Origin of the sequence: Enterobacter sp. NFIX59, assembly GCF_900113755.1 — a bacterium.
In the GTDB taxonomy this organism is placed as follows: domain Bacteria; phylum Pseudomonadota; class Gammaproteobacteria; order Enterobacterales; family Enterobacteriaceae; genus Enterobacter; species Enterobacter pseudoroggenkampii.
Window position 1 is genome coordinate 1 of the sequence record NZ_FOQN01000006.1, and the last position, 57671, is coordinate 57671.

55 protein-coding genes and 1 other annotated feature (1 of these 56 running past the window's edge) are annotated in these 57671 nt (G+C 55.4%); of the genes, 35 read left to right on the top strand and 20 right to left on the bottom strand.

The features are described 5' to 3' along the window. Window positions 1-498 precede the first annotated feature (498 nt). A complete protein-coding gene (locus BM007_RS18355) occupies window positions 499-1206 on the top strand; it encodes a FadR/GntR family transcriptional regulator (protein ID WP_090420261.1) in 708 nt (235 codons plus the stop codon). After that, window positions 1203-2636, top strand: a complete 1434-nt coding sequence (gene mdtD, locus BM007_RS18360; protein ID WP_032648599.1) for a multidrug transporter subunit MdtD — start codon at window positions 1203-1205, stop codon at window positions 2634-2636. Before BM007_RS18355 ends, mdtD begins: the two co-directional genes overlap by 4 nt. Here the strand turns inward: mdtD and rbsR are convergent. From rbsR to kup, 7 genes are all read right to left on the bottom strand, one after another. After that, a complete protein-coding gene (rbsR, locus tag BM007_RS18365) occupies window positions 2602-3594 on the bottom strand; it encodes a ribose operon transcriptional repressor RbsR (protein ID WP_075201549.1) in 993 nt (330 codons plus the stop codon). The two genes, mdtD and rbsR, sit on opposite strands and share 35 nt — an antisense overlap. A gap of 3 nt (window positions 3595-3597) precedes the next feature. Beyond that, window positions 3598-4527: a ribokinase gene (gene rbsK, locus BM007_RS18370; RefSeq protein WP_024907898.1), complete on the bottom strand. Its 930-nt coding sequence runs from the start codon at window positions 4525-4527 to the stop codon at window positions 3598-3600. A 104-nt stretch (window positions 4528-4631) separates the two neighbouring features. Next, on the bottom strand, window positions 4632-5522 hold the full coding sequence (gene rbsB, locus BM007_RS18375; protein ID WP_010426610.1) for a ribose ABC transporter substrate-binding protein RbsB: 891 nt from the start codon (window positions 5520-5522) through the stop codon (window positions 4632-4634). A gap of 27 nt (window positions 5523-5549) precedes the next feature. Then, entirely contained in the window at window positions 5550-6515 is a 966-nt protein-coding gene (gene rbsC / locus BM007_RS18380) for a ribose ABC transporter permease (protein WP_006808742.1), read from the bottom strand. A gap of 4 nt (window positions 6516-6519) precedes the next feature. Further along, on the bottom strand, window positions 6520-8025 hold the full coding sequence (gene rbsA, locus BM007_RS18385; protein ID WP_021242658.1) for a ribose ABC transporter ATP-binding protein RbsA: 1506 nt from the start codon (window positions 8023-8025) through the stop codon (window positions 6520-6522). A 7-nt stretch (window positions 8026-8032) separates the two neighbouring features. Next, on the bottom strand, window positions 8033-8452 hold the full coding sequence (gene rbsD, locus BM007_RS18390; RefSeq protein ID WP_024907896.1) for a D-ribose pyranase: 420 nt from the start codon (window positions 8450-8452) through the stop codon (window positions 8033-8035). 226 nt (window positions 8453-8678) lie between these two features. Beyond that, on the bottom strand, window positions 8679-10547 hold the full coding sequence (gene kup / locus BM007_RS18395; RefSeq protein ID WP_090420264.1) for a low affinity potassium transporter Kup: 1869 nt from the start codon (window positions 10545-10547) through the stop codon (window positions 8679-8681). 222 nt (window positions 10548-10769) lie between these two features. Between kup and ravA the strand changes: the two genes are divergently transcribed. Continuing rightward, window positions 10770-12266: an ATPase RavA gene (gene ravA, locus BM007_RS18400; protein ID WP_090420267.1), complete on the top strand. Its 1497-nt coding sequence runs from the start codon at window positions 10770-10772 to the stop codon at window positions 12264-12266. Then, window positions 12260-13711 carry an ATPase RavA stimulator ViaA gene (gene viaA, locus BM007_RS18405; protein WP_024907893.1) on the top strand — a complete coding sequence of 484 codons (1452 nt, stop codon included), beginning with the start codon at window positions 12260-12262 and terminating at the stop codon, window positions 13709-13711. Before ravA ends, viaA begins: the two co-directional genes overlap by 7 nt. On the opposite strand, the gene asnA is transcribed toward viaA, so the two are convergent. Then, a complete protein-coding gene (gene asnA / locus BM007_RS18410) occupies window positions 13712-14704 on the bottom strand; it encodes an aspartate--ammonia ligase (RefSeq protein WP_090420269.1) in 993 nt (330 codons plus the stop codon). Window positions 14705-14855: 151 nt separating this feature from the next. Between asnA and asnC the strand changes: the two genes are divergently transcribed. The 20 genes from asnC to phoU all read left to right on the top strand — a co-directional run bounded on the left by asnC (window position 14856) and on the right by phoU (window position 34839). Next, window positions 14856-15314 carry a transcriptional regulator AsnC gene (asnC, locus tag BM007_RS18415; protein ID WP_024907891.1) on the top strand — a complete coding sequence of 153 codons (459 nt, stop codon included), beginning with the start codon at window positions 14856-14858 and terminating at the stop codon, window positions 15312-15314. Window positions 15315-15404: 90 nt separating this feature from the next. Next, on the top strand, window positions 15405-15854 hold the full coding sequence (gene mioC / locus BM007_RS18420) for an FMN-binding protein MioC (RefSeq protein WP_048990822.1): 450 nt from the start codon (window positions 15405-15407) through the stop codon (window positions 15852-15854). 374 nt (window positions 15855-16228) lie between these two features. Then, entirely contained in the window at window positions 16229-18118 is a 1890-nt protein-coding gene (gene mnmG / locus BM007_RS18425; protein ID WP_023333918.1) for a tRNA uridine-5-carboxymethylaminomethyl(34) synthesis enzyme MnmG, read from the top strand. Between the two features lie 107 nt (window positions 18119-18225). Next, window positions 18226-18849 carry a 16S rRNA (guanine(527)-N(7))-methyltransferase RsmG gene (gene rsmG, locus BM007_RS18430; RefSeq protein WP_024907888.1) on the top strand — a complete coding sequence of 208 codons (624 nt, stop codon included), beginning with the start codon at window positions 18226-18228 and terminating at the stop codon, window positions 18847-18849. Between the two features lie 616 nt (window positions 18850-19465). Beyond that, window positions 19466-19846, top strand: coding sequence for a F0F1 ATP synthase subunit I (gene atpI, locus BM007_RS18435; protein ID WP_023333920.1), 381 nt, complete (start codon window positions 19466-19468; stop codon window positions 19844-19846). A gap of 8 nt (window positions 19847-19854) precedes the next feature. Continuing rightward, window positions 19855-20670 (top strand): F0F1 ATP synthase subunit A, encoded by an 816-nt coding sequence (gene atpB, locus BM007_RS18440; protein WP_090420272.1) that lies wholly within the window; start codon window positions 19855-19857, stop codon window positions 20668-20670. Between the two features lie 49 nt (window positions 20671-20719). After that, a complete protein-coding gene (atpE, locus tag BM007_RS18445; protein WP_000429386.1) occupies window positions 20720-20959 on the top strand; it encodes a F0F1 ATP synthase subunit C in 240 nt (79 codons plus the stop codon). A 48-nt stretch (window positions 20960-21007) separates the two neighbouring features. Then, the gene (atpF, locus tag BM007_RS18450; RefSeq protein WP_014072436.1) at window positions 21008-21478 is read left to right on the top strand and encodes a F0F1 ATP synthase subunit B; all 471 of its coding nucleotides are present in this window, start codon (window positions 21008-21010) and stop codon (window positions 21476-21478) included. 14 nt (window positions 21479-21492) lie between these two features. After that, window positions 21493-22026, top strand: coding sequence for a F0F1 ATP synthase subunit delta (gene atpH, locus BM007_RS18455; RefSeq protein ID WP_028017763.1), 534 nt, complete (start codon window positions 21493-21495; stop codon window positions 22024-22026). A 12-nt stretch (window positions 22027-22038) separates the two neighbouring features. Beyond that, window positions 22039-23580, top strand: a complete 1542-nt coding sequence (gene atpA, locus BM007_RS18460) for a F0F1 ATP synthase subunit alpha (RefSeq protein ID WP_006808751.1) — start codon at window positions 22039-22041, stop codon at window positions 23578-23580. Between the two features lie 51 nt (window positions 23581-23631). Next, window positions 23632-24495: a F0F1 ATP synthase subunit gamma gene (atpG, locus tag BM007_RS18465; protein WP_024907886.1), complete on the top strand. Its 864-nt coding sequence runs from the start codon at window positions 23632-23634 to the stop codon at window positions 24493-24495. 31 nt (window positions 24496-24526) lie between these two features. Then, the gene (atpD, locus tag BM007_RS18470; RefSeq protein ID WP_006177559.1) at window positions 24527-25909 is read left to right on the top strand and encodes a F0F1 ATP synthase subunit beta; all 1383 of its coding nucleotides are present in this window, start codon (window positions 24527-24529) and stop codon (window positions 25907-25909) included. Window positions 25910-25929: 20 nt separating this feature from the next. Continuing rightward, the gene (locus BM007_RS18475; protein WP_006177560.1) at window positions 25930-26349 is read left to right on the top strand and encodes a F0F1 ATP synthase subunit epsilon; all 420 of its coding nucleotides are present in this window, start codon (window positions 25930-25932) and stop codon (window positions 26347-26349) included. A 138-nt stretch (window positions 26350-26487) separates the two neighbouring features. Continuing rightward, window positions 26488-27858, top strand: coding sequence for a bifunctional UDP-N-acetylglucosamine diphosphorylase/glucosamine-1-phosphate N-acetyltransferase GlmU (glmU, locus tag BM007_RS18480; RefSeq protein ID WP_090420275.1), 1371 nt, complete (start codon window positions 26488-26490; stop codon window positions 27856-27858). Between the two features lie 238 nt (window positions 27859-28096). Further along, window positions 28097-29926 carry a glutamine--fructose-6-phosphate transaminase (isomerizing) gene (glmS, locus tag BM007_RS18485; RefSeq protein WP_023309792.1) on the top strand — a complete coding sequence of 610 codons (1830 nt, stop codon included), beginning with the start codon at window positions 28097-28099 and terminating at the stop codon, window positions 29924-29926. 321 nt (window positions 29927-30247) lie between these two features. Next, window positions 30248-31288, top strand: a complete 1041-nt coding sequence (gene pstS, locus BM007_RS18490; RefSeq protein WP_024907884.1) for a phosphate ABC transporter substrate-binding protein PstS — start codon at window positions 30248-30250, stop codon at window positions 31286-31288. Window positions 31289-31416: 128 nt separating this feature from the next. Continuing rightward, window positions 31417-32376, top strand: a complete 960-nt coding sequence (gene pstC, locus BM007_RS18495) for a phosphate ABC transporter permease PstC (protein ID WP_024907883.1) — start codon at window positions 31417-31419, stop codon at window positions 32374-32376. After that, window positions 32376-33266 (top strand): phosphate ABC transporter permease PstA, encoded by an 891-nt coding sequence (gene pstA / locus BM007_RS18500; RefSeq protein WP_024907882.1) that lies wholly within the window; start codon window positions 32376-32378, stop codon window positions 33264-33266. Before pstC ends, pstA begins: the two co-directional genes overlap by 1 nt. A gap of 47 nt (window positions 33267-33313) precedes the next feature. Continuing rightward, complete coding sequence (pstB, locus tag BM007_RS18505) at window positions 33314-34087, top strand: phosphate ABC transporter ATP-binding protein PstB (RefSeq protein ID WP_008500183.1); 774 nt, start codon at window positions 33314-33316, stop codon at window positions 34085-34087. A gap of 26 nt (window positions 34088-34113) precedes the next feature. Further along, window positions 34114-34839, top strand: a complete 726-nt coding sequence (phoU, locus tag BM007_RS18510) for a phosphate signaling complex protein PhoU (protein WP_008500182.1) — start codon at window positions 34114-34116, stop codon at window positions 34837-34839. An 85-nt stretch (window positions 34840-34924) separates the two neighbouring features. On the opposite strand, the gene yieH is transcribed toward phoU, so the two are convergent. Further along, window positions 34925-35590, bottom strand: coding sequence for a 6-phosphogluconate phosphatase (gene yieH, locus BM007_RS18515; protein ID WP_090420279.1), 666 nt, complete (start codon window positions 35588-35590; stop codon window positions 34925-34927). Window positions 35591-35755: 165 nt separating this feature from the next. Here yieH and adeP point away from each other — a divergent pair, with 165 nt between their 5' ends. After that, window positions 35756-37093, top strand: coding sequence for an adenine permease AdeP (gene adeP, locus BM007_RS18520; protein WP_023309797.1), 1338 nt, complete (start codon window positions 35756-35758; stop codon window positions 37091-37093). A 92-nt stretch (window positions 37094-37185) separates the two neighbouring features. Here the strand turns inward: adeP and BM007_RS18525 are convergent, their stop codons facing one another. From BM007_RS18525 to rpmH, 9 genes are all read right to left on the bottom strand, one after another. Further along, window positions 37186-37752, bottom strand: a complete 567-nt coding sequence (locus BM007_RS18525; protein WP_014833835.1) for an NADPH-dependent FMN reductase — start codon at window positions 37750-37752, stop codon at window positions 37186-37188. A gap of 36 nt (window positions 37753-37788) precedes the next feature. Continuing rightward, window positions 37789-38535, bottom strand: coding sequence for a 4'-phosphopantetheinyl transferase family protein (locus BM007_RS18530; RefSeq protein WP_090420282.1), 747 nt, complete (start codon window positions 38533-38535; stop codon window positions 37789-37791). A 122-nt stretch (window positions 38536-38657) separates the two neighbouring features. Next, the gene (gene yidZ / locus BM007_RS18535; RefSeq protein ID WP_024907877.1) at window positions 38658-39629 is read right to left on the bottom strand and encodes an HTH-type transcriptional regulator YidZ; all 972 of its coding nucleotides are present in this window, start codon (window positions 39627-39629) and stop codon (window positions 38658-38660) included. Beyond that, window positions 39598-40773: an MFS transporter gene (locus tag BM007_RS18540; RefSeq protein ID WP_061716264.1), complete on the bottom strand. Its 1176-nt coding sequence runs from the start codon at window positions 40771-40773 to the stop codon at window positions 39598-39600. The genes yidZ and BM007_RS18540 overlap by 32 nt, the downstream gene beginning before the upstream one ends. A gap of 111 nt (window positions 40774-40884) precedes the next feature. Further along, window positions 40885-42249, bottom strand: coding sequence for a tRNA uridine-5-carboxymethylaminomethyl(34) synthesis GTPase MnmE (mnmE, locus tag BM007_RS18545; RefSeq protein WP_021242672.1), 1365 nt, complete (start codon window positions 42247-42249; stop codon window positions 40885-40887). 72 nt (window positions 42250-42321) lie between these two features. After that, on the bottom strand, window positions 42322-43965 hold the full coding sequence (yidC, locus tag BM007_RS18550) for a membrane protein insertase YidC (RefSeq protein ID WP_090420285.1): 1644 nt from the start codon (window positions 43963-43965) through the stop codon (window positions 42322-42324). Window positions 43966-43967: 2 nt separating this feature from the next. Then, window positions 43968-44225, bottom strand: a complete 258-nt coding sequence (gene yidD, locus BM007_RS18555; RefSeq protein ID WP_001307474.1) for a membrane protein insertion efficiency factor YidD — start codon at window positions 44223-44225, stop codon at window positions 43968-43970. After that, window positions 44189-44548: a ribonuclease P protein component gene (gene rnpA, locus BM007_RS18560; protein ID WP_032640303.1), complete on the bottom strand. Its 360-nt coding sequence runs from the start codon at window positions 44546-44548 to the stop codon at window positions 44189-44191. Before rnpA ends, yidD begins: the two co-directional genes overlap by 37 nt. Before the next feature lie 16 nt (window positions 44549-44564). Further along, window positions 44565-44705 (bottom strand): 50S ribosomal protein L34, encoded by a 141-nt coding sequence (gene rpmH / locus BM007_RS18565; RefSeq protein WP_000831330.1) that lies wholly within the window; start codon window positions 44703-44705, stop codon window positions 44565-44567. 599 nt (window positions 44706-45304) lie between these two features. On the opposite strand from rpmH, the gene dnaA reads away from it, so the two are divergent. The 4 genes from dnaA to gyrB are packed head-to-tail and all read left to right on the top strand — an operon-like array spanning window position 45305 to window position 51317. Then, a complete protein-coding gene (gene dnaA, locus BM007_RS18575; protein WP_010426558.1) occupies window positions 45305-46699 on the top strand; it encodes a chromosomal replication initiator protein DnaA in 1395 nt (464 codons plus the stop codon). 4 nt (window positions 46700-46703) lie between these two features. Beyond that, entirely contained in the window at window positions 46704-47804 is a 1101-nt protein-coding gene (gene dnaN, locus BM007_RS18580; RefSeq protein ID WP_008500170.1) for a DNA polymerase III subunit beta, read from the top strand. Next, on the top strand, window positions 47804-48877 hold the full coding sequence (gene recF / locus BM007_RS18585) for a DNA replication/repair protein RecF (RefSeq protein ID WP_032648574.1): 1074 nt from the start codon (window positions 47804-47806) through the stop codon (window positions 48875-48877). Before dnaN ends, recF begins: the two co-directional genes overlap by 1 nt. 28 nt (window positions 48878-48905) lie before the next feature. Next, window positions 48906-51317: a DNA topoisomerase (ATP-hydrolyzing) subunit B gene (gene gyrB / locus BM007_RS18590; protein WP_024907871.1), complete on the top strand. Its 2412-nt coding sequence runs from the start codon at window positions 48906-48908 to the stop codon at window positions 51315-51317. Window positions 51318-51351: 34 nt separating this feature from the next. Here the strand turns inward: gyrB and BM007_RS18595 are convergent, their stop codons facing one another. Continuing rightward, entirely contained in the window at window positions 51352-52287 is a 936-nt protein-coding gene (locus tag BM007_RS18595; protein WP_032648572.1) for a LysR family transcriptional regulator, read from the bottom strand. Window positions 52288-52397: 110 nt separating this feature from the next. On the opposite strand from BM007_RS18595, the gene BM007_RS18600 reads away from it, so the two are divergent. From BM007_RS18600 to BM007_RS18610, 3 genes are all read left to right on the top strand, one after another. Then, complete coding sequence (locus tag BM007_RS18600; RefSeq protein WP_090420293.1) at window positions 52398-53423, top strand: zinc-dependent alcohol dehydrogenase family protein; 1026 nt, start codon at window positions 52398-52400, stop codon at window positions 53421-53423. Window positions 53424-53537: 114 nt separating this feature from the next. Beyond that, window positions 53538-54350 (top strand): sugar-phosphatase, encoded by an 813-nt coding sequence (gene yidA / locus BM007_RS18605; RefSeq protein ID WP_032662059.1) that lies wholly within the window; start codon window positions 53538-53540, stop codon window positions 54348-54350. 50 nt (window positions 54351-54400) lie between these two features. Continuing rightward, the gene (locus tag BM007_RS18610) at window positions 54401-55630 is read left to right on the top strand and encodes a YidR family protein (RefSeq protein WP_090420296.1); all 1230 of its coding nucleotides are present in this window, start codon (window positions 54401-54403) and stop codon (window positions 55628-55630) included. On the opposite strand, the gene BM007_RS18615 is transcribed toward BM007_RS18610, so the two are convergent. Then, on the bottom strand, window positions 55627-55959 hold the full coding sequence (locus BM007_RS18615; protein ID WP_024907391.1) for a YceK/YidQ family lipoprotein: 333 nt from the start codon (window positions 55957-55959) through the stop codon (window positions 55627-55629). The two genes, BM007_RS18610 and BM007_RS18615, sit on opposite strands and share 4 nt — an antisense overlap. Before the next feature lie 249 nt (window positions 55960-56208). Next, window positions 56209-56280 (top strand) — a sequence feature (ROSE (Repression Of Heat Shock gene Expression) occurs in the 5'-region of heat shock genes and acts as an RNA thermometer to modulate expression.). On the opposite strand from BM007_RS18615, the gene ibpA reads away from it, so the two are divergent. The 3 genes from ibpA to BM007_RS18630 form a co-directional block, all read left to right on the top strand. Next, the gene (ibpA, locus tag BM007_RS18620) at window positions 56274-56684 is read left to right on the top strand and encodes a small heat shock chaperone IbpA (RefSeq protein ID WP_008500162.1); all 411 of its coding nucleotides are present in this window, start codon (window positions 56274-56276) and stop codon (window positions 56682-56684) included. Its footprint overlaps the feature before it by 7 nt. Window positions 56685-56820: 136 nt before the next feature. Further along, window positions 56821-57249 carry a small heat shock chaperone IbpB gene (ibpB, locus tag BM007_RS18625; RefSeq protein ID WP_024907389.1) on the top strand — a complete coding sequence of 143 codons (429 nt, stop codon included), beginning with the start codon at window positions 56821-56823 and terminating at the stop codon, window positions 57247-57249. A 165-nt stretch (window positions 57250-57414) separates the two neighbouring features. After that, on the top strand, window positions 57415-57671 hold the 5' portion of the coding sequence (locus tag BM007_RS18630; RefSeq protein WP_048992734.1) for a putative transporter. It continues 1405 nt past the right edge of the window; the window shows 257 of its 1662 coding nt (coding positions 1-257); the start codon lies at window positions 57415-57417; its stop codon lies off the right edge, out of view.

Sequence of the window (57671 nt, forward strand, 5' to 3'; positions counted from 1 at the left end):
CTGCCGCCAGCGTTCAATCTGAGCCATGATCAAACTCTTCAATTTAAGTTTGATGCTCGTGAATTAAACTTCGTAATGAATTACGTATGTTCACTCAGAGACTTGGTATTCATTTATTGTCCGAAGACATTAAGAATCCATGTCACTTTGAGTGCCCACACAGATTGTCTGATAAATTGTTAAAGAGCAGTGCCGCTTCGTTTTCGCTGCGGCGCGGGGTGTGCATATTACGCTTTCCCGCTTCAGAGTCAAGCGTTTATTTTCGCTATTCTCTGCTGACCCGGCGGCGTGTGTGCCGTTGTTCCGTGTCAGTGGAGGCGCATTATAGGGAGTTATTCCGAGGTGACAAGAGGAAATTTAAAAAAAATTTCCATCCGCGTTTTTTTTCACCAACAGAGGTGAAATCAAGCTACAAATTGTTCTATTTGATGTATCTGCAACCACAATCACATTCGAGGTGGCATAATTATCAGCATGAATCTTTAAGGAATAAAAGCGATGCCATTAAGCGCACAACAGCTGGCCGCCCAAAAAAACCTGTCGTATGTGCTGGCAGAAAAGCTGGCTCAGCGGATTTTAGCGGGTAAATATGCCCCGGGCAGCATCCTGCCGGGTGAAATGGAGCTGGGTGAGCAGTTTGGGGTGAGCCGTACCGCAGTGCGCGAAGCGGTGAAAACCCTGACGGCAAAAGGTATGGTGCTTCCACGTCCTCGTATTGGCACACGCGTGATGCCACAGAGTAACTGGAATTTTCTCGATCAGGAGCTGCTCTCCTGGTGGATGACGGAAGACAACTTTCATCAGGTCGTCGATCACTTTCTGGTGATGCGCAGCAGCCTTGAACCTCAGGCATGTCTGCTTGCCGCCATGCTTGGCACAGCAGAGCAGAAAGCGCAGCTTAACGCGTTGATGGAAGAGATGGTGTTCCTGAAAAAACACTTCAACCGCGAACGCTGGGTTGAGGTCGATATGGCCTGGCATGAACATATCTATATGATGAGCGCCAATCCGTTCCTCACCTCGTTTGCCTCATTATTTCATTCGGTGTATCACACCTACTTTACCTCTATTACACAAAACGACGTGGTAAAACTGGAATTGCATCAGGCGATAGTGGATGCCATTCAGGAAAGCGACGGGCAGCGAGCCCTGAGTGCGTGCCAGGCATTACTGGCTGCGCCAACCCACCAGCAGGTAAATAAATGACAAAGAAAAAAGCGCGCAGCATGGCCGGATTGCCGTGGATTGCAGCCATGGCGTTTTTTATGCAGGCACTGGATGCCACCATCCTCAACACCGCGCTTCCCGCTATTGCGCAAAGCCTTAACCGCTCCCCGCTGGCGATGCAGTCCGCCATCATCAGCTACACCCTGACGGTTGCAATGTTAATTCCGGTTAGCGGCTGGCTGGCCGACCGCTTCGGTACCCGTAGAGTTTTCATGCTGGCCGTAACGCTCTTTACGCTCGGTTCGCTGGCCTGTGCGCTCTCCTCGTCCTTAACGGAACTGGTTATCTTCCGCGTATTACAGGGCATTGGCGGCGCGATGATGATGCCCGTGGCGCGCCTTGCTTTATTACGAGCCTACCCTCGAAGCGAACTGCTTCCCGTGCTCAACTTCGTCACCATGCCGGGACTGGTCGGCCCGATACTTGGCCCGGTACTCGGTGGCGTGTTTGTCACCTGGGCAAGCTGGCACTGGATCTTCCTGATTAATATTCCGATTGGCGTTGCGGGGCTGCTGTATGCCCGCAAATATATGCCGAACTTCACCACGCCAAGACGCAGCTTCGACATGGGTGGCTTTTTCCTGTTTGGCCTGAGCCTGGTACTCTTCTCCAGCGGGATGGAGCTGGTTGGCGAGAAAATCGTCGCGACGTGGATGGCGCTCTCCGTTATCCTCGCCGGCGTGCTGCTGTTCCTTCTTTATATACGTCACGCGCGCCGTCATCCGACGCCGTTAATCTCTCTTGGGCTCTTCAACACCCGAACCTTTTCCGTCGGGATCGCGGGAAACATTGCCTCGCGTCTGGGGACGGGCTGCGTACCGTTCCTGATGCCACTGATGCTGCAGGTGGGTTTCGGCTACCCGGCCCTGATTGCCGGCTGCATGATGGCGCCCACCGCAATGGGCTCGATTCTGGCAAAATCGACCGTGACGCAGGTGCTACGCTGGTTTGGCTATCGTAAGACGCTGGTTGGCGTGACGGTCTTTATCGGCCTGATGATTGCGCAGTTCTCGCTGCAGTCCGCCGCGTTACCCGTCTGGATGCTGATCCTGCCGCTATTTGTACTGGGCATGGCGATGTCGACGCAGTTCACGTCAATGAACACCATCACCCTTGCGGATTTGACCGACGAAAACGCCAGCAGCGGCAACAGCGTGCTGGCGGTAACACAGCAGTTGTCCATCAGTCTGGGTGTGGCCGTGAGCGCGGCGGTACTGCGGTTTTATGAAGGTTTCGACAGCGCAAACACCGTCGAGCAGTTCCACTATACCTTTATCACCATGGGCGCACTCACCGTCGTTTCAGCGCTGGTCTTTATGCTGTTAAAACCGAAAGATGGCCGTAACCTGATTAAAGAACGCCATAAGGCGAAAGCTAAACCGAACCCCGTTCCATCAGAACAGGAGTAAGCTGCAGGCGTTGCTGCTGCAGCGTGGGCTGAGCCATTCGATGGATCAACACATCGATGGCCAGCTCGCCCAGCTCATCTTTTGGCTGATGAATGGTGGTGAGCGGCGGCGTCATATAGCTGGCCAGCTCGATATCATCGTAGCCGATTACCGCCATATCGTGGGGAACACGCAAACCGGCCTGATATAACGCCTGATAGGCGCCAAACGCCATGGCATCGTTGCCGATAAAAACAGCCTGCGGACGCTGCGGCTGCGCCAGCAGTGTTTGCATCGCTTCAAAACCACCGTGAAACTCAAAATCACCAGTAATTCGGTAACCTTCCGGCACTGAAAGTCCTGCCCGCGCCATTGCGGCGAGATACCCTTCCAGACGCAAACGCGCCGGGGTTTTGTCCAGCGGGCCGGTAATACAGGCGATGCGGGTATAGCCTTTATCGATCAGATACTGAGTGGCCATATCGCCCCCCAGCAGGGAGTTATCCTGAATAAGGTCGCTGGTACCGTCGAACGGCGCCCAGTCCATCATCACTGTGGGAATCGAAGGATAGCGCTGGATGATCTCTTTCGACGGCTGGTGCGTTTCGGTACAAAGCAGCAGTAGCCCGTCGACGCGTTTTTGCATCAGCGTTTCCAGGTTACGATTCATGCGCTGCTCGTCACCTTCGGTATTGCACAGCACCAGGCTGTAGCCACGCTCGAAGCAGCTGCGCTCCACGCCGCGAACCAGTTCTGAATAAAAGGGGTTGGTACTCGCGGTGATCAGCATACCGATGGTGCGCGTCTGGTTGAGCTTAAGGCTGCGCGCCAGCGCAGACGGCGCATAGTTGAGATCTTTTACCGCCGCTTCGACTTTCTCCCGAATCGCCTCGCTGACGAAGCGATCGTTGTTTATAACGTGAGAGACCGTCGAGGTAGAAACGCCCGCCATGCGGGCGACATCTTTCATTGTGGCCAAGCGTTACCCCTGCTGACTTAAGAATTCATCGATCTCTTTACGCCACGGAACGGAAGGCTGGGCGCCCTTGCGCGTCACCGCAATCGCTGCGGCAGCGTGTGCGAAGCGGATAGCGTCATCCATTCTCATACCTTCCAGCAGCGCGGTCACAAGTGCACCATTGAAGGTGTCTCCCGCTGCAATGGTATCAATCGCCTTCACCTTAAAGCCCGGCACGCGACGGCCTTCGCCATTGACGCTTGCCCACACCCCACGGCTACCCAGGGTGATGATCACTGTTCCGATGCCTTTGTCGTGCAGCGCACGCGCGGCTCGCGCGGCATCATCATCGTTTTCAACGCGAATACCCGTCAGCTTTTCGGCTTCGGTTTCGTTCGGCGTGATGATGTCCACCAGCGCCAGCAGCTCGTCAGATAATACACGGGCAGGGGCCGGATTAAGTACGACAGTGGTATGATTTTCATGCGCAATTTTGGCGGCGGCCAGCACGCTTTCAACCGGCGACTCCAGCTGCATCAGCAGGGCTTCCGCTCCGCCGATGAGTGCACGTTGCGCTTCTACGCGTTCCGTCGTCAGCGCCGCGTTAGCGCCAGCATGAATACCGATGACATTCTCACCTTCTGCGTTGACGAAAATCAGCGCCACGCCGGTAGATTCCCCTGCAACAACGCTGACCGGTGCGATATCGATATTGTCGCTCGCCAGCTGCTTGCGTACGCGCTCACCGGTATCGTCATCACCCGTGCAGGCGATAAACGCAATATTTGCCCCGCTGCGACCGGCAGCAACGGCCTGGTTTGCACCTTTACCGCCAAATGCCACCTGATACTGGTTACCCGTGACGGTTTCGCCCGGTGTCGGGAACGATTCAAGGTTAAGAATGTGATCGGCATTGATACTGCCAAGGACGACGAGGTTACCTGCGGTTTTCATGGTTGGATTGTCCATCAGAGAGCGCCACCGGTGTTACCCGGTGGCGTATGCCACACTTTTCTTTATTGGTGTCCCTCAGGCCGTCGTGACGGCCTGATTCGCCTTTACTGCTTGATGACCAGCTTCAGGTCAACCGGGTATTTGGCCTGAACTTTTTCGCCCTTCAGCACTTTGTCGGCAGTTTCAACGCCAGTGGCGCCAATCTGCTCAGGCAGTTGAGCGATGGTCGCAGCCAGTTTGCCATCGTTTACTGCTTTTTCACCATCCGGCGTGCCGTCAAATCCGACAACCATCACATCAGATTTACCAGCGGTCTGCAGGGCACGCAGCGCGCCCAGCGCCATTTCGTCGTTCTGCGCGAATACCGCCTGCACGTCAGGGTGCGCGGTCAGCAGGTTCTGCATAACGTTCAGACCCTTAGTACGGTCGAAGTCTGCCGGCTGGCTCGCCAGTACGTTGAATTTATGCGCTGCAACCGCCTGCTGGAAGCCTTCGCCACGCTCGCGGGCGGCAGACGTACCGGCAATCCCCTGCAGTTCGATGACTTTCGCGCCTTCGCCGGCTTTCTTCGCGATGTAATCACCGGCGATTTTGCCGCCCAGCACGTTATCAGACGCAATATGGCTCACCACTTCGCCTTTGGTTGCCTGACGGTCCAGGGTGATTACCGGGATCTTCGCCTGGTTTGCCATCTTCACGGCGTTGCCTACGGCATCAGAATCGGTTGGGTTGATCAGCAGAATTTTGGTGCCGCGAACGGTTAAGTCCTGAACGTTAGCCAGCTCTTTCGCCGGGTTGTTCTGTGAATCCAGAACCACCAGGTTGTAGCCCAGTTTGTCCGCTTCTTTCTGCGCGCCATCCTTCAGAGAGACGAAGAACGGGTTGTTCAGGGTAGAGACAACCAGCGCGATGGTGTCTTTCGCCATGGCGTTAGCACTTACGGTTGCGCTCAGCGCGACAGCAGAAACCAGGGTAGCCAGTTTTTTCATGTTCATATCTAAGATGTCCTGTAGTGTCGTCAGTTACTGTTTTTTGTTGTCTACCAGTACCGCCAGCAAAATCACCACTGCCTTAACGATCATCTGGTAATAGGAGGAAACACCTAACAAATTCAAACCATTATTCAGGAAACCGAGGATCAGTGCGCCGATCAATGTCCCAACAATGCGACCTTTACCGCCCGCAAGACTCGTACCGCCCAGAACCACTGCCGCAATGGCATCCAGCTCATACCCCGTACCCGCCGTTGGCTGCGCGGAGGAGAGGCGCGCCACTTCGATAATGCCTGCCAGTGACGCCAGCAGACCGCACAGGGAGTAAACGATAATTTTGACTTTATTAACGCTGATACCGGACAGGCGCGTTGCCGCTTCGTTACCGCCCAGCGCATAGATATAACGGCCCAGACGAGTGTGATGCAGCATGTACCACGCCGCCAGGAAGACGATAGCCATGATCCATACCGGGGTCGGGACACCCAGCGGGCGACCGATACCGAACCAGCCAAACAGATCGGCGTTATCGGTAAAGCCGGTATTGACCGGGCTGCCGTTGGTATAAACCATGGTCACCCCGCGCAGCAGCAGCATCATCACCAGCGTGGCGATGAACGCCTGAACGCGGCCTTTTGCCACAATCACGCCGGTGACGGCGCCTATCGCCGCACCTGCCGCCAGGGCAGCGGCCACGGCCACCAGCGCGTTGACTTCAATGCCGACAATCGAAGCGGCGATCGCGCCGGTGAGCGCCAGCAGGGAACCGACGGACAGATCGATACCTGAGGTCAGAATCACCAGCGTCATGCCGACCGCCATAATGGCGTTCACCGAGGTCTGCTGCAGAATATTGAACAGGTTATTAACGGTGAAGAAATTCGGGCTCATGGTCGACACAATCGCGATCAGCACCAGCAGGGCAATCAGCGATTTTTGTTCCATCAGCCATGCCTTTGTGAAATAGCGGCGACCAGAAACAGCCTGGGTAGTCATCTTCTTACTCCTGATTCACGCGATTAAGCTTGCCCACAGCGGCAGCCATCAGAACTTCCTGGGTGGCCTGCTCGCGAGTGAATTCACCGCCGAGATGCCCTTCATGCATGACGATAATGCGATCGCTCATGCCTAATACTTCTGGCATCTCGGAAGAGACCAGAATGATGCTCAGACCGTCGGCCTTAAACTGGTTAATCAGCTGATAGATCTCTTTCTTCGCGCCCACGTCTACGCCGCGGGTTGGCTCGTCGAGGATCAACACTTTCGGGCGCGTCATCAGCCCGCGCGCAATCGCCACTTTCTGCTGATTCCCGCCGGACAACAGGCCAATCGCCTGCTCCATCGACGGGGTTTTGACGTTAAAGAGGCGGATAAAATCGCTCACCGCCTGCTGCTCGTCTTTATGCTTCAGGCTGCCGCCGCTGTGGCTGAAATAGCGCAGCGCGGTGAGGGACATGTTCTCTTTTACCGACATCCCCAGCACCAGGCCGTCGCGTTTGCGGTCTTCGGAGATATAGACGATGCCGTTCGCCAGACCATCCTGCGGAGAGCGGGTGACCACTTCATGACCGTCAAGGGTGACATAACCGCTGGTGCGCGGCAGTGCGCCGTACAACACTTTCATCAGCTCGGTACGTCCGGCACCCATCAGGCCCGCCACGCCCAGGATCTCGCCCTGGCGCAGGGTAAAGGTCACGTCGTTCACACCCGGACCGCAGAGGTTGTCCACCTTCAGGCGGATCTCACCCGGCGCTTTATCCAGATGCGGATACTGATCTTCCAGCTTACGTCCCACCATCATTTCGATGAGCGTATCTTCGGTCAGCGTCGCCACTTCGCGCTCGGCAATAAACTGCCCGTCGCGGAAAACGGTGACGTCATCGCAGATTTCGAAGATCTCTTTCATACGGTGAGAGATATAGACAATCCCGCGCCCCTGCGATTTCAGCTCGCGGATAACGCGGAACAGGGATTCGGTTTCGGTATCGGTCAGGGCGTCGGTCGGTTCATCCATAATGATGACCTTCGACTCAAAGCTCAGCACCTTCGCGATTTCCACCATCTGCTGATCGCCAATGGAGAGATCGCCCACCAGGCGGTCGCTCTTAAAGCGCAGGTTCAGCTTCGCCAGCAGCTTATCCGCTTCGGCATACATGGTTTTCCAGTCTATTTTGCCGAACCGGTTAACAAACTCGCGGCCGAGGAAGATGTTTTCCGCAATGGTGAGCTGCGGGATGAGGTTCAGCTCCTGGTGAATAATACCTATGCCCGCTTCCTGAGAGGATTTCGGGCCAGTGAAGGTAGTCTCTTTACCCAACCAAAGGAGTGAGCCGGCATCGCGTTGATAGATACCGGTCAGCACTTTCATCATGGTGGATTTGCCGGCGCCGTTTTCGCCCACCAGCGCCATGACGCGCCCGGGGTAGACGTTCAGCGCCGCGCCGGAGAGGGCTTTTACGCCCGGGAACGACTTATCGATCCCTTTGAGTTGCAGTAATGCGTCCATGATGGCCTCAGAAGGTGACGCCAGCACAGAGAATGATATTCGCATACGGGGAACACTCCCCGCTGCGAATCACCGCCTGACTGTCTGCGGTTTGTTGTTTGAATTGTTCGTGCGTTGTGTAACGAATTTCTATGGTATTTCCCTGGTGTTGTTGCAGCTGCTCAAGGTGGCTGAGCAACGTTTCGTGGAGTTGCGGATTATGTTGTTTGATTTCCGCCGCGAGAATGACCGCCTCAACCTGCATCTCCGCGGTCACCACGTCCAGTACCTGCATAAACGAAGGTACGCCCTGCGTTAACGCCATATCGATACGGGTTGTGCTGCGCGGAACCGGTAAGCCTGCATCGCAAACCACCAGCGTATCGGTATGCCCAAGACGGGAAATAACCGATGAGATTTCTGAGTTGAGTACAGTGCCTTTCTTCATTTTCTTGCTCCACTAGCGAAACGTTTCGCTAAAAGTAGTGTAGCCCCAGAAATGTTCAGAAAACCATCATGACGTAACAGATTTGTGATCGACGTCGAAACGTTTCGCTAAGTGAAATGGCGTGGAGGTAAATGCAAAACGGTAACCCCCTGGTTACCGTTTTTTATGTTTGCGCCTTCTCCCTGTGGGAGAGGGGCGGGGTGAGGGCATCAGGCCGCACAAAGACTTAAATCTCGACCTGCGTACCCAGCTCAATCACGCGGTTAGGCGGGATCTCAAACTGGTCAGGCGCACGCAGGGCGTTACGCTGCAGGATGAGGTATAGCTTGCCGCGCAGGCGCAGATACCACGGGCGCTTGCCGATAATCAGCGACTCGTGCGACATAAAGAACGACGTTTCCATCATCCGACAGCTCAGCCCTTCCAGGCCGCAGCGGTGGAACACCTCTTCCACGTTTGGCGTTTCACGCCAGCCGTAGCTTGCCACCACGCGCCAGAAGGTCGGCGACAGCTGCTCAATCTGCACGCGGCGGACGTTATGAACATACGGCGCATCTTCGGTGCGCAGCGTCAGCAGGATCACGCGCTCGTGCAGCACTTTGTTGTGCTTGAGGTTATGCATCAGCGCGAACGGAATAACATTCAGCGCGCGAGACATGTATACCGCGGTACCTGGAACGCGGACCGGCGGAGATTTCTCCAGAGAAGCGATCATCGCCTCCAGAGAGTTCCCGTGCTCATGCATGCGGCGCAGCAGGCGGAAACGCTCGCTTTTCCAGGTGGTCATGACAATGAACATAACCAGACCCAGCGTCAGCGGCAGCCAGCCACCGGAGACAATCTTGTCGAGGTTCGCAGAGAACAGCGGCACGTCGATGCACAGGAAGCCCACCAGAATCATCGCCACGAGGAATTTATTCCAGTGCCAGTTTCGGTAGGCCACCGTGGTGGAGAGAAGCGATGTCAGCACCATCGTACCGGTTACCGCAATACCGTACGCCGCCGCCAGGTTACTGGAGTGCTCGAAGCTGACGATAACAATGACCACTGCGAAATAGAGCAGCCAGTTAATGAACGGGATGTAGATCTGACCCGACTCCATCTCTGAGGTATGGATGATGCGCATCGGTGACAGATAACCCAGACGCACGGCCTGACGCGTCAGAGAAAACACGCCGGAAATCACAGCCTGAGAGGCAATGACGGTCGCCAGCGTCGCCAGGATCAGCATCGGTACCAGCGCCCAGTCAGGCGCCAGCAGGAAAAACGGGTTCTTGATCGCTTCCGGGTTTTTAAGCAGCAGCGCCCCCTGACCAAAGTAGTTCAGCCCCAGCGACGGGAGCACCACAATAAACCATGCCACGCGGATAGGCAGTTTCCCGAAGTGACCCATGTCAGCATACAGCGCTTCCACACCGGTGATGGAGAGCACTACGGCACCCAGCGCCACAAAGGAAACCACTTTGTATTCGAGGAAGAAATGCACGGCCCAGTAGGGGTTCAGCGCCTGCAGCACTTCCGGGTTCGCAATAATGCTGCGCAAACCAAGCGCCGCCAGGATCAGGAACCAGGCCAGCATAATTGGTGCAAACAGTTTGCCCACCAGCCCGGTACCGTGCTTCTGGATCATGAACAGCAGCGTCAGGACAATAATGGCCAGCGGAACCACCCATGAATCGAGTTGTGGAGCGATAATCTCCAGCCCCTCTATAGCCGAGAGGACCGAAATAGCGGGCGTGATAACCACTTCTCCGTAGAAGAAACTGCCCCCAATCAGGCCGATAATGACCAGCACTGAGGTCATTCTGGCCGAGGTATTGCGCCCGGCAAGAGACATCAGGGTCAGGATCCCGCCTTCACCTGCGTTATCAGCACGCATAACGAAGGAGAGATACTTAACGGAAACCACCAGGATCAGCAGCCAGAAAATGAGGGACAGGAAGCCAAACACGGCATCGCGTTCAACACCAAAGCCAAACTGGCCGGACAGACATTCACGAAGCGTATATAGCGGGCTGGTGCCGATATCACCGTAGACAACCCCGATCGCCGCAAGCGTTATTGCGGGTAATGATTGCTTATTATCAGTGCTCATAGACTAGTCTTTTCGTTTAAATAACAAATGTGTTCCTGGTCCCTTGGCCCACAAAAAGCGCACAGTATGCACGATTCATTGCAAAATCGTACCCCTAAATGCAACCGCATTAATGTAGCGCAAAGAAAATTGCGCCGCACTTCAGTCTATTACCAGCCCTGACTGAAACGTCTATACTCGCTTCAATTGGCCGCCACGACGGCGAAAGGATGCAAAACTATTATGGCTCACTCACATTTATTAGCAGAAAGAATTTCCCGCCTCAGCAGCGCGCTGGAGAAAGGCCTTTTCGAGCGTAGCCACGCCATTCGCCTCTGTTTACTGGCGGCGCTGAGCGGTGAAAGCGTGTTTTTGCTGGGACCGCCGGGCATTGCCAAAAGCCTGATTGCCCGCAGGCTAAAATTTGCTTTTCAGAATGCCCGCGCCTTCGAATATCTCATGACCCGGTTTTCCACCCCGGAAGAAGTGTTTGGCCCCCTCTCTATTCAGGCGCTGAAAGATGAAGGGCGCTATGAGCGTTTGACGGCGGGGTATCTGCCTGAGGCTGAGATTGTCTTTCTCGATGAGATCTGGAAAGCGGGACCGGCCATTCTTAACACCCTGCTCACGGCGATAAACGAACGTCGGTTCCGCAACGGCGCCAGTGAAGAGAAAATCCCGATGCGCCTGCTGGTGGCCGCCTCTAACGAACTGCCCGAGGCCGACAGCAGTCTGGAAGCGCTGTATGACCGTATGCTCATCCGCCTGTGGCTGGACAAAGTGCAGGACAAATCAAACTTCCGCTCCATGCTGGTGAGCCAGCAGGATGAGAGTGAAAATCCGGTATCCGCTTCGCTGCAGGTGACGGATGAGGAGTATTACCAGTGGCAGCAGGATATCAGCAAAATCAAACTGCCTGATGCCGTATTCGAGCTGATCTATCTGCTGCGTCAGCAGCTTGATCTCCTCCCTTCGGCACCCTATGTCTCCGATCGTCGCTGGAAAAAAGCGATCCGCCTCCTGCAGGCCAGCGCCCTGTTTAGCGGCCGCGATGCCGTTGCCCCCATCGATCTGATCCTGCTGAAAGATTGCCTCTGGCACGACGCGGAAGGCATGAATTTGATGCAGCAGCAGCTTGACGTTTTGATGACCGGACACGCCTGGGGGCAGCAGGCGATGCTCAACCAGCTGGGGGCGATTGCCCAGCGGCGCATCCAGCTCCAGCAGCAGCAAAGTGATAAAACCGCGCTGAAAGTGAATCGCCTTGGAGGCATGTTTGCCCGCAAGCCGCACTATGAGCTTCCTGCCGATCTGACCGGCGCAACGCTCACGCTGCTGCTCCAGCAGCCGCTCAAACTGCATGATATGCATGTGGTACACATTACGATTGAGCGCGAGGCGCTGGCGCAGTGGCTGGATAAGGGGGGAGAGATCCGCGGCAAGCTCAACGGCATCGGCTTCGCGCAGCCGCTGAATATGGAAGTGGACAGCAGCCAGCATCTGGTGATCCGCGACGTCAGCCTGCAGGGCTCGCGTCTGGCGCTGCCGGGCACCGCCTCGGACAGCGTACCGGAAGAGATTAAGCAGCAGCTGGAAGCGCTGGATACGGAATGGCACCAGCAGCATACCCGCTTTAGCGAGCAGCAAAAATGCCTCTTTATTCATAGCGACTGGTTAGGCCGCATTGAAGCCAGCCTGCAGGACGTCAGCGCGCAGATCAAACAGGCGCGTCAATGCTAACCCTGGATACGCTTAACGTTATGCTGGCCGTCAGCGAGGAGGGGTTGATCGAAGAGGTGGTCATAACACTTCTGGCGTCACCGCAGCTGGCAGCCTTCTTTGAAAAATTTCCGAAGCTCAAAAAGGCGATGACGGACGATCTTCCGCGCTGGCGCGAAAATTTGCGTCAGCGGTTCAGGGAGACCGAAGTTCCGCCTGAGTTAACGGAAGAGGTGGCCTGCTATCAGCAGTGCCAGCGGCTCTCCACGCCGCAGTTTATCGTCCATCTTCCGCAAACCTTGACGTTGCTCGACAAGGTCCACTCCCCGTTTGCCAGCCAGGCGCGGGCGCTGGTCACGGATAACGCCACTTTTACCCCGGCGCTGCACACCCTCTTCTTACAGCGCTGGCGCCTCAGCCTGGTGGTGCAGGCCACGACGCTAAACCAGCAGCTGCTGGATGAAGAGCGCGAACAGCTGCTTAGTGAAGTTCAGGAACGAATGACCCTGAGCGGCCAATTAGAACAAGTGCTGGTGGAGAATGAAAACGCCGCTGGGCGTCTCTGGGATATGAGCGCAGGCCAGCTCAGGCGCGGGGACTATCAGCTGATCGTCAAGTACGGCGATTTTCTGACGCAGCAGCCCGAGCTGATGAAGCTTGCAGAACAGCTGGGACGCTCAAGAGAGGCAAAGTCGGTTCCAAAGAAAGACGCCCCGATGGAAACCTTCCGCACCCTGGTGCGTGAACCGGCCACCGTACCGGAGCAGGTCGACGGGCTCCAGCAGAGCGATGATATTTTGCGTCTGCTGCCCACGGAGCTGAGCACGCTGGGGATGACCGAGCTGGAGTATGAGTTTTACCGTCGGCTGGTGGAAAAACAGCTTCTCACCTACCGGCTGCACGGCGAAGCCTGGCGCGAGAAAATCAGCCAGCGGCCGGTCGTTCATCAGGATTTTGATGAACAGCCGCGCGGGCCCTTCATCGTTTGCGTGGATACGTCCGGATCGATGGGCGGGTTTAACGAGCAGTGTGCAAAAGCTTTTTGTCTGGCGCTGATGCGCGTGGCGCTCGCCGATCGCCGTCGCTGCTTCATCATGCTGTTCTCCAGCGAAGTCGTGGGCTATGAGCTGACGAACCAGCAGGGGATCGAGCAGGCAATCCGCTTCCTGAGCCAGCGTTTTCGCGGCGGCACGGATCTGGCCAGCTGCTTTCGCAGCATTGTGGAGCGTATGCAGGGCGGCGACTGGTACGACGCCGACGCGGTGGTGATTTCCGATTTTATTGCCCAGCGGCTGCCGGATGACGTGGTGAATAAGGTGAAGGAGTTACAGCGGGTGCATCAGCACCGTTTTCATGCGGTGGCGATGTCCGCCCATGGAAAACCCGGCATCATGCGCATCTTCGATCATATCTGGCGCTTTGATACCGGGCTGCGTAGCCGCCTGCTCAGACGCTGGCAGCGTTAATTACAGAAGAGAGCCGACGCTTTCACGTACCTGCTGCGGCCAGACGCCACACTGAACCTGACCGATATGGGGTAATTGCAGCAACAGCATGGTCAGACGGGACTGGCCGATACCGCCGCCAATCGTCTGCGGCATTTCACCGCTCAGCAGCGCCTGGTGCCACTCGAGCTTGAGACGATCTTCATCTCCGGTGACCGCCAGTTGGCGCTTCAGCGCGTCAGCATCCACGCGGATCCCCATAGAAGAAAGCTCGAATGCGTCTTCCAGTACCGGGTTCCAGACCAGAATATCGCCGTTCAGCCCGGCAAACTCGCCCTCACCCGCAGTGCTCCAGTCATCATAATCCGGCGCGCGAACGTCGTGGCGTTTGCCATCAGACAGTTTGCCTCCGATCCCAATCAGAAATACCGCGCCCAGCTCTTTAGCAATCGCACGTTCACGGCCTTTGGCATCCAGATCCGGGAAGCGGGCCAGCAATTCCTGGCTGTGCACAAAGTGGATCGTATCCGGCAGGAACGGTGCCAGACCAAACTCTTTGCTCACGGCCGCTTCGGTCGCTTTGATCCCGGCGTAGATCGCCTCAACGGTGGATTTCAGCGTGCCGACGTGGCGCTCGCCGTCACCCATTACGCGCTCCCAGTCCCACTGGTCAACATAGACAGAGTGAATTGGGGTGAGGCGGTCTTCATCGGGGCGAAGGGCTTTCATGTGCGTGTAGAGCCCCTCGCCCGCGCTGAAGTCGTGTTGTCCCAGGGTTTGACGCTTCCACTTCGCCAGTGAATGAACCACTTCGAACTGGGCGTCTGGCAGTGTTTTCACTTTCACCTGTACCGCTTTTTCGCATCCAGACAAGTTATCCTGGGTCCCGTCACCCACGCGGCTCAGAATCGGCGCCTGGACTTCAATTAGCCCAAGTTTATCTTCCAGCTGGCGGGAAAAATGGGATTTAACGAAACTGATCTGGCGTTGTTTTGCGATGTAAGCGGTTTTCATTATTTATACTCCTGCGTCCTGTTGATATTGATTAAGCAACAGAAATGGCATCACATTCAATAACTCATCAACAAAAAGCCACCTTCACTTTTGATTCGATAAAATTAAACGCTAGAATAGAGTGAATCATTAATCTTCATAAGAAAAAGCTATGGAAAATTATCAGATCGACAATCTCGACCGCGGCATTCTGGAGGCGTTAATGGCCAATGCCCGTACCGCCTACGCCGAACTGGCGAAACAGTTTGGCGTCAGCCCGGGAACCATTCACGTTCGCGTAGAGAAAATGAAGCAGGCGGGGATCATTACCGGCGCACGCATTGACGTCAGTCCTAAACATCTGGGTTACGACGTCTGCTGCTTCATTGGCATCATTCTTAAAAGCGCCAAAGACTATCCTTCCGCCCTGGCGAGACTAAACGCACTGGATGAAGTCACCGAGGCGTATTACACCACCGGGCACTACAGCATCTTTATTAAAGTCATGTGCCGATCCATCGACGCCCTTCAGCAGGTACTTATCAACAAGATCCAAACAATCGATGAAATTCAGTCCACCGAGACCTTGATCTCCCTGCAAAACCCGATCATGCGTACCATCCGCCCGTGATCGGGCAAATTCATTCCCACATTTTCCACAGGTAGATCCCAGCTCGTTCACAGCGTACAATGGCCGTCTCTTTATCCAGGCGAGCGATCAATGGCGGACATTACCCTTATCAGCGGCAGCACCCTTGGTGGTGCGGAATACGTAGCGGAACATCTGGCTGAAAAGCTGGAAGAGGCGGGCTTTTCCACGGAAACCCTGCACGGCCCGTTGCTGGAAGATCTCCCGACTGACGGGGTCTGGCTGCTGATCACCTCCACGCACGGCGCGGGCGATCTGCCGGATAACCTGCAACCTTTATATGACGAACTGCTGGAACAGCAACCCGACCTGTCAGACGTCCGTTTTGGCGCAGTGGGGATCGGCAGTCGCGAATATGACACCTTTTGCGGGGCAATAGAGAAAGTCGAAGCCGCTGTCACCTCCTGCGGAGCAAAACAGCTGGGTGAAACGCTCAAGATCAACATCCTCGATCATGACATTCCGGAGGATCCAGCCGAGATCTGGCTCGCGGAATGGAAAAATTTACTCAAAAACGATTAAAGATCGCGCGAACAGATGTGGATAACTCTGGTTAAAAGCTCGTATTAACCCGTAGTTATCCAAAGAACAACCGTAGCGTCGTTTTTGGCCTGTGCATAAAGTCGCGATCTGATCCCAGCTTATACGGTCCAGGATCACCGATCATTCACAGCAAACGATCCTTTCTAACTGCATGATCTTCTTTATGAGATCGGACTTATCCACACAGGTTCGCGATCCTAATAAGAGATCACAATAGAACAGATCTCTAAATAAAAAGATCTTCTTTTTAATAGCCCAGGATCCCAATGCTTTCTCGAAAGACTAAAGTTGAGTAGAATCCACGGCCCGGGCTTCAATCCATTTTCATACCGCTTTACGCGAGGCAGACCACCATGTTTTATCAGGATCCTTTTGACGTCATCATCATTGGCGGGGGTCACGCAGGCACTGAGGCCGCAATGGCCGCAGCGCGAATGGGTCAGCAGACCCTGCTTTTGACACACAATATCGACACGCTGGGACAAATGTCCTGTAATCCGGCGATTGGCGGCATTGGGAAAGGACACCTGGTAAAAGAAGTGGATGCACTTGGCGGCCTGATGGCGAAAGCGATCGATCAGGCTGGCATCCAGTTTAGGATACTAAACGCGAGTAAAGGCCCCGCTGTCCGTGCGACCCGTGCTCAGGCAGACCGCGTACTTTACCGTCAGGCGGTGCGTACCGCCCTGGAGAACCAGCCGAACCTGATGATCTTCCAGCAGGCGGTTGAAGATCTTATCGTTGAGAACGATCGCGTCGTGGGTGCCGTGACCCAGATGGGCCTCAAATTCCGCGCGAAAGCCGTGGTGCTGACCGTGGGCACATTCCTGGACGGTAAAATTCATATCGGTCTGGATAACTACAGCGGTGGCCGTGCCGGCGATCCGCCGTCTATTCCACTGTCTCGTCGTCTGCGCGAACTGCCACTGCGCGTTAGCCGCCTGAAAACAGGCACGCCGCCGCGTATTGATGCGCGTACCATTGATTTCAGCGTGCTGGCGCAACAGCACGGTGATAACCCAATGCCGGTCTTCTCGTTCATGGGTAATGCGGCACAGCATCCGCAGCAGGTACCGTGCTACATCACGCATACCAACGAGAAAACCCATGACGTGATCCGCAATAACCTCGATCGTAGCCCCATGTATGCTGGCGTGATCGAAGGGATCGGTCCACGCTACTGTCCGTCGATCGAAGACAAAGTGATGCGCTTTGCCGATCGTAACCAGCACCAGATCTTCCTGGAGCCGGAAGGGCTGACCTCGAACGAAATTTACCCGAACGGCATCTCCACCAGCCTGCCGTTTGATGTGCAGATGCAAATTGTTCGCTCAATGCAGGGGATGGAGAATGCGAAAATCGTTCGCCCTGGCTACGCTATTGAGTACGATTTCTTCGATCCGCGTGACCTGAAGCCAACCCTGGAAAGCAAATTCATCCACGGTCTGTTCTTCGCGGGTCAGATTAACGGCACCACCGGCTATGAAGAAGCGGCTGCACAGGGTCTGCTTGCCGGTCTGAACGCCGCGCGCTTCTCTGCTGAGAAAGAGGGCTGGGCACCAGGCCGTTCTCAGGCGTATCTGGGCGTGCTGGTTGACGATCTCTGCACGCTGGGTACCAAAGAACCGTACCGTATGTTTACCTCTCGCGCGGAATATCGCCTGATGCTGCGTGAAGATAACGCCGACCTGCGTCTGACCGAAATGGGCCGTGAACTCGGTCTGGTCGATGACGAACGCTGGGCGCGCTTCAACGAGAAGCTGGAACGCATTGAACAGGAACGTCAGCGCCTGAAAACCACCTGGGTGAATCCGCAGGCGGAAACTGCTGCCGAAGTAAACGCTCACTTAACAGCGCCGCTGTCGCGCGAGGCCAGCGGGGAAGATCTGCTGCGCCGTCCTGAAGTCACCTACGAGAACCTGGTCAAACTGACCGCGTTCGCGCCGGGCCTGGAAGACGCTGAAGCGGCAGAGCAGGTTGAGATCCAGGTGAAGTACGAAGGTTACATCGCGCGTCAGCAGGATGAGATCGAAAAACAGCAGCGTAACGAAAACACGCTGCTGCCGGAAATGCTGGACTACCGCCAGGTGACGGGTCTTTCTAACGAAGTGATCGCCAAGCTGAACGATCACAAACCGGTGTCGATCGGTCAGGCGTCCCGCATCTCGGGAGTTACCCCTGCGGCGATTTCGATCCTGCTGGTCTGGCTGAAAAAGCAAGGTATGTTGCGCCGCAGCGCGTAATTGACATTGCTTTTGGCGGGTGGCGCTTCGCTTACCCGCCCTACTTATTCGTAGGCCCGGTAAGCGGCAGCGCCACCGGGCGAAAAATCTCTAAACAGGTATTCACCGTGCTCAACAAACTCTCTCGTCTGCTGGATCAGGCAGGTATTTCGCTCACCGATCACCAGAAAAATCAGCTGGTGGCCTATGTCGATATGCTGAACAAATGGAACAAAGCGTACAACCTGACGTCTGTTCGCGACCCCAACGAGATGCTCGTTCGCCATATACTCGATAGCATCGTGGTTGCCCCCTGGCTGAAAGGTGAGCGTTTCATCGACGTGGGTACGGGTCCAGGTTTACCGGGCGTTCCGCTGTCGATTGTTCGCCCTGAGAGCCATTTCACGCTGCTGGACAGCCTTGGCAAGCGCGTGCGCTTTTTACGTCAGGTACAGCATGAGCTGAAGCTTGAGAACATCACGCCCGTGCAGAGCAGGGTAGAGGAATTCCCGGCAGAGCCGCCGTTTGACGGGGTTATCAGCCGCGCGTTTGCTTCGCTCAATGACATGGTGAGCTGGTGTAAGCACTTGCCTGCGGAGAACGGCCGCTTTTATGCGCTGAAAGGGCAGTTGCCAGGCGATGAGATTGAACAGCTTCCAGACGGTTTTGCTGTCGAGTCTATTGAGAAATTACAGATTCCTCAGCTCGAAGGTGAACGTCATCTGGTGATAATTAAGCCAAACAATTTTTAAAAAATTAATAAAAAATGTGGAATTCGTGCTGTTCTTATCATGTTAAAAAACAGCACAACTACCAGGGTTTTATCGGGGAGCTTTTAACCTCTGCTTCACTAAGGTTTTTCTTCCGGTTAACGTAGCGCCTATTATTCACCGAGAAGATAGTCATCTGTGAAAATATAAGTCTGCTAAAAGTGGAAGGCAGTAACCAGAACGTAATGTTAATTATTTATTAAGAATGTCAATAAAAGGTTTTTATTGTGTACTGGGCTGTTTTGAAAATAGTTGCGACATTTTGTGTTTAATTTCATAAAGATAAATTTTCGTGATTTGCGCCTTTGATAAATACAACCTTATCGCAAATGTGTGTTTTGTGATCTCGTGCACGCTTTATCGACAACGTTTTCGCGCTGTTTGCAGTTTTGGTCGAAGGTTGACGCTTTCAGCGAAAGTTAAAAAATAGCGGTGGGGAAAAATATTTAAACATTTATTCACCTTTTCGCTACTTAATGTTTGAAATCACGGGTGCGCACCGTATAATTTGACCGCTTTTTGATGCTTGACTCTGAGCCTTAAAGGACGTTTTATACGACACGCGGCATACCTCGAAGGGAGCAGGAGTAAAAACGTGATGTCTGTGTCGCTCTTGAGTAGAAACGTTGCTCGTAAGCTTCTGTTCGTTCAGTTTCTGGCTGTGATAGCAAGTGGACTGCTGTTTAGCCTCAAAGACCCCTTCTGGGGCATCTCCGCCGTGTGCGGGGGTTTGGCGGTTGTGCTGCCAAACGTGTTGTTTATGATTTTTGCCTGGCGTCATCAGGCGCATACACCCGCCAAAGGCCGCGTGGCCTGGTCCTTCGCCCTCGGCGAAGTGTGTAAGGTGTTGCTGACCTTTGCTCTACTGGTGATGGCGCTGGCGGTTTTGAAAGTGGTCTTCATGCCGCTGATAGCAACGTGGGTTTTGGTGCTGGTGGTACAAGTTCTGGCTCCAGCTGTAATCAATAACAAAGGGTAAAAGGCATCATGGCTTCAGAAAATATGACGCCGCAGGATTACATAGGTCACCATCTGAATAACCTTCAGCTGGACCTGCGTACATTCTCGCTGGTGGATCCACATAACCCCCCGGCCACCTTCTGGACGATCAACATCGACTCCATGCTCTTCTCGGTGGTTTTGGGTCTTCTGTTCCTGGCCATGTTCCGCGGTGTTGCTAAACGAGCGACCAGCGGTGTACCAGGGAAATTCCAGACCTTCATCGAAATGATCATCGGCTTCGTCCATGGCAGCGTCAAAGACATGTACCATGGCAAGAGCAAGCTGATTGCTCCGCTGGCGCTGACCGTGTTCGTTTGGGTCTTCCTGATGAACCTGATGGACCTGCTGCCAATCGATCTGCTGCCGTTTATCGGCGAGCACATCTTCGGCCTGCCTGCACTGCGTGTTGTACCGTCTGCGGACGTGAACATCACCCTGTCGATGGCGCTGGGCGTGTTTATCCTGATTCTTTTCTACAGCATCAAAATGAAAGGCGTAAGCGGCTTCGTGAAAGAGCTTACCTTGCAGCCGTTCAACCACTGGGCGTTTATTCCGGTCAACCTGATCCTGGAAGGCGTTAGCCTGCTGTCCAAACCTGTTTCACTGGGTCTGCGACTGTTCGGCAACATGTATGCGGGTGAGCTGATTTTCATTCTGATCGCGGGTCTTCTGCCGTGGTGGTCACAGTGGGTTCTGAATGTGCCGTGGGCCATTTTCCACATCCTGATCATTACGCTGCAAGCCTTTATCTTCATGGTTCTGACGATCGTCTATCTGTCGATGGCGTCTGAAGAGCACTGATTTTTTACCAACACTACTACGTTTTAATTGAAACAAACTGGAGACTGTCATGGAAAACCTGAATATGGATCTGCTGTACATGGCTGCCGCTGTGATGATGGGTCTGGCGGCTATCGGTGCTGCGATCGGTATCGGCATCCTCGGGGGCAAATTCCTGGAAGGCGCAGCGCGTCAACCTGATCTGATTCCTCTGCTGCGTACTCAGTTCTTTATCGTTATGGGTCTGGTGGATGCTATCCCAATGATCGCTGTAGGTCTGGGTCTGTACGTGATGTTTGCTGTCGCGTAGTAGTAGTTTTAAAACCCTAAGCCACAGAAATTAAAGAGGTATTGTGCTGTGAACATGAACGCAACAATCCTCGGCCAGGCCATCGCGTTTATTCTCTTTGTCTGGTTCTGCATGAAGTATGTATGGCCGCCTTTAATGGCTGCCATCGAAAAACGTCAGAAAGAAATTGCTGACGGTCTGGCTTCTGCAGAACGCGCTAAGAAAGATTTGGACCTTGCACAGGCCAACGCGACAGACCAGCTGAAAAAAGCGAAAGCGGAAGCTCAGGTAATCATCGAACAGGCTAACAAACGCCGTTCGCAGATCCTGGACGAAGCCAAAGCTGAAGCAGAACAGGAACGTACTAAGATCGTGACACAGGCTCAGGCAGAAATTGATGCTGAGCGTAAACGTGCTCGTGAAGAACTGCGTAAGCAGGTTGCGATTCTGGCTGTTGCTGGCGCCGAGAAGATCATCGAACGTTCCGTGGATGAAGCTGCTAACAGCGACATCGTGGACAAACTTGTCGCTGAACTGTAAGGAGGGAGGGGCTGATGTCTGAATTTGTTACGGTAGCTCGCCCCTACGCCAAAGCAGCTTTTGACTTTGCTATCGAACACCAAAATGTCGATCGCTGGCAGAATATGCTGGCGTTTGCCGCTGAGGTGACGAAAAACGAACAAATGGCCGAGTTGCTTTCCGGTGCGTTAGCACCTGAAACCCTCGCCGCGTCGTTTATCGCCGTGTGCGGAGAGCAACTGGATGCCAACGGCCAGAACCTGATTAAGGTGATGGCAGAAAATGGTCGTCTCCGTGTGCTCCCGGATGTTCTCGAGCAGTTTGAGCACTTACGTGCCCTTAGTGAAGCAACCGCTGAAGTTGAAGTGACTTCTGCGACTGAACTGAGTAACGAACAGCTTGCGAAAATCACCGCCGCGATGGAAAAACGTCTGTCACGCAAAGTTAAGCTGAATTGCAAAATCGATAAGTCTGTAATGGCAGGCGTAATCATCCGCTCGGGTGATATGGTCATTGATGGCAGCGTACGCGGCCGTCTTGAACGCCTTGCAGACGTCTTGCAGTCTTAAGGGGACTGGAGCATGCAACTGAATTCCACCGAAATCAGCGAACTGATCAAGCAGCGCATTGCTCAGTTCAGTGTTGTGAGTGAAGCTCACAACGAAGGTACTATTGTTTCTGTAAGTGACGGTGTTATCCGCATCCACGGCCTGGCCGATTGTATGCAGGGTGAGATGATTTCCCTGCCGGGTAACCGTTACGCTATCGCACTGAACCTGGAGCGCGACTCCGTAGGTGCAGTTGTGATGGGTCCATACGCTGACCTCGCCGAAGGCATGAAGGTTAAGTGTACTGGCCGTATTCTGGAAGTACCGGTTGGCCGTGGCCTGCTGGGTCGCGTTGTTAACACCCTGGGTGCGCCAATCGACGGTAAAGGTCCGGTTGAGCACGATGGCTTCTCCCCAATCGAAGTTATCGCACCAGGCGTTATCGACCGTCAGTCCGTAGATCAGCCTGTTCAGACAGGTTATAAGTCCGTTGATGCCATGATTCCAATCGGTCGTGGTCAGCGTGAACTGATCATCGGTGACCGTCAGACCGGTAAAACCGCGATGGCTATCGACGCCATCATCAACCAGCGTGACTCCGGCATCAAATGCGTGTACGTGGCCATCGGCCAGAAAGCGTCCACCATTTCTAACGTGGTTCGTAAACTGGAAGAGCACGGCGCACTGTCTAACACCATCGTTGTGGTAGCAACTGCGTCTGAATCTGCTGCACTGCAATACCTGGCGCCATACGCCGGTTGCGCAATGGGCGAATACTTCCGTGACCGCGGTGAAGATGCGCTGATCGTATACGATGACCTGTCTAAACAGGCTGTTGCTTATCGTCAGGTTTCCCTGCTGCTCCGTCGTCCACCTGGACGTGAAGCGTTCCCTGGCGACGTATTCTACCTCCACTCTCGTCTGCTGGAGCGTGCTTCCCGCGTTAACGCGGAATACGTCGAGAACTTCACCAAAGGTGAAGTGAAGGGTAAAACGGGCTCTCTGACCGCGCTGCCGATCATTGAAACCCAGGCGGGTGACGTTTCTGCGTTCGTTCCGACCAACGTAATCTCCATTACCGATGGTCAGATCTTCCTGGAAACCAACCTGTTTAACTCCGGTATTCGTCCGGCAGTTAACCCGGGTATCTCCGTATCCCGTGTTGGTGGTGCTGCTCAGACCAAGATCATCAAGAAACTGTCCGGTGGTATCCGTACCGCACTGGCACAGTATCGTGAACTGGCTGCGTTCTCTCAGTTCGCATCCGATCTGGACGAAGCAACCCGTAAACAGCTGAGCCACGGTCAGAAAGTGACCGAGCTGCTGAAGCAGAAACAGTATGCACCAATGTCTGTTGCTCAGCAGGGCCTGGTTCTGTTCGCGGCTGAACGCGGTTACCTCGAAGATGTGGAACTGGCGAAAATCGGTAGCTTCGAAGCCGCTCTGCTGGCTTACGTCGACCGTGATCACGCTCCGCTGATGCAAGAGATCAACCAGACCGGTGGCTATAACGACGAAATCGAAGGCAAGCTGAAAGCTATCCTCGATTCCTTCAAAGCAACCCAATCCTGGTAATCGTCCGGCGGCTTGTCTCAGGACAAGCCGCCTGGCATTGAGGAGAAGCTCATGGCCGGCGCAAAAGAGATACGTAGTAAGATCGCAAGCGTCCAGAACACGCAAAAGATCACTAAAGCGATGGAGATGGTCGCCGCTTCCAAAATGCGTAAATCGCAGGATCGCATGGCGGCCAGCCGTCCTTATGCAGAAACCATGCGCAAAGTGATTGGTCACCTTGCAAACGGTAATCTGGAATATAAGCACCCTTACCTGGAAGAACGCGACGTTAAGCGCGTGGGCTACCTGGTGGTGTCGACCGACCGTGGTCTGTGTGGCGGCTTGAACATTAACCTGTTCAAAAAACTGCTGGCGGATATGAAAGCATGGTCTGAAAAAGGCGTTCAGTGCGATATCGCAATGATCGGCTCTAAAGGCGTCTCTTTCTTTAACTCCGTTGGCGGCAACATTGTCGCTCAGGTGACCGGTATGGGTGATAACCCGTCCCTGTCCGAACTGATCGGCCCGGTTAAAGTGATGTTGCAGGCTTATGATGAAGGCCGTCTGGACAGACTGTACGTTGTCAGCAACAAATTCATTAACACCATGTCTCAGGTTCCAACGCTCACGCAGATGCTGCCGTTACCGGCATCAGAAGATGGCGAGCTGAAGCAAAAAACCTGGGATTACCTGTATGAACCCGATCCGAAACCGCTGCTGGATACCCTGCTGCGTCGTTACGTTGAATCTCAGGTTTATCAGGGCGTTGTAGAAAACCTGGCCAGCGAGCAGGCCGCACGAATGGTGGCGATGAAAGCCGCGACCGATAATGGCGGCAGCCTGATTAAAGAGCTGCAGTTGGTTTACAACAAAGCTCGTCAGGCCAGCATTACTCAGGAACTCACCGAGATCGTCTCGGGGGCCGCCGCGGTTTAACCAGGTTTACGAATTACGTAGAGGATTCAAGATGGCTACTGGAAAGATTGTCCAGGTAATCGGCGCCGTGGTGGACGTCGAGTTCCCTCAGGACGCCGTACCACGCGTGTACGACGCGCTTGAGGTACAGAATGGTAACGAGAGCCTGGTGCTGGAAGTTCAGCAGCAGCTCGGCGGCGGTATCGTGCGTACCATCGCGATGGGTTCTTCCGACGGTCTGCGTCGTGGTCTGGAAGTAAAAGACCTTGAGCACCCGATCGAAGTCCCGGTAGGTAAAGCAACACTGGGTCGTATCATGAACGTATTGGGTCAACCAATCGACATGAAAGGCGACATCGGTGAAGAAGAGCGTTGGGCTATCCACCGCGCGGCACCTTCCTACGAAGAGCTGTCCAGCTCTCAGGAACTGCTGGAAACCGGTATCAAAGTTATCGACCTGATGTGTCCGTTCGCGAAGGGCGGTAAAGTCGGTCTGTTCGGTGGTGCGGGCGTAGGTAAAACCGTAAACATGATGGAGCTGATCCGTAACATCGCGATCGAGCACTCCGGTTACTCTGTGTTTGCGGGCGTAGGTGAACGTACTCGTGAGGGTAACGACTTCTACCACGAAATGACCGACTCCAACGTTCTGGACAAAGTATCCCTGGTTTACGGCCAGATGAACGAGCCACCAGGAAACCGTCTGCGCGTTGCGCTGACCGGTCTGACTATGGCTGAGAAATTCCGTGACGAAGGCCGTGACGTTCTGCTGTTCGTTGATAACATCTATCGTTACACCCTGGCCGGTACGGAAGTATCTGCACTGCTGGGGCGTATGCCTTCAGCGGTAGGTTATCAGCCTACGCTGGCGGAAGAGATGGGTGTTCTTCAGGAACGTATCACCTCTACCAAAACCGGTTCTATCACCTCCGTTCAGGCGGTATACGTACCTGCGGATGACTTGACTGACCCATCACCAGCCACCACCTTTGCGCACTTAGATGCAACCGTGGTACTGAGCCGTCAGATCGCGTCTCTGGGTATCTACCCGGCCGTTGACCCGCTGGACTCCACCAGCCGTCAGCTGGATCCACTGGTTGTTGGTCAGGAACACTACGACACCGCGCGTGGCGTACAGTCCCTGCTGCAGCGTTACCAGGAACTGAAAGACATCATCGCCATCCTGGGTATGGATGAACTGTCTGAAGAAGACAAACTGGTGGTAGCACGTGCGCGTAAGATCCAGCGCTTCCTGTCCCAGCCATTCTTCGTTGCGGAAGTATTCACCGGTTCTCCGGGTAAATACGTTTCCCTGAAAGACACCATCCGTGGCTTTAAAGGCATCATGGAAGGCGAATACGATCACCTGCCGGAGCAGGCGTTCTACATGGTTGGTTCCATCGACGAAGCCGTGGAAAAAGCCAAAAAACTTTAACGCCTTAATCGGAGGGTGATATGGCAATGACTTACCACCTGGACGTCGTCAGCGCAGAGCAACAAATGTTCTCTGGTCTGGTCGAGAAAATCCAGGTAACGGGTAGTGAAGGTGAACTGGGTATCTTCCCGGGTCACGCACCGCTGCTCACCGCCATTAAGCCTGGTATGATCCGCATCGTTAAACAGTTCGGTCACGAAGAGTTTATCTATCTGTCTGGCGGCATTCTTGAAGTGCAGCCTGGCAGTGTGACCGTTCTGGCCGATACCGCTATCCGTGGCCAGGATCTCGACGAAGCGCGAGCCCTGGAATCGAAGCGTAAGGCTGAAGAGCACATTAGCAGCTCTCATGGTGACGTGGATTACGCTCAGGCGTCTGCGGAGCTGGCCAAAGCGATCGCGAAACTGCGCGTTATCGAGTTGACCAAAAAAGCGATGTAACACCGGCTTGAAAAGCACAAAAGCCAGTCTGGATACCAGGCTGGCTTTTTTTTTCGGCCTTAATTCATGATGAAAAAGATGTAGAATTTTAAGCATCAAACGTTTTTACTTCTCACTCAAACTACCGTCAGGATGCGTATGTCAAACAGTGCGATGAGCGTGGTGATCCTTGCCGCAGGCAAAGGGACCCGCATGTATTCCGATCTTCCTAAGGTGCTCCACACGCTTGCAGGAAAGCCAATGGTGCAGCATGTCATTGATGCAGCGAATGAACTGGGTGCGAGTCAGGTCCACCTGGTCTACGGCCACGGTGGAGATCTGCTTAAAAAGACGCTGAGCGATGACAAGCTCAACTGGGTGCTTCAGGCCGAACAGTTGGGTACAGGCCATGCGATGCAGCAGGCAGCGCCCTTCTTTGCGGATGACGAAGACATTTTGATGCTCTACGGCGATGTCCCGCTGATCTCCGTTGAAACACTGACTCGCCTGCGTGCAGCCAAACCGCAGGGCGGCATCGGTTTGTTGACCGTCGTGCTGGACGATCCGAGCGGTTATGGCCGCATCACCCGTGAAAACGGTAACGTCACGGGTATTGTTGAGCATAAAGATGCCAGCGACGAACAGCGCAAGATTCAGGAGATCAACACCGGTATCCTGATTGCCAATGGCGCGGATATGAAGCGCTGGCTGTCCAAACTCAACAACAACAACGCGCAGGGTGAATACTACATCACCGACATCATTGCGATGGCGTACCACGAAGGGCGTGAAATTGCCGCCGTTCATCCGGCGCGCATCAGCGAAACGGACGGTGTGAACAACCGCCTGCAGCTTTCTCGTCTTGAGCGTATTTATCAGTCCGAGCAGGCTGAAAAACTGCTGCTGGCGGGCGTGATGCTGCGCGATCCGGCGCGTTTCGATCTGCGTGGTTCGTTATCTCACGGGCGTGACGTTGAGATTGATACTAACGTTATCCTCGAGGGTAACGTGACGCTGGGCAACCGCGTCAAAATTGGCACCGGCTGCGTGATTAAAAACAGCGTCATCGGTGACGACTGCGAAGTCAGCCCGTACAGCGTGGTGGAAGATGCCCGTCTGGATGCCGCCTGTACCATCGGCCCGTTTGCACGTCTGCGCCCGGGCGCTGAGCTGCTGGAAGGCGCTCACGTGGGTAACTTCGTGGAAATGAAAAAAGCGCGTCTGGGTAAAGGCTCGAAAGCCGGTCATCTGACCTATCTTGGCGACGCGGAAATTGGCAATAACGTGAATATTGGTGCAGGGACGATTACCTGTAACTATGACGGCGCGAATAAGTTTAAAACCATCATCGGTGATGACGTGTTCGTTGGCTCCGATACGCAGCTGGTGGCGCCTGTTACCGTGGGTAACGGGGTGACCATTGCCGCCGGAACAACCGTCACGCGCGATGTGGCCGAGAACGCGCTGGTGTTAAGCCGCGTTCCGCAGGTCAGCAAGCAGGGCTGGAAACGCCCGGTGAAGAAAAAGTAACGGATTTACCCCTCACCCTAACCCTCTCCCCACAGGGGAGAGGGGATCGTTCGGTGCGGTGTTTTTCTCCCTCGCCCCTTTGGGGAGAGGGCCGGGGTGAGGGGATAATATAATCCTCCCCCCACAAGCAGTACCCATAAAAATAACCCCACTCTCTACAAGGCTCGGGGCGCCCGGAAAGGGCAAATACAGGTCAGCGACAACGCAGGCATAATGCCTAAATTCGGAATCTAAAATTATGTGTGGAATTGTTGGCGCAGTTGCGCAGCGTGATATTGCTGAAATCCTTCTCGAAGGTTTACGTCGTCTGGAATACCGTGGTTACGACTCAGCCGGTCTGGCTGTCGTCGATGCAGAAGGCCATATGACCCGTCTGCGTCGTCTCGGAAAAGTGCAGATGCTGGCCCAGGCCGCGGAAGAACATCCGCTGCACGGTGGTACCGGTATTGCGCACACCCGCTGGGCGACGCACGGTGAACCGTCTGAAGGTAACGCGCACCCGCATGTGTCTGAACACATCGTGGTCGTGCACAACGGCATTATCGAAAACCACGAACCGCTGCGCGAAGAACTGAAAGCGCGCGGCTATACCTTCGTCTCTGAAACTGACACCGAAGTGATTGCTCACCTGGTGCACTGGGAGCTGGAGCAGGGCGGCACACTGCGTGATGCGGTGCTGCGTGCTATCCCTCAGCTGCGCGGTGCGTACGGTACGGTGATCATGGATTCCCGCGACCCGTCCACGCTGCTGGCCGCGCGTTCCGGTAGCCCGATGGTTATCGGTCTGGGCATGGGCGAAAACTTCATCGCCTCTGACCAGCTGGCGCTCCTGCCGGTTACCCGTCGCTTTATCTTCCTCGAAGAGGGTGATATCGCGGAAGTGACTCGCCGCAGCGTGACCGTATTCGATACCAAAGGCGAGCAGGTGAAACGTCAGGAGATCGAATCGAATCTGCAGTACGACGCGGGCGACAAAGGGGCTTACCGTCACTACATGCAGAAAGAGATTTACGAGCAGCCAAACGCCATCAAAAACACCCTGACCGGGCGCATCAGCCACGGTGAAGTGGATCTTAGCGAGCTGGGCGCAAACGCGAACGAACTGCTTGGCAAGGTCGAGCATATTCAGATCGTGGCCTGCGGCACCTCCTACAACTCCGGTATGGTTTCTCGCTACTGGTTTGAATCCCTGGCGGGCGTGCCGTGCGATGTGGAAATCGCGTCTGAATTCCGCTATCGCAAATCTGCGGTGCGTCGTAACAGCCTGATGATCACCCTTTCCCAGTCTGGCGAAACGGCGGACACGCTGGCCGCGCTGCGTCTCTCTAAAGAGCTGGGTTACCTGGGCTCGCTGGCCATCTGTAACGTTCCTGGCTCTTCTCTGGTGCGTGAATCCGATCTGGCGCTGATGACCAAAGCAGGCACCGAAATCGGCGTGGCCTCCACCAAAGCGTTTACCACGCAGCTGACCGTTCTGCTGATGCTGGTGGCGAAGCTGGCGCGTCTGAAAGGCGAAGATGCTTCCGTTGAGCACGACATCGTTCACGGCCTGCAGGCGCTGCCGAGCCGCATTGAGCAGATGCTGTCTCAGGACAAACGCATTGAAGCGCTGGCGGAAGACTTCTCTGATAAACATCACGCCCTGTTCCTGGGTCGTGGCGATCAGTATCCGATTGCGCTGGAAGGCGCGCTGAAGCTGAAAGAGATCTCCTACATTCACGCTGAAGCCTATGCGGCAGGCGAGCTGAAACACGGCCCGCTGGCGCTGATTGACGCGGATATGCCGGTCATCGTTGTGGCACCAAACAACGAACTGCTGGAAAAACTGAAATCTAACATCGAAGAAGTCCGCGCCCGCGGTGGTGTCCTGTACGTCTTCGCCGACAAAGATGCCGGTTTTGTCAGCAATGACAACATGCACATCATCGAGATGCCGCATGTGGAAGAGGTGATTGCACCCATCTTCTACACCGTTCCGCTGCAGCTGCTGGCCTATCACGTTGCGCTGATCAAAGGCACCGACGTCGACCAGCCGCGTAACCTGGCGAAATCGGTTACCGTAGAATAATCCCTTCAGGCTCCACCTTCGGGTGGAGCTTTTTTATCCTGCCTGGTTTGTTTTTCATCAATCCTTTCTCATTTTTAATAATGACAATTTGTCATCTTCAGCTACTTTTTTCAGTGTCACATAAAGAAAATATTTCTGAAAACGTCTTGTCATAAATGTGGCTAACGCATTGAAAAATAAGCTTTATTTTACTGTTTTTTAAGTGAAGTTTTCATTGTCATAAAACTGTCATAATTCGTACATTTATCTGTCACCTGTTTGTCCTATTTTGCTCATCGTAGCCACTAAACAACGATTTACGAAAATCTTGCAGGAGACATTATGAAAGTTATGCGTACCACTGTCGCAACTGTTGTCGCCGCGACCTTATCTCTGAGCGCGTTCTCTGTATTTGCAGAAGCAAGCCTGACTGGCGCTGGTGCAACCTTCCCTGCGCCGGTGTATGCCAAATGGGCGGATACCTACCAGAAAGAAACCGGTAACAAGGTTAACTATCAGGGTATCGGCTCCTCCGGTGGCGTTAAACAAATTACCGCGAACACGGTTGATTTCGGCGCGTCTGACGCTCCGCTGTCTGATGACAAACTGGCTCAGGAAGGCCTGTTCCAGTTCCCGACCGTGATCGGTGGCGTAGTCCTGGCCATCAACCTGCCGGGCGTGAAGTCGGGCGAGCTGGTGCTGGACGGCAAAACCCTGGGTGACATCTACCTGGGCAAAATCAAAAAATGGGATGACGAAGCGATCGCTAAACTCAACCCAGGCCTGAAGCTGCCTTCTCAGAACATCGCCGTGGTTCGCCGCGCGGATGGTTCTGGTACCTCTTTCGTGTTCACCAGCTACCTGGCAAAAGTGAACGAAGAGTGGAAATCTAAAGTCGGCTCCGGCTCTACCGTTAACTGGCCAACCGGTCTGGGCGGTAAAGGTAACGACGGTATCGCTGCGTTCGTACAGCGTCTGCCTGGCTCCATCGGCTACGTAGAGTATGCGTATGCGAAGCAGAACAACCTGTCCTACACCAAACTGGTTTCAGCCGACGGCAAACCGGTTAGCCCAACCGAAGAGAACTTTGCTAACGCAGCGAAAGGCGCTGACTGGAGCAAATCGTTCGCGCAGGATCTGACTAACCAGAAAGGCGAAGGTGCATGGCCAATCACCTCTACCACCTTCATCCTTGTTCACAAAGAGCAGAAGAAACCTGAGCAGGGCACCGAAGTGCTGAAGTTCTTCGACTGGGCATACAAAAACGGCGGCAAACAGGCTAACGCTCTGGATTACGCCACCCTGCCGGACAACGTGGTTGAGCAGATTCGCGCTGCATGGAAAACCAACGTGAAAGACAGCAGCGGTAAAGCGCTGTACTAACAGGATATATTTAACGAAGATGGCGGGTGGCGCTGCGCTTACCCGCCCTACGGTTTAAGCTGTAGGCCCGGTAAGCGTTAGCGCCACCGGGCATATTCGTAAAAACGTCTCAAACAGAAGAGTAATTTATGGCTGCAACCAAGCCTGCATTTAACCCTCCGGGTAAAAAAGGTGACATGATTTTCAGCGCGCTGGTTAAACTGGCTGCGCTGATTGTGCTATTGCTGCTGGGCGGCATTATCGTGTCTCTGATTTTCTCCTCATGGCCGAGCATCCAGAAATTCGGTTTCTCCTTCCTGTGGACCAAAGAGTGGGACGCGCCGAACGATATCTACGGCGCCCTGGTGCCGATTTACGGCACGCTGATGACCTCGTTCATCGCCCTTCTGATTGCGGTTCCGGTGAGCTTTGGTATTGCCCTGTTCCTGACGGAGCTGGCGCCGGGCTGGCTGCGGCGCCCGCTGGGTATTGCCATCGAACTGCTGGCGGCCATTCCAAGTATCGTCTACGGCATGTGGGGCCTGTTCATCTTTGCACCGCTGTTCGCCACATACTTCCAGGAACCGGTCGGTAACGTTCTTTCTGCCATTCCGTTTGTGGGGGCCCTGTTCTCTGGCCCGGCTTTCGGTATTGGCATTCTGGCGGCAGGTGTGATCCTCGCCATCATGATTATTCCGTACATTGCGGCGGTCATGCGCGATGTCTTCGAACAAACGCCGGTGATGATGAAAGAGTCGGCCTACGGTATCGGCTGCACCACCTGGGAAGTGATCTGGCGCATCGTCCTTCCGTTCACCAAAAATGGGGTGATCGGGGGCGTGATGCTGGGCTTAGGTCGTGCGCTGGGTGAAACCATGGCGGTCACCTTTATCATCGGTAACACCTACCAGCTCGACAGCGCGTCGCTCTACATGCCGGGTAACAGTATTACCTCGGCGCTGGCGAATGAATTTGCGGAAGCGGAATCGGGGCTGCACGTGGCGGCGCTGATGGAGCTGGGTCTGATTCTGTTCGTTATCACCTTCATTGTTCTGGCGATTTCCAAGCTGATGATTATGCGTCTCGCTAAAAATGAGGGGGCACGCTAATGGCTACTCTCGAAATGCAAGCTACCGCTGAACTGGCGGAATCTCGCCGTAAAATGCAGGCCAGACGCCGCATGAAAAACCGCATTGCCCTGACGCTCTCTATGGCGACGATGGCATTCGGCCTGTTCTGGCTGGTCTGGATCCTCTTCTCGACGGTCGTTCGCGGAATTGACGGAATGTCACTGTCGCTGTTCACCGAAATGACGCCGCCGCCGAACACGGCGGGTGGTGGCCTGGCGAATGCCCTGGCGGGCAGCGGACTGCTGATCCTCTGGGCGACGGTCTTTGGCACGCCGCTGGGCATCATGGCGGGCATCTACCTGGCAGAATACGGTCGTAAATCCTGGCTGGCGGAAGTCATTCGCTTCATCAACGACATTCTGCTGTCTGCACCGTCTATCGTCGTGGGTCTGTTTGTATACACCGTGGTGGTGGCGCAGATGGAACACTTCTCCGGCTGGGCGGGGGTGATTGCACTGGCGCTGCTGCAGGTACCGATTGTAATTCGAACCACCGAGAACATGCTGAAACTGGTGCCGGACAGCCTGCGTGAAGCGGCTTATGCGCTGGGTACGCCGAAATGGAAGATGATCTCGGCGATTACGCTGAAGGCATCGGTCTCTGGGATCATGACCGGTATCCTGCTGGCGGTTGCGCGTATCGCGGGTGAAACGGCGCCGCTGCTGTTTACGTCCCTCTCCAATCAGTTCTGGAGCACGGATATGATGCAGCCGATCGCCAACCTGCCGGTGACGATCTTTAAATTTGCGATGAGCCCCTTCGCGGAATGGCAGCAGCTGGCTTGGGCCGGGGTGCTGATCATTACCCTTTGCGTACTGTTGCTGAACATTCTGGCGCGCGTCATTTTCGCGAAGAAGAAACACGGTTAATTTTTTACGGCGCGGCAGATCGCGGCGCCGAATGAGGAAATGAGTCAATGAGTATGGTTGATACTGCCCCGGGTAAGATTCAGGTTCGTGATTTGAACTTCTACTACGGCAAATTCCATGCCCTGAAGAACATCAACCTGGATATCGCAAAGAACCAGGTCACGGCATTTATCGGTCCGTCCGGCTGTGGGAAATCCACGCTGCTGCGTACCTTTAACAAAATGTATTCGCTCTATCCGGAGCAGCGTGCTGAAGGGGAAATCATCCTCGACGGCGAAAACATTCTGACCCAGGCTCAGGATATTGCCCTGCTGCGCGCCAAAGTGGGGATGGTGTTCCAGAAACCCACACCGTTCCCGATGTCCATTTATGACAACATCGCCTTTGGCGTTCGCCTGTTTGAAAAGCTCTCCCGTGCCGATATGGACGAGCGCGTGCAGTGGGCTTTGACCAAGGCCGCATTATGGAACGAAACCAAAGATAAGTTGCACCAGAGCGGTTACTCTCTCTCCGGTGGTCAGCAGCAGCGTCTGTGCATTGCGCGCGGTATTGCGATTCGCCCTGAAGTGTTGCTGCTGGATGAGCCGTGTTCAGCGCTGGACCCGATCTCAACCGGCCGCATTGAAGAGCTGATCACCGAGCTGAAGCAGGATTACACCGTGGTTATCGTGACCCATAACATGCAGCAGGCTGCACGTTGTTCCGATCACACGGCGTTTATGTACCTGGGTGAATTGATTGAGTTCAGCAACACGGACGATCTGTTCACTAAGCCCGCGAAGAAACAAACCGAAGATTATATTACTGGCCGCTACGGTTGATTTGCCTTAGTGCATGTGGAGAAACCATGGACAACCTCAATCTTAATAAACATATTTCAGGCCAGTTCAACGCAGAGCTGGAAAGCATCCGCACGCAGGTGATGACCATGGGTGGCATGGTTGAGCAGCAGCTTTCTGATGCAATTACGGCAATGCACAACCAGGACAGCGAGCTGGCGAAGCGCGTCATTGAAGGCGACAAAAACGTCAACATGATGGAAGTCGCTATCGACGAGGCCTGCGTGCGCATTATCGCGAAACGTCAGCCGACGGCGAGCGACCTGCGTCTGGTGATGGCAATCATCAAAACCATCGCCGAGCTGGAGCGTATTGGTGACGTGGCCGATAAAATCTGCCGCACCGCGCTGGAGAAGTTCTCTCAGCAGCACCAGCCGCTGCTGGTGAGTCTGGAGTCGCTGGGCCGTCACACCGTGCAGATGCTGCACGACGTGCTGGATGCCTTTGCGCGTATGGACCTGGACGAAGCGGTGCGTATCTACCGTGAAGACAAGAAGGTCGACCAGGAGTATGAAGGCATCGTGCGTCAGCTGATGACCTACATGATGGAAGATTCCCGTACGATCCCAAGCGTACTGACTGCCCTGTTCTGCGCGCGCTCCATCGAGCGTATCGGCGACCGCTGCCAGAACATTTGCGAATACATTTTCTACTTCGTGAAGGGTCAGGACTTCCGTCACGTGGGCGGCGACGAGCTGGATAAGCTGCTGGCGGGTAAAGATCCGAAAGAGTAATGTTTGTGGCGGGTGGCACTAGCGCTTACCCGCCCTACTAGCCCTGTAGGCCGGATAAGCGCTAGCGCCATCCGGCTTTGTTTTTTCAGCGAGTAATATCCCACCCGCGCGCCTTCCACAGCGCGGGCAACTGCGCCAGATCGGTGAAGGTCGTGACTTTTGGATGATCGATCGGCTTGTTGTGCGGGTCGGCGCAGAAGTAAAACACCTCCATTCCCGCATCAATCCCCGACTGCGCGCCCGCAGATGAGTCATCCACCAGAATGCAGTTCTCTACGTTGACGCCCATCGCTTTCGCCGCATGGAACATCAGTGCCGGGTCCGGCTTCCAGCGCTGGATATCGTAGCCGCTGAACAGCTTTTCCGGGAAATGGTGCAGCATCTCAAGCTTGCCCAGCGAGTGCTGCATTTTGCTGACCGGACCGTTAGAGACGACGCAGATTGGCACCGTCATCGCATCCAGCAGCGCGTTAGCCCCGGAGATAACTTCCAGCTCTGAATCGAACAGGCGTGCGACCTCGGCGCGGTACACCGGTTCCAGATCCGCTTTCGCCAGTTCCACTCCGTGTTCTTCGTTAATGATGTCGATGATCTCGTAGAGCTTCACGCCCTTAAAGCGTTTAAACACCTCTTCGAGTTCCAGCGTAATGCCAAATTCCTGGAACATAGTGACATACGCGCGGGAACAAATGACCTCACTGTCGACCAGCGTACCGTCGCAGTCGAAAAATACCGCTTCAATTCCGGACATGCCTTTCCCTTTTAACCAGTTTAACGTTTACGTACGGCAGTTCGCCGAAACGCAATCGTTGCCGTATAAGCAAAATCAATGAAAAAAGTATCACGTAACCGCCACTATTGTCGCATTTTGGTATAGGATAGCGACGAATTTTCCCTCCTTGTTCGGAAATTGATGATGAGTCAACAACACACTACCCAGACGTCTGGTCAGGGTCTGCTTGAGCGCGTTTTCAAACTGCGCGAGCACGGCACAACGGCACGCACCGAAGTGATCGCGGGTTTCACCACCTTCCTGACGATGGTCTATATCGTTTTTGTGAACCCTCAAATTCTGGGCGTTGCTGGCATGGATACCAGCGCCGTCTTTGTAACCACCTGCCTGATTGCGGCCCTTGGCAGCATTCTGATGGGTGTGTTCGCTAACCTGCCGGTCGCGCTGGCCCCGGCGATGGGTCTGAATGCGTTCTTCGCGTTCGTGGTCGTTCAGGCGATGGGTCTGCCGTGGCAGGTGGGTATGGGCGCCATCTTCTGGGGCGCGGTTGGTCTGCTGCTGCTGACCATTTTCCGCGTGCGTTACTGGATGATTGCGAACATTCCTGTGAGCCTGCGCGTGGGCATCACCAGCGGTATCGGTCTGTTCATCGGTATGATGGGGCTGAAAAACGCCGGCGTTATCGTGGCGAACCCGGATACGCTGGTGAGCATCGGTCACCTGACCTCTCATAACGTGCTGCTGGGCGTGCTGGGCTTCTTTATCATCGCGATCCTGGCTTCCCGCAATATTCACGCGGCGGTGCTGGTGTCCATCGTGGTCACCACCCTGCTGGGCTGGATGCTGGGCGACGTTCACTATAACGGTATTGTCTCCGCGCCACCGAGCGTCTCTACAGTGATTGGTCACGTCGATCTGGCGGGTTCCCTGAACCTGGGCCTGGCGGGCGTGATTTTCTCCTTCATGCTGGTCAACCTGTTTGACTCCTCCGGTACGCTGATTGGCGTGACCGACAAAGCGGGTCTGGCGGATGAAAAAGGGAAATTCCCGCGCATGAAGCAGGCGCTGTTTGTGGATAGCGTCTCCTCTGTAACCGGTGCTTTTATCGGAACCTCGTCTGTTACCGCGTACATTGAATCTTCTTCCGGCGTGTCCGTGGGCGGCCGTACCGGCCTGACGGCGGTGGTCGTGGGTATTCTGTTCCTGCTGGTGATCTTCCTCTCTCCGCTGGCGGGTATGGTTCCACCGTACGCGGCGGCGGGCGCGCTGATCTATGTGGGGGTGCTGATGACCTCCAGCCTGTCACGCGTGAAGTGGGATGATTTAACCGAAGCGGTGCCGGCGTTTATTACCGCCGTGATGATGCCGTTCAGCTTCTCCATTACCGAAGGTATCGCGCTGGGCTTTATCTCTTACTGCGTAATGAAGATCGGTACCGGCCGCTTCCGCGACCTCAGCCCATGCGTGATTGTTGTGGCGCTGCTGTTTGTGCTGAAGATTGTGTTTATTGACGCCAAATAAACAGTAAGCCCTTTTCTTCGAAAAGGGCTTTAGTGTTTGTTCCCTCTCCCCGTGGGAGAGGGTCAGGGTGAGGGCATCAGGCCGCAATGATCTTACGCCTTCACTCGCTTAATATAATCCCCGAACGCCGTCAGCTGGCCAGAGAGATGGTCGCGCGTGCTCTGATCCACCACCTCACCCGTTTGCGGGTCGACCTTATTCTGAATCACTCCGCCCATAAATTCCGGCTTGTTCATAACCATCGCATCGAGGAATACCAGGATCTGGCGCAGGTGATACTGGCAGCGCGCGCCGCCAATCGCGCCCATGGAGCTGGTCTGGATCAGCACCGGTTTGCCTGACAGCGGCTGCTCAGGTAAACGGGACAGCCAGTCGATGGCATTCTTCAGGCCACCCGGAACCGAGTAGTTATACTCTGGCGTGACGATGACCACGCCGTCAGCTTGGCGGATCTGTTCGGCCAGCGCCTCAACGCTCTGCGGGAACCCTTCTTCCTGCTGGACATCCGCATCATACAGCGGAATATCGCCAATAGACGGCAGGGCGCTAATTTCCATACCTGCAGGCGCCAGCTGTGGCAGCGTGCGGGCTACCATCCCGTTAAATGAACCTTTGCGGAGGCTTCCCAGTAAAGTAACGACTTTCAACGTATCAGACATGATTACTCCTGTTTCATCATGATGACCCTGATTGGATCAGCTAAGGGTGAATGCTTTTTCTGCCGGTAAACTGGTTAAACGCATCAGGCGTGCGGCGGGCTCGTTGGCGCGCTCGGGCACATCAGGAAGGCTACGCCATCCCTGTTGAGTGTCAAATTCCCAGATTTTCATGCGTTCGATGGCGGGGGTAACCGCAATGGACCAAATGAGCACATCCTCTGCGTCACTGAGCGCCTCTACCAGCGTGGCCTGAGTGGCACGAAGACGTCCGGAGCCTGGCAGCAGCTGCAGCAGGCTGGCGTCGTCTGAGGCGCATCCACAGAGCTTGCGAATGCTCTGGCGTAAGGTAATGAGCTGGGCTCTGGCTTCGACAGGATCGTTCTGGTTGCGGACCCACAGCTTCTCATTGCTGGAGAGCGGATAGTCTTCATGCGCATTACCGCCATGGAAGCTGCGCGTCGCGCGCTGAAGTTCCATATCGAGCCCACAATCCCCTTCGGTGGTCAGTGCGACGCCAATGATATTGCCCGCGTAGGCAATCGAAAAACGAGGGAGATCCGGGTCGGCAAAGACCGGACGGCCTTCGGGTTGGGTAATGATATCCGGCAGCTCGCTGGTGCCGTACAGCATAAACAGCAATTCTGCGAGAAGCGCTCTGGACGCTAAAAACCGCGTCCTGCGGTGTTCCGGGAGAGTGAGTGCTTCAGTGTGACAGGCTGAAGAAATTCTTGCCGATACGAGACGTCCTTCCGTAAGTATCCCTCTTGCAAAGTGCGTAGCCATTTTTCGCTCCTTGATAATGGTCGTAATCGGTTAAACGGTTACATGATTATCGCTTAACTTGACTCCTGTTTTAATCAGTAAATGGGAGTAAGAGAAGCCTTAGGACCGAACTTTACATTTTCTTAGGCAAAAATTGGATCGCTCGCACCGTACAGCGCCTTGATGGTCTCCCGCAGCCACAGGATTTTCGGATTATGACTGTTCCGTTTATGCCAGATCAGCGTGAAGGGAACGGTAAGCTTTTCAGCCTGCGCTTCATCAATGGGAATAGGAAGCGCGATCAGCTTCCGCTGGTGGAGTTCATTGTAGTGATGGCAGTAGTGCGGAGCCGTGGCGATATAGTTATGGTTGGGCTGCGCCGCCATAAACATCGCCTGTTCAAAGCCCGGCAGGCTCATGGCGATCGTGCGCTCGCGTCCCATCTCCTTTAGCACCTCATCAAGCGCCCAGGTGTCGCTGCGTTCCCAGAAGATGCTGATATGGGGATAGCGCAGGAAGGTCTCCAGATTCCACTCTTGCTGAAGCGCCGGATGATCCTCGCGCAGATAGACGCAGGGGCGATCGCTGAACAGAATTTCGTAGTCGATAAACCACGGCATCAGCTTAAGCAGTTCGCGGGATCGCGGATGCGTTTCACGCCCGGTGAAGCCCAAATCCACCTCGCCACGCGTAATCGCGTCCAGCGAGTCGTAATCCCACTGACGCATTTTCACCGTAGCCTGCGGATAGCGCTGGTTCACCTGCTCCAGCAGAGTATTGAAGCGGATCAGCATCAGCGGCGTTTCCGCGGCCAGCACGAACGTCAGCCCGCCCGGAGAATCATGGTGGAATTTATCGAGGATTTGGTTGCCGATTTGCATCCAGTCAGCCAGATCCTGCTCAAGACTTACCGTCAGTGGCGTCGGCAGCAGCCCTAGCGGTGTTTTGACAAACAGCGGGTCGTCAAACCAGTCGCGCAGCTTGGCCAGCGATTTGCTCACCGCCGACGGCGTCACGTTCATCCGCTTCGCCGCTTTGGTGACGCTGCGCTCCTGCAGCAAAAGCTGCAGGCACAGCAACAGGTTAAGATCGAGACTGCTGATGGGCTTCTTCATAGTGCGCCGCGGGCCGGATGACCATAAGTAAGGTAATGCACACTATGCTACAGCCAATCAGAACCCCGATCAGCATATTCAGCGCGTTAAGCCCGATGACCGCCGCCAGCCAAATCCACAGCGACGAGCCGCAGACCTGCGCGATCCCCAGCACCGAGCTTGCTACGCCTGCCCGCAGCGAGAAGGGGCCAAGCGCCTGGCTCATCGCCACGCCAAAGCCAACCGAGAACCCGGCGCAAATAAGGGTAATACCCACCAGCATCACTGCATGTGAGCTGGTGGTCGCCAGGATCGCGCCTGCCGTGAGGAATAAAACCTGTGAGGTCAGCATCAGCGTGCGCTGGCTGAAAACATTTAGCGCAAATGGGGTAGAGAACGAGACCGCCATACTGACCATCGCGGTTAATGCCATCACCGTTGAATACTCACCGCGATCGAAGCCCATGGTTTCCATCAGTAAAACCGGGGAAACGTTTACATAGGTCAGGATCACCGCCACGCTTAACGTGGTCACGGCCAGACGGCTGAGGAAAAAGCGGTTGAGAAGCTTCTCTGCCGGGTGAATGGTGGCAGTATGGCCGGTATTCTGCGAGCCCGGGTGGGTCTCTTTCAGCACGGCGATGGATAAGGTAAACACCAGCGCGCCCATGGCCGCCATGGTCCAGAACAGGCTCTGCCACGGGAATTTCAGCATGATCAGATATCCCACGACCGGGGCCAGCACCGGGATGATGCAGGTAATACCGTTCAGCATCGAGAGTACCTTAGCGCGACGCTGGGCGCTTAGGGTGTCGCGCAAAATGGCAAACGCCACCACGTAGCAACCGCCAGCGCCAATACCCTGGATAAACCGTCCGGTCAGGAACACGGTGCTGTTCTGCGCCTGCGAGCAGAGAAGAGAAGCCAGGGCAAAAATGATGGCGCCGGTTATCGCGACAGGCTGACGGCCTGCCTTATCCGCTATCTTCCCGGCAAAGACCATCGACGACGCCATCCCGGCGAGGTAGGCCGAAAACGCGATGTGCAGCTGCGCCTCGCTGGCACCCAGATCGCGGGCGATGTGCGGTAACCCCACCAGATACATATCAATACCAGACGGATAAAGCAGAACTAATGCGAAACTACAAAACAGAAAACGCGCCATAAACCCCCCATAGATGCAGGCATGCAGGATAGGGGGTGAAAAGGGATTAGGCGAGTTGCCATTTGGACAATGGTGATTTCCCGGGAGGAAATCACCATTAATTAGCGGGCATTACTTACCAATACAGAAGCTCGAGAAGATCCTTCCCAGCAGATCGTCCGACGTAAACTCCCCGGTGATCTCGCTCAGATTCTGCTGCGCCAGGCGCAGCTCTTCCGCCAGCAGTTCACCCGCCCACGCGCCGATCAGCTGTGCTTTACCCTGAACAAGGTGATTTGCCGCCTCTTCCAGCGCCTGCAGGTGACGACGACGCGCCAGGAAGCCGCCTTCCATGCTGGTGTCAAAGCCCATGCTCTGCTTGAGATGGTTACGCAGGTCGTCAACGCCTTCACCGGTCCGCGCCGACAGGCGAATCAGTGAGTGACCATTCACATCGCTGATGCCGAGCGTTTCGCCGGTCACGTCCGCTTTGTTACGCACCACGGTGATTGGCAGTTTCGCCGGCAGACGGGCGATAAAGTCTGGCCAGATCTCAGCCGGGTCAACGGCGTCGGTGGTGGTGCCGTCCACCATAAACAGCACGCGGTCGGCCTGCTCGATCTCCTGCCAGGCGCGTTCGATACCGATGCGCTCCACTTCGTCGCTGGCATCGCGCAGGCCCGCTGTGTCGATAATATGCAGCGGCATCCCGTCGATGTGGATATGCTCGCGCAGCACGTCGCGGGTGGTCCCGGCAATGTCGGTCACGATCGCCGCTTCACGGCCCGCCAGGGCATTCAGCAGGCTCGATTTCCCGGCGTTAGGGCGTCCGGCAATCACCACCTTCATCCCTTCGCGCAGCAGGCTGCCCTGGCGCGCTTCGGCACGGACGGCGTCGAGATCGGCCATCACCTGGTTGAGCTGGGCTTCGATTTTGCCGTCAGAGAGGAAGTCGATCTCCTCATCCGGGAAGTCGATAGCCGCTTCCACGTAGATGCGCAGGTGAGTAAGTGCTTCCACAAGGTGATTCACACGCGCGGAGAATGCCCCCTGCAGCGAGTTCAGGGCGGAGCGGGCCGCCTGTTCAGAGCTGGCGTCGATCAGGTCAGCAATCGCCTCCGCCTGCGCCAGGTCGAGCTTGTCGTTGAGGAAGGCACGCTCGGAGAACTCGCCCGGCTTCGCAATGCGCAGGCCAGGCAGGGTCAGGATACGTTTTAACAGCAGGTCGAGGATAACCGGGCCGCCGTGGCCCTGAAGCTCCAGCACGTCTTCACCGGTAAAAGAGTTCGGGCCGGGGAACCACAGCGCAATGCCCTGGTCCAGCGGCGTGCCGTCGGTGTCCTTAAACGGCAGGTAATCAGCGTAGCGCGGCTTTGGCAGTTTACCCAGCACCGCTTCGGCCACCTCGCGCGCCTTCAGGCCGGAGATACGCAGAATGCCTACACCACCGCGTCCCGGTGGGGTTGCCTGGGCGACGATAGTGTCGTTATGGCTCATGGTTGCTCTCGTTCAATACAAATAAAAAAGGCGGTCAATCGACCGCCCTTATTTTAGCGTTAACTTACCGAATCAGGACTTTTTCTTTTCGCGGCTATGCAGGCCACGTTTTTCCAGACCACGGTAAATCAGCTGCTGCTGGATGATGGTCACCAGGTTGCTGACGATATAGTACAGCACCAGACCTGACGGGAACCACAGGAAGAACACGGTGAAGATGACCGGCATAAAGGTCATGATCTTCTGCTGCATCGGGTCGGTCACGGTGGTCGGCGACATCTTCTGGATGAAGAACATCGTCACGCCCATCAGGATCGGCAGGATGTAGTACGGGTCCTGTGCGGACAGGTCATGGATCCACAGGGCGAACGGCGCGTGGCGCAGCTCAACGGAACCCATCAGCATGTAGTACAGCGCAAGGAAGATTGGCATCTGAATCAGCAGCGGGAAGCAACCACCCAGTGGGTTCACTTTCTCTGCTTTGTACAGGGCCATCATCTCCTGGCTCTGACGCTGTTTGTCATCGCCCAGACGCTCACGCATTGCCTGAATCTTCGGCTGCAGCATGCGCATCTTCGCCATGGAGGTGTACTGCGCTTTGGTCAGCGGGTACATGATGCCACGAACGATGAAGGTGATAACGATGATGGAGAAGCCCCAGTTACCCAGGAAGCTGTGGATGAACTTCAGCAGCTTAAACAGCGGCTGAGAGATGAACCACAACCAACCGTAATCTACGGTCAGATCCAGGTGCGGCGCGACAGCGGCCATTTTGTCCTGAATTTCCGGGCCGACCCACAGGGTGCTTGCCAGCTTACCGGTTTGACCCGGCTGTACCAGAACCGGCTGAGATTTGTAGCCGATGGCTGCAAGACCGTTACCCAGGTTCGCGGTATAGAAGTTGTTGGTACCGTCGTTATTTGGCACCCACGCAGTGGCGAAATACTGCTGCAGCATTGCCACCCAACCGCCTTTAGCGCTGACGTTCAGGTTTTCGTTATCGGCAATGGTGTCGAATTTGTATTTCTCATACTTCGCGTCTGGCGTGGAGTACGCCGCGCCACGGAAGGTATGCAGCGCAAAGTTGCTGCTTCCGGTGTCACGGTGAGACGGCAGATTGATGGACTGCTTCAGCTGGCCAAAGGTCGACAGCTCCAGCGGTTTCGCACTGGCGTTCTGTACGCTGTAGCCCACGTTCACCGCATACTCACCGCGTTTCAGGGTGAAGGTTTTGGTGAAGGTGTTGCCTGCGGCGTCGGTGTACGTCATCGGGATCGCGAGTTCGTTCTGACCATCAGCCAGCACAAAGGTGTCGTTCTCGACGGTATACAGTGGACGCGCACCGTTAGCCGGGTTATCCGGGCCGTCACGACCGGTCAGGCCGCTCTGCGCCTGGTAGATGAACTCAGGCGTGGTTTCCAGTAACTGGAACGGTTCGTTAGACTTCAGCTCTTTCGGGTAGGTTAACAGCAGCGCCTGCTCAACATCACCACCACGGGTGTTGATAGTCAGCTCAAGCACATCGGTCTTAACCGTAATCTGTTTCCCCTGGCCACTGGCCGGTACGCCCTGGTCGGCGGCGCTACCCGCTGCGGTGGTCGTAGTCTGCGTGGTCTGCTGCTGGGGTTGAGGATTTTTATCCTGCTCCCATGCCTGCCAGATCATGAAAGACACGAACAACAAAGCGATGATAAGAAGATTGCGTTGCGAATCCATCGTTAGTGTTCTCTGGTATCAAAGGGTCCTGGGGGGACGGGGTCGTCTCCACCTGGGTGTAAAGGGTGGCATTTTAATACGCGTTTCACCGTCAACCAACTGCCTTTTATCACTCCAAACCTGCGCAATGCCTCAATTCCGTAGCTTGAGCATGTAGGTGTGAAACGGCAGTGCGGCCCGAGTAGCGGACTAATCAGGCGTTGATAGACCCGAATGAGGGCTATCAGGACCCGTGAGCCAGGCGACAGTGGCGGCGCCATAATTTTTCCAACGCTTCCGAGAGAGCACGGTTATCGAGGTCGGCAACCCCTTTCTTCGCCACCACCACGAAATCCATTGAAGGCAGTTCGTGCTGACGTAAACGGAAGCTTTCACGCGTCAGACGTTTAATCCGATTGCGTTCATGCGCACGCTTAACATTTTTCTTGGCGACTGTGAGACCGATGCGGGGATGCCCCAGCGAATTTTGGCGGCCGAGGATGGTGATTTGCGGCGTGCCAGCCCGTAGTGGCTGCTGGAAGACGAAAGTGAAATGAGCGGGAGTTAACAAACGTAACTCCCTGGGAAATGCTAGCTTAACCACTCAGGGGTTAGCTTTATTACTTGGAAACGGTCAGACGAGCGCGGCCTTTAGCACGACGACGTGCCAGAACCTGACGACCATTTTTAGTAGCCATACGAGCACGGAAGCCGTGAGAACGGTTGCGCTTCAGTACAGACGGTTGAAAAGTGCGTTTCATGGCGATTTCTACCTAAACTTGAATAAATTCACTGACTTTTGCGTATACCCGAACGAGTTTCGAACGACTAACGCCTCAGCGTGGGTGATTAAAGAGGCCGGATTGTAATAATTGTACACTCCGGAGTCAATTCTCTTTCCTTATTTCCCGCGTATTTCCGCACGTTTTCGCGTGGAAAATGAGCAACGGACGACGCAGGAAGATGAGCATCACGCGCCGGGTCGAGGATTATACGGGCTCAACGATAAAGCGCAAGGATCGTCCCGGATCTTCGTTAGATCATTTAAGCAAAAAATTGTCTGTACTCATTAATTTTTCCAATATGCGGACTAAATCGTGGGGCACTCCCGTCAGGATCGTTTACACTTACCCGGTTTCGGATCTTCCTGTGGATAAATCGGGAAGAATCTGTGAGAAACAGAAGATCTCTGGCTCAGTTTAGGCTATGATCCGCGGTCCCGATCGGGATCCCAGGATCCTGGTCAGGATAAATTGCAGATAGCAATTCGCACGTCCCCCTTTACACAGGGTCATGTCGATGTGCGCCAACAATCATGAATATTCAATAGTTTTCTTTTATTGTTCGAGTGGAGTCCGCCGTGTCACTTTCGCTTTGGCAGCAGTGTCTTGCCCGATTGCAGGATGAGTTACCAGCCACAGAATTCAGTATGTGGATCCGCCCGTTGCAGGCGGAACTGAGCGATAACACGCTGGCTTTGTATGCGCCAAACCGTTTTGTGCTCGATTGGGTAAGGGACAAGTACCTTAATAACATCAATGGACTGCTGAACGATTTCTGCGGGTCAGATGCCCCACAGCTGCGCTTTGAAGTGGGTACAAAGCCGGTCACCCAAACCGTTCGTGAAACCGTGAACGTCGCAGCGCCTGCTCAGGCCGCTCCTGCTCCGGCCCCTCGCGTCGCCCCCGCTCGTCAGGGCTGGGATAATGTTCCCGCACCGGCTGAGCCAACCTACCGCTCTAACGTTAACGTGAAACACACGTTCGATAACTTCGTTGAAGGTAAGTCGAACCAGCTGGCGCGCGCGGCGGCTCGCCAGGTTGCTGATAACCCCGGTGGAGCCTACAACCCGCTGTTCCTTTATGGCGGCACGGGTCTGGGTAAAACGCACCTGCTGCATGCGGTGGGCAACGGCATTATGGCGCGCAAGCCCAATGCCAAAGTGGTGTATATGCACTCCGAGCGCTTCGTTCAGGACATGGTAAAAGCCCTGCAAAACAATGCGATCGAAGAGTTTAAACGCTACTATCGGTCTGTTGACGCGCTGCTGATCGATGACATTCAGTTCTTTGCCAATAAAGAACGATCGCAGGAAGAATTTTTCCACACCTTCAATGCCCTGCTGGAAGGTAATCAGCAGATCATTTTGACCTCGGATCGCTATCCAAAAGAGATCAACGGCGTTGAAGATCGTCTGAAATCCCGCTTCGGCTGGGGCCTGACCGTGGCGATCGAGCCACCGGAGCTGGAAACCCGCGTCGCGATCCTGATGAAGAAAGCCGATGAAAACGACATTCGCCTGCCGGGCGAAGTGGCGTTCTTCATTGCCAAGCGTCTGCGCTCCAACGTGCGTGAGCTGGAGGGGGCACTGAACCGCGTTATCGCCAATGCCAACTTCACCGGTCGTGCGATCACCATCGATTTTGTGCGTGAAGCGCTGCGCGATTTGCTGGCATTGCAGGAAAAACTGGTCACTATCGACAATATTCAAAAGACGGTGGCTGAGTACTACAAGATCAAAGTGGCAGATTTACTGTCTAAACGTCGTTCCCGCTCGGTGGCGCGTCCGCGTCAGATGGCGATGGCGCTGGCAAAGGAGTTAACCAACCACAGTCTGCCGGAAATCGGGGACGCGTTTGGTGGCCGTGACCATACGACCGTGTTGCACGCTTGTCGCAAGATTGAGCAGTTACGCGAAGAAAGCCACGACATAAAAGAAGATTTTTCCAATCTAATCAGAACATTATCATCGTGACGCTATGAAATTTACCGTTGAACGTGAACATTTATTAAAACCGCTGCAACAGGTGAGTGGCCCATTAGGTGGCCGCCCAACGCTGCCTATTCTCGGAAACCTGCTGCTTCAGGTCGCGGACGGTACGCTGTCGCTGACCGGTACAGATCTGGAAATGGAAATGATCGCGCGCGTTACGCTGACGCAGCCGCACGACGCGGGCGCGACCACGGTTCCGGCACGTAAATTCTTTGATATCTGCCGCGGGCTGCCGGAAGGCGCTGAAATCGCCGTGCAGCTGGAAGGCGACCGTATGCTGGTGCGCTCTGGCCGCAGCCGTTTCTCGCTCTCCACGCTGCCTGCTGCGGACTTCCCGAACCTGGACGACTGGCAGAGCGAAGTGGAATTCACCCTGCCACAGGCGACGATGAAGCGTCTGATTGAAGCCACGCAGTTCTCCATGGCGCATCAGGACGTTCGTTACTACTTAAACGGCATGCTGTTCGAAACCGAAGGTGAAGAGCTGCGTACCGTGGCCACCGACGGCCACCGTCTGGCGGTCTGTTCTATGCCGATTGGCGATTCATTGCCAAACCATTCGGTGATCGTGCCGCGTAAAGGGGTGATTGAGCTGATGCGTATGCTCGACGGTGGCGACACGCCGCTGCGCGTGCAGATCGGCAGCAATAACATCCGCGCCCACGTGGGCGATTTTGTCTTCACATCGAAGCTGGTTGACGGTCGTTTCCCGGATTATCGCCGCGTATTGCCGAAGAACCCGGACAAAACGCTGGAAGCAGGCTGCGACAGCCTCAAGCAGGCCTTTGCCCGTGCCGCGATCCTCTCTAACGAGAAATTCCGCGGCGTGCGCCTGTATGTGAGTGAAAACCAGATCAAAATCACCGCTAACAACCCGGAGCAGGAAGAGGCAGAAGAGATTCTGGACGTCACCTACGCCGGGGCTGAGATGGAAATCGGCTTCAACGTCAGCTACGTGCTGGATGTGCTGAACGCGCTGAAATGCGAGAACGTGCGCATCCTGCTGACCGACTCCGTTTCGAGCGTACAGATTGAAGATGCCGCATCACAGTCGGCTGCCTATGTTGTCATGCCAATGAGACTGTAATGTCGCTCACCCGTCTGTTGATCCGCGACTTTCGCAATATCGAAAGCGCGGATCTCGCTTTATCCCCTGGCTTTAACTTCCTGGTTGGCGCGAACGGCAGCGGCAAAACCAGCGTGCTGGAGGCCATCTATACGCTCGGCCACGGCCGGGCGTTTCGCAGTTTGCAGATTGGTCGCGTCATCCGCCACGAACAGGAATCTTTTGTTCTGCACGGGCGTTTGCAGGGGGCGGAGCGGGAGACCGCCATCGGCCTGACCAAAGACAAGCAGGGCGACAGTAAGGTGCGCATCGACGGTACCGACGGCCACAAGGTGGCGGAGCTGGCGCTGCTGATGCCAATGCAGCTGATAACGCCGGAAGGGTTTACTTTACTCAACGGTGGCCCCAAATACAGAAGAGCGTTCCTCGACTGGGGATGCTTTCACAACGAAGCCGGATTTTTTAACGCCTGGAGCAACCTGAAGCGTCTGCTCAAGCAGCGTAACGCCGCGCTGCGCCAGGTGACACGCTACGCTCAGCTGCGTCCGTGGGACATGGAGTTAATTCCTCTTGCGGAACAGATCAGCCGCTGGCGTGCCGAATACAGCGCAGGTATCGCCGAAGACATGGCCGACACCTGCAAACAGTTTTTACCCGAATTCTCTCTCACCTTCTCCTTCCAGCGCGGCTGGGAGAAAGAGACGGATTATGCCGAGGTGTTAGAGAGAAACTTCGAGCGCGACCGCATGTTGACCTACACCGCGCACGGCCCGCACAAGGCGGATTTCCGCATTCGTGCCGACGGCGCGCCGGTGGAAGACACGCTGTCGCGCGGGCAGCTCAAGCTCCTGATGTGTGCGCTACGCCTGGCACAGGGGGAGTTTCTCACCCGCGAGAGCGGGCGGCGCTGCCTGTACCTGATAGATGATTTTGCCTCGGAACTTGACGACGCGCGGCGCGGGCTGCTTGCCAGCCGCTTAAAAGCCACGCAGTCGCAGGTTTTCGTCAGCGCGATAAGCGCTGAACACGTTATAGACATGTCGGACGAAAATTCGAAGATGTTTACCGTGGAAAAGGGTAAAATAACGGATTAACCCAAGTTGAAATGAGCGAGAAACGTTGATGTCGAATTCTTATGACTCCTCCAGTATCAAAGTCCTGAAAGGGCTGGATGCGGTGCGTAAGCGCCCGGGTATGTATATCGGCGACACGGATGACGGCACCGGTCTGCACCACATGGTATTCGAGGTGGTAGATAACGCTATCGACGAAGCGCTCGCGGGTCACTGTAAAGACATCGTGGTCACCATCCATGCGGATAACTCCGTCTCCGTCACCGATGACGGTCGTGGCATCCCAACCGGTATTCACCCGGAAGAGGGCGTCTCTGCGGCGGAAGTGATCATGACCGTCCTGCACGCAGGCGGTAAGTTCGACGATAACTCCTATAAAGTTTCCGGCGGCCTGCACGGCGTGGGTGTTTCGGTAGTAAACGCCCTGTCGCAGAAGCTGGAGCTGGTTATCCAGCGCGAAGGCAAAATCCACCGTCAGCTCTATACGCACGGCGTGCCGCAGGCACCGCTGGCCGTCACGGGCGACACCGACAAAACCGGTACCATGGTGCGTTTCTGGCCGAGCCTCGAAACCTTCACCAACGTCACCGAGTTCGAGTACGACATCCTGGCGAAACGCCTGCGTGAACTGTCGTTCCTGAACTCCGGCGTCTCGATTCGCCTGCGCGACAAGCGTGACAACAAAGAAGACCACTTCCACTACGAAGGCGGTATCAAGGCGTTCGTTGAGTATCTGAACAAGAACAAAACGCCAATTCACCCGAATATCTTCTACTTCTCCACCGAAAAAGACGGTATCGGCGTGGAAGTGGCGCTGCAGTGGAACGACGGTTTCCAGGAAAACATCTACTGCTTCACCAACAACATTCCACAGCGTGACGGTGGTACGCACCTTGCAGGCTTCCGTGCGGCGATGACCCGTACCCTGAACGCCTACATGGACAAAGAAGGCTACAGCAAGAAAGCGAAAGTCAGCGCCACCGGTGATGACGCCCGTGAAGGCCTGATTGCCGTGGTTTCCGTGAAGGTGCCGGATCCGAAGTTCTCCTCACAGACCAAAGACAAGCTGGTCTCTTCTGAGGTGAAATCGGCGGTTGAACAGCAGATGAACGAACTGCTGAGCGAATACCTGCTGGAAAACCCGTCCGACGCGAAAATCGTGGTGGGCAAAATTATCGATGCGGCGCGTGCCCGTGAAGCGGCGCGTAAAGCCCGTGAAATGACCCGTCGTAAAGGCGCGCTGGACTTAGCAGGCCTGCCGGGCAAACTGGCTGACTGCCAGGAACGTGACCCGGCGCTGTCCGAACTGTACCTCGTGGAAGGGGACTCCGCGGGCGGCTCTGCGAAGCAGGGCCGTAACCGTAAGAACCAGGCTATCCTGCCGCTGAAGGGTAAAATCCTCAACGTTGAGAAAGCCCGTTTCGACAAGATGCTCTCTTCTCAGGAAGTGGCGACGCTCATCACTGCGCTGGGCTGCGGCATTGGCCGTGACGAGTACAATCCGGACAAACTGCGCTACCACAGCATCATCATCATGACCGATGCGGACGTCGACGGCTCGCACATTCGTACGCTGCTGTTGACCTTCTTCTATCGTCAGATGCCTGAAATCGTTGAACGTGGCCACGTCTACATTGCCCAGCCGCCGCTGTACAAAGTGAAGAAAGGCAAGCAGGAACAGTACATTAAAGATGACGAAGCGATGGATCAGTACCAAATCGCGATCGCGCTTGATGGCGCGACCCTGCACGCGAACTCGCACGCCCCTGCGCTGGCCGGTGAGCCGCTGGAGCGTCTGGTGTCCGAGTTCAACGCCACGCAGAAAATGATCACGCGTATGGAACGCCGTTATCCGAAAACGCTGCTGAAGGAGCTGGTTTATCAGCCAACCCTGACCGAAGCCGATCTGAGCGACGAGCAGACCGTGACCCGCTGGGTGAACGCTCTGGTGACCGATCTGAACGAGAAAGAGCAGCACGGCAGCCAGTGGAAATGCGATGTTCAGCAGAACGCCGATAAGCAGTTCGAGCCTATTATTCGCGTGCGCACCCACGGCGTTGATACCGACTACCCGCTGGAGCACGAGTTTGTCACCGGTCCGGAATACCGTCGTATCTGCACGCTCGGCGAGACGCTGCGCGACCTGATCGAAGACGATGCGTTCATCGAACGTGGCGAACGTCGTCAGCCGGTAGCCAGCTTCGAGCAGGCGCTGGACTGGCTGGTGAAAGAGTCCCGTCGCGGCCTCGCGATCCAGCGCTATAAAGGTCTGGGCGAAATGAACCCGGAGCAGCTGTGGGAAACCACCATGGATCCGGAAAGCCGCCGCATGCTGCGCGTTACCGTTAAAGACGCGATTGCTGCAGACCAGCTGTTCACGACCCTGATGGGTGATGCGGTTGAACCACGTCGTGCCTTCATCGAAGAGAACGCCCTGAAAGCGGCAAATATCGATATTTAATCGGTTTGAAACCGCACGATAACTGGCCGCGCTTTTAGCGCGGCTTTTTTATGGGCGCAGGCATATCCAGCGACATTGCGGACGGTAAACGGCTCGCCAGCGTATCTATCGCCATTCTTACCCTCAGCGGCAGGTGCGGCGTCTGCTGCCACACCGCATGAACGTCGAAATGCACGTCCGGTGCCTGCTTCAGGAGCGGGACGAGTTTACCCTGGTGAATATCTTTAACGACCATCCAGCAGGGCAGCCATGCAATGCCGTGTCCGGCCAGCGCAGCGTCGCAGATCGCCTGCAAATCATCCATATTAAGTGATGACCGGGGAGTAAAGGTGTGCGACGTTCCTTCGTTATCCATCAGCTGCCAGGACAGCACTCTGCCTGCGCGCAGATAGTTAATAGCCGTATGCTGGGGTAAATCAGCCACGCTTTGCGGTTGGCCTTTCTTCTGCAGATAATCCGGCGCGGCGCATAGCACCATGCGGTGTTCTCCCAGCCTTCTGGCGACCAGCACGCTGCTGTCCTGAAGCGTGCCGTTACGCACCGCCATATCAAACCCTTCCTCGACGAGATCCACCACCCGGTCACTGAATGACATTTCCAGTTCAAGCCCGGGGTGTTCCTGCGCCAGCGCTATCAGCAGCGGGGCGACGCACTGGCGACCAAACAGCACTGGCATGGCAACGCGCAGGCGGCCACTGACCTGCTGTTTCCCTGTTTCCAGCAGCGATTCCGCGCCCCGAATCTCCTCCAGCGCGCGCAGGCAGCGTTCATAAAAAAGGGCGCCGTTATCGGTCAGCCTCTGGCTACGGGTGGTGCGGTGAAAAAGACGTACCCCCAGCCGCTCTTCAAGGCGAGCGATGCTTTTCCCTACCGCCGAGCGTGACAAATGCAGGCGAATTGCGGCCTGAGCGAAACTTCCCGCCTCAACGGCGGCCACAAAAACAGGAATATCCTTCAGCGTATCGGTCATGGATTGTATCGATTATGGCGTCAATAAAGAGAAAACTTATCGCCACTGGTGACCTTTAGTCAACGGTAGACTGTCAGGACTAAAGCTCATCTGATGGCAGGAGAAATAAAATGACAGAGACAATGCAACGCTGGTCCATGGACGCCCTCGGGCGCGAGAACCTCAAGCTGACTCAGGCACCCGTTCCACAGCCCGGCCCGGGTGAAGTGCGCGTACGGGTGAAGGCCGTTGCGCTCAACTATCGCGATAAAATGGTTGTTGAAGGCACAATGCCAATCCCACTTTCCTTCCCGTTTACCCCGGCGTCTGACATGGCGGGCGTCGTAGACAGCGTGGGTGAAGGCGTCACGCGCTTCCAGCCCGGCGCTCGCGTTATCTCAACCTTCTTCCCGGAGTGGATCGACGGTAAACCGCAGGCGGACGCGCGCAATTTGCCCTATAAAACGTCCGGTGGATACTTCCAGGGGATGCTGGCCGAGTATGTGATTGTGAAGGAAGACGCGCTGGTGGCCTCCCCGGAGACCCTGGATGACGCCGAGGCCAGTACCTTACCCTGCGCAGGGCTTACCGCCTGGTTTGCGCTGGTGGAACGCGGACAGCTGCGCGCCGGGCAATCGGTGCTGGTGCAGGGCACGGGCGGGGTGGCGATTTTCGCCCTGCAAATTGCAAAAGCGCACGGCGCAGAGGTATTTGTCACGTCCGGGAGCGATGAAAAGCTGGCGCTGGCCAAAAAACTGGGGGCCAGCCAGGGCATCAACCGCCTGAAAGGCGACTGGGCTGAAAATACGCTGGCGCTCACGCAGGATCGCGGCATCGACCATATTATTGAAACCGTGGGGGGCGAGAACCTGAAGCATTCCCTGCGCGCCGTTGCCGTTCACGGACGTATCTCCGTTATTGGCGTGCTGGCCGGGACGGAGATAACCCTCTCTGCTGGCGAGCTGTTGCTGAAATCCCCCGTCATTCAGGGGATCGGCGTGGGACACCGCCGGGCGCTGGAAGATTTCGTCCGCGCTGTTGATGTCACCAGACTGAAACCCGTGATTGAGCATCGCTACCGTTTTAACGAGCTTGAACAGGCGTTTGAACATCTCGATCGCGGCGCGTTCGGTAAAATCGTTCTCACCCGCGAGTAGGTCTTTGTTCCCCGGGATAAGCGTAAAAGGGGGCTTTTGTTGCGCAATGTAGCTCTATTTTTGTGTGCTTAATCGCGTTAGCATGAGGCAGCACTCATTTATCCCGGGGAACTCATGGCTATCAAACTTATTGCAATCGATATGGACGGCACGCTGTTGCTGCCAGACCACACTATCTCTCCAGCCGTTAAGAACGCGATCGCCGCGGCACGCGCAAAGGGCGTGAATGTGGTCCTGACCACGGGGCGTCCGTATGCGGGCGTGCACAGCTACCTGAAAGAGCTGCACATGAATCAGCCTGGCGACTACTGCATCACCTATAACGGTGCGCTGGTGCAGAAAGCCGCGGATGGCAGTACGGTTGCGCAAACCGCGCTGAGCTACGATGACTATCTGTTCCTGGAAAAACTGTCCCGTGAAGTGGGCTCCCACTTCCACGCCCTCGATCGCAATACGCTTTACACCGCCAACCGTGATATCAGCTACTACACGGTGCATGAATCCTACGTTGCGACCATTCCGCTGGTGTTCTGTGAAGCGGAGAAAATGGACCCTGCCACCCAGTTCCTGAAAGTGATGATGATCGACGAGCCGGAGATCCTGGATAAAGCGATTGCACGCATTCCGGCCGAGGTGAAAGAGAAATACACCGTGCTGAAAAGTGCGCCGTACTTCCTCGAAATCCTTGATAAACGCGTCAATAAAGGCACCGGCGTGAAATCGCTGGCTGATGCGCTGGGGATTAAACAGGAAGAGATTATGGCGCTGGGCGACCAGGAAAACGACATCGCGATGATTGAATTCGCGGGCATGGGCGTGGCGATGGATAACGCCATTCCGTCGGTGAAAGAAGTGGCCAACTTCGTGACCAAATCCAACCTGGAAGACGGCGTGGCTTACGCCATTGAGAAGTTTGTGCTGAACTAAAAACCCGCTTGCGATACCCTGATGCGATAACTGCGCATCAGGGTATCCTCATGAAACAAATCACCTTCGCTTCCCGCAACCACCAGCTGACCAACATCAATACCTGGACGCCGGACAGCCAGTGGCTGGTCTATGACGTGCGCCCGTCCGGTGCATCGTTCACCGGTGAAACCATCGAGCGGGTCAACGTCGGTACGGGCGAGGTCGACGTGGTTTATCGCGCCACCGATGGCGCGCACGTTGGCGTGGCGACCGTTCATCCCGCGCAGGAGAAATACGTCTTTATCCACGGTCCGAAAAAACCGGATGCAGACTGGCACTACGATTTTCATCATCGTCAGGGGGTGATTGCGCAAAACGGTCAGGTGAGCAACCTGGACGCGATGGATATCACTTCGCCGTACACCCCGGGCGCGCTGCGCGGCGGCAGCCATGTCCATGTCTTCAGCCCGAACGGCCAGCTCGTCAGCTTTACCTATAACGACCACGTACTGCACGTGCGCGATCCTAAACGTGATTTACGCAACGTCGGCGTGGCGGCGCCTTACGGCCCGGTGAAACCGCAGGGGAACCATCCCCGCGAATACCCGGGGACTTACTGGAGCGTGCTGGTCAGCCGCACGACGCCCAACCCGCAGCCGGGCAGCGATGAAATCAACCGCGCTTACGAAGAGGGCTGGGTGGGCAACGACAGGCTGGCGTTTATCGGCGACACCCTCTCTGCGCAGGGCGAAAAAGTACCCGAACTGTTTATCGTCGACCTGCCGGAAGACGAGCAGGGCTGGAAGCGTGCGGGCGATGCGCCGCTGCAGGGCACGGCAGAGACCCTGCCGGCCCCGCCTGCCGGGGTAATGCAGCGTCGTCTGACCTTTACGCATCAGCGGGCCTATCCGGGTCTGGTGAACGTGCCGCGCCACTGGGTTCGCAGCAACCCGCAGGGGACGCAGATCGCGTTTCTGATGCGCGACGATAACGGCATTGTGCAGCTGTGGCTGATCTCGCCTGAGGGCGGCGAGCCGCGCCAGCTGACGCGTAACGGGAGCGATATTCAGTCTGCGTTTAACTGGCATCCGGCGGGTGACCGACTGGGATTTGTGCTCGAAAACCGGATCGCCTGCTGTGACGCGCAGACCGGAGAGGTGACGTTTTTGACGTCCGATCACGGCAATCCGCCGTCTGCTGATGCCGTCGTGTTTTCTCCGGACGGGCGCTTTATCGCGTGGATGGAAGAGACAGGGGGTTTCCGTCAACTTTGGTTAACGGAAACCGCGCAGAACTAGCGTGGAGGCATCTCTGCGGGCGGGATAACGGCGTTTGTTGCCAGATTCTCCTGCTCGCTTTTTTCTACCCGTGAGCGCACGGAGTTGTCCTTACGAAACATATCCCACGGCAGCAAAAGCGTATCCGCCACGGCCGTAAACGGCATATCCAGGATAACCAGGGATTTGGTGCCCCAGTTTGTATCGTCATCGGAGATCATCGCCGCGCTGGCGCGCGTCCCCGGATATGTTCCTTCTTTACCGCCGGTGTGAGACATCACGCTCGAACACCCGCAAAGTAAAACAACCCCGCTGAACGTCGTCAGCTTTATCAGAACATTTTTCATCATCACTCAGTCATCGTTAATGGCACTGCATAGACCTGCAACTCAGGGTTATAGCGAGCCTTAACCAAAATGGATAGCCCGATAACCCCGCACTGTGGCAGCCATCGCAATTTAACCCTTTGTGCTGTTGTCCCAGTCTAAGCGAGATGCAGGAAAGTGCAAAAAAAAGTGCAGTCGTCGCGCTTGAAAAGCCCGGTTGCAGACCCATTTTAAGAATACGACCCGATAACGAACTCGCCTGATGGGTGTTCGGGGGGCGCAAAGGCCTGTCCATGGTGGAAGGCTACATTTTCTCGCTGATTTCAGGAGTTTTATTTATGCGTAACTTCGATCTTTCTCCGCTATACCGTTCTGCAATTGGTTTTGACCGCCTGTTTAACCATTTAGAAAATAACCAAAGCCAGAGCAACGGCTACCCTCCATACAATGTTGAGCTGGTTGACGAAAACCACTACCGCATCGCCATTGCCGTCGCCGGTTTTGCAGAAAATGAACTGGAGATCACCGCGCAGGACAACCTGCTGGTGGTGAAAGGTTCCCATACGGCCGAGCAGAAAGAGCGTACTTACCTTTACCAGGGCATCGCCGAGCGCAACTTTGAACGCAAGTTCCAGTTAGCCGAGAACATTCACGTGAAAGGCGCGAACCTGGTCAACGGCCTGCTGTTTATCGAACTGGAACGTGTGATTCCGGAAGAGAAAAAACCGCGTCGTATCGAAATTAACTAATTATGCGGGTCGCGCGAGCGGCCCACCCAGAATTGCTTGCCGTAACGGGAGCATATGCGAATCCATCAGGATTCGCAGGAACAACTGCGCACAAAATTAAACTGTGCCGAACTCGCTTCTCAGAAGGAGATTTAGTATGCGTAACTACGATTTATCCCCCCTGCTGCGTCAGTGGATTGGTTTTGACAAACTGGCTAATGCCCTGCAAAACACCGCTGAGCAACAGACGTTTCCGCCGTACAACATCGAAAAAAGCGACGATAACCACTATCGTATTACCCTGGCGCTGGCCGGCTTCCGTCAGGAGGATCTGGATATCCAGCTCGAAGGCACCCGCCTGACCGTGAAAGGTACGCCGGAGAAACAAGAGACCGAGACCAAATGGCTGCATCAGGGGCTGGTTAATCAGCCGTTTAGCCTGAGCTTTACCCTGGCAGACCATATGGAGGTGTCCGGCGCCACGTTTACCAACGGGCTGCTGCATATTGACCTGACCCGCAACGTGCCGGAAACCATCCCGCCGCAGCGTATCGCCATTAGCGACCGGCCGGCATTAAACAGCTAACAGTGTGCGGACTGGTGCCCTCACCCCGGCCCTCTCCCACAGGGAGAGGGTGAAAAGATAAAGCCCTGCCCCGGCAGGGCTTTTTTGTGCGCCATCGCCCATACAACCGCCCACGGCTCTGAGAGAATCCTTAGCATAACTAAGGTTATGCCAAGGAAGTGGATCATGAGTGATATCGCGTTAACCGTCAGCGTGTTGGCCCTGGTCGCTGTTGTTGGCCTGTGGATAGGGAATATCAAAATCCGCGGCGTCGGGTTTGGGATAGGCGGGGTGCTGTTTGGCGGCATTTTTGTCGGCCACTTTGCCGACCAGCTCGGGCTGGTCCTCAGCGCCGAGATGCTCCACTTTACTCAGGAGTTCGGCCTGATCCTCTTCGTCTATACCATCGGGATTCAGGTGGGGCCGGGGTTTTTCGCCTCACT

Excerpts from the sequence above, each read along its gene's own strand:
- BM007_RS18355 (WP_090420261.1), top strand. The coding sequence starts at position 499 with ATGCCATTAAGCGCACAACAGCTGGCCGCCCAAAAAAACCTGTCGTAT.
- mdtD (WP_032648599.1), top strand. The coding sequence starts at position 1,203 with ATGACAAAGAAAAAAGCGCGCAGCATGGCCGGATTGCCGTGGATTGCA.
- rbsK (WP_024907898.1), bottom strand. The coding sequence starts at position 4,527 with ATGAAAACCGCAGGTAACCTCGTCGTCCTTGGCAGTATCAATGCCGAT.
- rbsB (WP_010426610.1), bottom strand. The coding sequence starts at position 5,522 with ATGAACATGAAAAAACTGGCTACCCTGGTTTCTGCTGTCGCGCTGAGC.
- rbsC (WP_006808742.1), bottom strand. The coding sequence starts at position 6,515 with ATGACTACCCAGGCTGTTTCTGGTCGCCGCTATTTCACAAAGGCATGG.
- rbsA (WP_021242658.1), bottom strand. The coding sequence starts at position 8,025 with ATGGACGCATTACTGCAACTCAAAGGGATCGATAAGTCGTTCCCGGGC.
- rbsD (WP_024907896.1), bottom strand. The coding sequence starts at position 8,452 with ATGAAGAAAGGCACTGTACTCAACTCAGAAATCTCATCGGTTATTTCC.
- kup (WP_090420264.1), bottom strand. The coding sequence starts at position 10,547 with ATGAGCACTGATAATAAGCAATCATTACCCGCAATAACGCTTGCGGCG.
- ravA (WP_090420267.1), top strand. The coding sequence starts at position 10,770 with ATGGCTCACTCACATTTATTAGCAGAAAGAATTTCCCGCCTCAGCAGC.
- viaA (WP_024907893.1), top strand. The coding sequence starts at position 12,260 with ATGCTAACCCTGGATACGCTTAACGTTATGCTGGCCGTCAGCGAGGAG.
- asnA (WP_090420269.1), bottom strand. The coding sequence starts at position 14,704 with ATGAAAACCGCTTACATCGCAAAACAACGCCAGATCAGTTTCGTTAAA.
- asnC (WP_024907891.1), top strand. The coding sequence starts at position 14,856 with ATGGAAAATTATCAGATCGACAATCTCGACCGCGGCATTCTGGAGGCG.
- mioC (WP_048990822.1), top strand. The coding sequence starts at position 15,405 with ATGGCGGACATTACCCTTATCAGCGGCAGCACCCTTGGTGGTGCGGAA.
- mnmG (WP_023333918.1), top strand. The coding sequence starts at position 16,229 with ATGTTTTATCAGGATCCTTTTGACGTCATCATCATTGGCGGGGGTCAC.
- atpI (WP_023333920.1), top strand. The coding sequence starts at position 19,466 with ATGTCTGTGTCGCTCTTGAGTAGAAACGTTGCTCGTAAGCTTCTGTTC.
- atpB (WP_090420272.1), top strand. The coding sequence starts at position 19,855 with ATGGCTTCAGAAAATATGACGCCGCAGGATTACATAGGTCACCATCTG.
- atpE (WP_000429386.1), top strand. The coding sequence starts at position 20,720 with ATGGAAAACCTGAATATGGATCTGCTGTACATGGCTGCCGCTGTGATG.
- atpH (WP_028017763.1), top strand. The coding sequence starts at position 21,493 with ATGTCTGAATTTGTTACGGTAGCTCGCCCCTACGCCAAAGCAGCTTTT.
- atpA (WP_006808751.1), top strand. The coding sequence starts at position 22,039 with ATGCAACTGAATTCCACCGAAATCAGCGAACTGATCAAGCAGCGCATT.
- atpG (WP_024907886.1), top strand. The coding sequence starts at position 23,632 with ATGGCCGGCGCAAAAGAGATACGTAGTAAGATCGCAAGCGTCCAGAAC.
- atpD (WP_006177559.1), top strand. The coding sequence starts at position 24,527 with ATGGCTACTGGAAAGATTGTCCAGGTAATCGGCGCCGTGGTGGACGTC.
- BM007_RS18475 (WP_006177560.1), top strand. The coding sequence starts at position 25,930 with ATGGCAATGACTTACCACCTGGACGTCGTCAGCGCAGAGCAACAAATG.
- glmU (WP_090420275.1), top strand. The coding sequence starts at position 26,488 with ATGTCAAACAGTGCGATGAGCGTGGTGATCCTTGCCGCAGGCAAAGGG.
- glmS (WP_023309792.1), top strand. The coding sequence starts at position 28,097 with ATGTGTGGAATTGTTGGCGCAGTTGCGCAGCGTGATATTGCTGAAATC.
- pstS (WP_024907884.1), top strand. The coding sequence starts at position 30,248 with ATGAAAGTTATGCGTACCACTGTCGCAACTGTTGTCGCCGCGACCTTA.
- pstC (WP_024907883.1), top strand. The coding sequence starts at position 31,417 with ATGGCTGCAACCAAGCCTGCATTTAACCCTCCGGGTAAAAAAGGTGAC.
- pstA (WP_024907882.1), top strand. The coding sequence starts at position 32,376 with ATGGCTACTCTCGAAATGCAAGCTACCGCTGAACTGGCGGAATCTCGC.
- pstB (WP_008500183.1), top strand. The coding sequence starts at position 33,314 with ATGAGTATGGTTGATACTGCCCCGGGTAAGATTCAGGTTCGTGATTTG.
- phoU (WP_008500182.1), top strand. The coding sequence starts at position 34,114 with ATGGACAACCTCAATCTTAATAAACATATTTCAGGCCAGTTCAACGCA.
- yieH (WP_090420279.1), bottom strand. The coding sequence starts at position 35,590 with ATGTCCGGAATTGAAGCGGTATTTTTCGACTGCGACGGTACGCTGGTC.
- adeP (WP_023309797.1), top strand. The coding sequence starts at position 35,756 with ATGAGTCAACAACACACTACCCAGACGTCTGGTCAGGGTCTGCTTGAG.
- BM007_RS18525 (WP_014833835.1), bottom strand. The coding sequence starts at position 37,752 with ATGTCTGATACGTTGAAAGTCGTTACTTTACTGGGAAGCCTCCGCAAA.
- BM007_RS18530 (WP_090420282.1), bottom strand. The coding sequence starts at position 38,535 with ATGGCTACGCACTTTGCAAGAGGGATACTTACGGAAGGACGTCTCGTA.
- yidZ (WP_024907877.1), bottom strand. The coding sequence starts at position 39,629 with ATGAAGAAGCCCATCAGCAGTCTCGATCTTAACCTGTTGCTGTGCCTG.
- BM007_RS18540 (WP_061716264.1), bottom strand. The coding sequence starts at position 40,773 with ATGGCGCGTTTTCTGTTTTGTAGTTTCGCATTAGTTCTGCTTTATCCG.
- mnmE (WP_021242672.1), bottom strand. The coding sequence starts at position 42,249 with ATGAGCCATAACGACACTATCGTCGCCCAGGCAACCCCACCGGGACGC.
- yidC (WP_090420285.1), bottom strand. The coding sequence starts at position 43,965 with ATGGATTCGCAACGCAATCTTCTTATCATCGCTTTGTTGTTCGTGTCT.
- yidD (WP_001307474.1), bottom strand. The coding sequence starts at position 44,225 with ATGGCGCCGCCACTGTCGCCTGGCTCACGGGTCCTGATAGCCCTCATT.
- rpmH (WP_000831330.1), bottom strand. The coding sequence starts at position 44,705 with ATGAAACGCACTTTTCAACCGTCTGTACTGAAGCGCAACCGTTCTCAC.
- dnaN (WP_008500170.1), top strand. The coding sequence starts at position 46,704 with ATGAAATTTACCGTTGAACGTGAACATTTATTAAAACCGCTGCAACAG.
- recF (WP_032648574.1), top strand. The coding sequence starts at position 47,804 with ATGTCGCTCACCCGTCTGTTGATCCGCGACTTTCGCAATATCGAAAGC.
- gyrB (WP_024907871.1), top strand. The coding sequence starts at position 48,906 with ATGTCGAATTCTTATGACTCCTCCAGTATCAAAGTCCTGAAAGGGCTG.
- BM007_RS18595 (WP_032648572.1), bottom strand. The coding sequence starts at position 52,287 with ATGACCGATACGCTGAAGGATATTCCTGTTTTTGTGGCCGCCGTTGAG.
- BM007_RS18600 (WP_090420293.1), top strand. The coding sequence starts at position 52,398 with ATGACAGAGACAATGCAACGCTGGTCCATGGACGCCCTCGGGCGCGAG.
- yidA (WP_032662059.1), top strand. The coding sequence starts at position 53,538 with ATGGCTATCAAACTTATTGCAATCGATATGGACGGCACGCTGTTGCTG.
- BM007_RS18610 (WP_090420296.1), top strand. The coding sequence starts at position 54,401 with ATGAAACAAATCACCTTCGCTTCCCGCAACCACCAGCTGACCAACATC.
- BM007_RS18615 (WP_024907391.1), bottom strand. The coding sequence starts at position 55,959 with ATGATGAAAAATGTTCTGATAAAGCTGACGACGTTCAGCGGGGTTGTT.
- ibpA (WP_008500162.1), top strand. The coding sequence starts at position 56,274 with ATGCGTAACTTCGATCTTTCTCCGCTATACCGTTCTGCAATTGGTTTT.
- ibpB (WP_024907389.1), top strand. The coding sequence starts at position 56,821 with ATGCGTAACTACGATTTATCCCCCCTGCTGCGTCAGTGGATTGGTTTT.